42 protein-coding genes and 4 tRNA genes (1 of these 46 running past the window's edge) are annotated in these 57671 nt (G+C 57.1%); 20 read left to right on the forward strand and 26 right to left on the reverse strand.

Features of this window, described 5'->3' with window-relative positions; all coding sequences use genetic code 11:
- The 5 genes from tuf to lgt form a co-directional block, all read right to left on the reverse strand.
- The coding region (tuf, locus tag G482_RS0112340) for an elongation factor Tu (protein ID WP_028450285.1) at positions 1-1082 on the reverse strand (1082 nt) is incomplete at its 3' end.
- Between the two features lie 57 nt (positions 1083-1139).
- Positions 1140-1214: transfer RNA gene (locus G482_RS0112345), tRNA-Thr, on the reverse strand.
- A 10-nt stretch (positions 1215-1224) separates the two neighbouring features.
- Positions 1225-1298, reverse strand: a tRNA-Gly gene (locus G482_RS0112350).
- Positions 1299-1343: 45 nt separating this feature from the next.
- A tRNA-Tyr gene (locus G482_RS0112355) sits at positions 1344-1429 on the reverse strand.
- Positions 1430-1529: 100 nt separating this feature from the next.
- Positions 1530-2330, reverse strand: a complete 801-nt coding sequence (gene lgt, locus G482_RS0112360; RefSeq protein ID WP_028450286.1) for a prolipoprotein diacylglyceryl transferase — start codon at positions 2328-2330, stop codon at positions 1530-1532.
- A gap of 165 nt (positions 2331-2495) precedes the next feature.
- Between lgt and ilvD the strand changes: the two genes are divergently transcribed.
- On the forward strand, positions 2496-4355 hold the full coding sequence (ilvD, locus tag G482_RS0112365) for a dihydroxy-acid dehydratase (RefSeq protein ID WP_028450287.1): 1860 nt from the start codon (positions 2496-2498) through the stop codon (positions 4353-4355).
- Between the two features lie 176 nt (positions 4356-4531).
- The gene (locus tag G482_RS0112370) at positions 4532-5203 is read left to right on the forward strand and encodes a hypothetical protein (RefSeq protein WP_028450288.1); all 672 of its coding nucleotides are present in this window, start codon (positions 4532-4534) and stop codon (positions 5201-5203) included.
- A 52-nt stretch (positions 5204-5255) separates the two neighbouring features.
- Here G482_RS0112370 and G482_RS0112375 read toward each other — a convergent pair whose 3' ends face one another.
- From G482_RS0112375 to G482_RS0112390, 3 genes are all read right to left on the reverse strand, one after another.
- The gene (locus tag G482_RS0112375) at positions 5256-5675 is read right to left on the reverse strand and encodes a BLUF domain-containing protein (protein ID WP_028450289.1); all 420 of its coding nucleotides are present in this window, start codon (positions 5673-5675) and stop codon (positions 5256-5258) included.
- Between the two features lie 12 nt (positions 5676-5687).
- Positions 5688-6395 (reverse strand): GTP cyclohydrolase I, encoded by a 708-nt coding sequence (gene folE, locus G482_RS0112380; protein WP_231550552.1) that lies wholly within the window; start codon positions 6393-6395, stop codon positions 5688-5690.
- A gap of 173 nt (positions 6396-6568) precedes the next feature.
- Positions 6569-6644: transfer RNA gene (locus G482_RS0112390), tRNA-Phe, on the reverse strand.
- 176 nt (positions 6645-6820) lie between these two features.
- Here G482_RS0112390 and G482_RS0112395 point away from each other — a divergent pair.
- The gene (locus G482_RS0112395; protein ID WP_028450291.1) at positions 6821-7300 is read left to right on the forward strand and encodes a DUF456 domain-containing protein; all 480 of its coding nucleotides are present in this window, start codon (positions 6821-6823) and stop codon (positions 7298-7300) included.
- Between the two features lie 64 nt (positions 7301-7364).
- Here the strand turns inward: G482_RS0112395 and corA are convergent, their stop codons facing one another.
- From corA to gltB (G482_RS0112445), 9 genes are all read right to left on the reverse strand, one after another.
- Complete coding sequence (corA, locus tag G482_RS0112400) at positions 7365-8492, reverse strand: magnesium/cobalt transporter CorA (RefSeq protein ID WP_028450292.1); 1128 nt, start codon at positions 8490-8492, stop codon at positions 7365-7367.
- Positions 8441-9934: an exopolyphosphatase gene (gene ppx, locus G482_RS0112405; protein ID WP_028450293.1), complete on the reverse strand. Its 1494-nt coding sequence runs from the start codon at positions 9932-9934 to the stop codon at positions 8441-8443. The genes corA and ppx overlap by 52 nt, the downstream gene beginning before the upstream one ends.
- Before the next feature lie 134 nt (positions 9935-10068).
- The gene (gene phoU / locus G482_RS0112410) at positions 10069-10776 is read right to left on the reverse strand and encodes a phosphate signaling complex protein PhoU (protein ID WP_028450294.1); all 708 of its coding nucleotides are present in this window, start codon (positions 10774-10776) and stop codon (positions 10069-10071) included.
- 115 nt (positions 10777-10891) lie between these two features.
- Entirely contained in the window at positions 10892-11548 is a 657-nt protein-coding gene (gene rpiA / locus G482_RS0112415; protein ID WP_028450295.1) for a ribose-5-phosphate isomerase RpiA, read from the reverse strand.
- Positions 11549-11743: 195 nt separating this feature from the next.
- Positions 11744-12343, reverse strand: a complete 600-nt coding sequence (locus tag G482_RS0112425) for a MarC family protein (RefSeq protein ID WP_028450296.1) — start codon at positions 12341-12343, stop codon at positions 11744-11746.
- 44 nt (positions 12344-12387) lie between these two features.
- Positions 12388-13440, reverse strand: coding sequence for a tetratricopeptide repeat protein (locus tag G482_RS0112430; protein WP_028450297.1), 1053 nt, complete (start codon positions 13438-13440; stop codon positions 12388-12390).
- Positions 13440-14732 (reverse strand): tetratricopeptide repeat-containing diguanylate cyclase, encoded by a 1293-nt coding sequence (locus G482_RS0112435; protein WP_028450298.1) that lies wholly within the window; start codon positions 14730-14732, stop codon positions 13440-13442. Before G482_RS0112435 ends, G482_RS0112430 begins: the two co-directional genes overlap by 1 nt.
- Positions 14733-14798: 66 nt before the next feature.
- Positions 14799-16211 (reverse strand): glutamate synthase small subunit GltD family protein, encoded by a 1413-nt coding sequence (locus G482_RS0112440; protein ID WP_028450299.1) that lies wholly within the window; start codon positions 16209-16211, stop codon positions 14799-14801.
- A 105-nt stretch (positions 16212-16316) separates the two neighbouring features.
- On the reverse strand, positions 16317-20765 hold the full coding sequence (gene gltB / locus G482_RS0112445) for a glutamate synthase large subunit (RefSeq protein WP_028450300.1): 4449 nt from the start codon (positions 20763-20765) through the stop codon (positions 16317-16319).
- A gap of 306 nt (positions 20766-21071) precedes the next feature.
- Between gltB (G482_RS0112445) and G482_RS18565 the strand changes: the two genes are divergently transcribed.
- The gene (locus G482_RS18565) at positions 21072-21677 is read left to right on the forward strand and encodes a DUF1003 domain-containing protein (protein WP_051259000.1); all 606 of its coding nucleotides are present in this window, start codon (positions 21072-21074) and stop codon (positions 21675-21677) included.
- Here the strand turns inward: G482_RS18565 and G482_RS0112455 are convergent.
- The 4 genes from G482_RS0112455 to hemF all read right to left on the reverse strand — a co-directional run bounded on the left by G482_RS0112455 (position 21658) and on the right by hemF (position 29606).
- Positions 21658-22209: a hypothetical protein gene (locus G482_RS0112455; protein WP_028450301.1), complete on the reverse strand. Its 552-nt coding sequence runs from the start codon at positions 22207-22209 to the stop codon at positions 21658-21660. The genes G482_RS18565 and G482_RS0112455 overlap by 20 nt on opposite strands.
- A gap of 150 nt (positions 22210-22359) precedes the next feature.
- Positions 22360-23823, reverse strand: coding sequence for a glutamate synthase subunit beta (locus G482_RS0112460; protein ID WP_028450302.1), 1464 nt, complete (start codon positions 23821-23823; stop codon positions 22360-22362).
- Positions 23823-28475 carry a glutamate synthase large subunit gene (gene gltB, locus G482_RS0112465; protein WP_028450303.1) on the reverse strand — a complete coding sequence of 1551 codons (4653 nt, stop codon included), beginning with the start codon at positions 28473-28475 and terminating at the stop codon, positions 23823-23825. The genes G482_RS0112460 and gltB (G482_RS0112465) overlap by 1 nt, the downstream gene beginning before the upstream one ends.
- Positions 28476-28655: 180 nt before the next feature.
- On the reverse strand, positions 28656-29606 hold the full coding sequence (hemF, locus tag G482_RS0112470; RefSeq protein ID WP_051259001.1) for an oxygen-dependent coproporphyrinogen oxidase: 951 nt from the start codon (positions 29604-29606) through the stop codon (positions 28656-28658).
- A 226-nt stretch (positions 29607-29832) separates the two neighbouring features.
- On the opposite strand from hemF, the gene dusB reads away from it, so the two are divergent.
- The 8 genes from dusB (at position 29833) to prfA (ending at position 38895) form a co-directional block, all read left to right on the forward strand.
- Positions 29833-30900, forward strand: coding sequence for a tRNA dihydrouridine synthase DusB (gene dusB, locus G482_RS18570; protein WP_084414668.1), 1068 nt, complete (start codon positions 29833-29835; stop codon positions 30898-30900).
- Positions 30901-30917: 17 nt separating this feature from the next.
- On the forward strand, positions 30918-31157 hold the full coding sequence (locus G482_RS0112480) for a helix-turn-helix domain-containing protein (protein WP_028450305.1): 240 nt from the start codon (positions 30918-30920) through the stop codon (positions 31155-31157).
- Between the two features lie 64 nt (positions 31158-31221).
- The gene (gene purH / locus G482_RS0112485) at positions 31222-32784 is read left to right on the forward strand and encodes a bifunctional phosphoribosylaminoimidazolecarboxamide formyltransferase/IMP cyclohydrolase (RefSeq protein WP_028450306.1); all 1563 of its coding nucleotides are present in this window, start codon (positions 31222-31224) and stop codon (positions 32782-32784) included.
- 194 nt (positions 32785-32978) lie between these two features.
- Positions 32979-33533, forward strand: coding sequence for a lipid IV(A) palmitoyltransferase PagP (pagP, locus tag G482_RS0112490; RefSeq protein ID WP_028450307.1), 555 nt, complete (start codon positions 32979-32981; stop codon positions 33531-33533).
- Positions 33534-33587: 54 nt separating this feature from the next.
- On the forward strand, positions 33588-34862 hold the full coding sequence (gene purD / locus G482_RS0112495) for a phosphoribosylamine--glycine ligase (protein ID WP_028450308.1): 1275 nt from the start codon (positions 33588-33590) through the stop codon (positions 34860-34862).
- A 195-nt stretch (positions 34863-35057) separates the two neighbouring features.
- Positions 35058-36368 carry an NAD(P)/FAD-dependent oxidoreductase gene (locus G482_RS0112500; protein ID WP_028450309.1) on the forward strand — a complete coding sequence of 437 codons (1311 nt, stop codon included), beginning with the start codon at positions 35058-35060 and terminating at the stop codon, positions 36366-36368.
- A 98-nt stretch (positions 36369-36466) separates the two neighbouring features.
- Positions 36467-37720: a glutamyl-tRNA reductase gene (gene hemA, locus G482_RS0112505; RefSeq protein ID WP_028450310.1), complete on the forward strand. Its 1254-nt coding sequence runs from the start codon at positions 36467-36469 to the stop codon at positions 37718-37720.
- Between the two features lie 95 nt (positions 37721-37815).
- Entirely contained in the window at positions 37816-38895 is a 1080-nt protein-coding gene (gene prfA, locus G482_RS0112510; RefSeq protein ID WP_028450311.1) for a peptide chain release factor 1, read from the forward strand.
- 59 nt (positions 38896-38954) lie between these two features.
- Here the strand turns inward: prfA and G482_RS0112515 are convergent, their stop codons facing one another.
- Complete coding sequence (locus G482_RS0112515; protein ID WP_028450312.1) at positions 38955-41864, reverse strand: AAA family ATPase; 2910 nt, start codon at positions 41862-41864, stop codon at positions 38955-38957.
- A 177-nt stretch (positions 41865-42041) separates the two neighbouring features.
- Between G482_RS0112515 and G482_RS0112520 the strand changes: the two genes are divergently transcribed.
- From G482_RS0112520 to G482_RS19710, 5 genes are all read left to right on the forward strand, one after another.
- Complete coding sequence (locus tag G482_RS0112520) at positions 42042-43895, forward strand: ribonuclease catalytic domain-containing protein (RefSeq protein ID WP_028450313.1); 1854 nt, start codon at positions 42042-42044, stop codon at positions 43893-43895.
- 43 nt (positions 43896-43938) lie between these two features.
- Entirely contained in the window at positions 43939-44523 is a 585-nt protein-coding gene (locus G482_RS0112525; protein ID WP_028450314.1) for a hypothetical protein, read from the forward strand.
- Positions 44524-44605: 82 nt separating this feature from the next.
- The gene (gene panD / locus G482_RS0112530; protein WP_028450315.1) at positions 44606-44986 is read left to right on the forward strand and encodes an aspartate 1-decarboxylase; all 381 of its coding nucleotides are present in this window, start codon (positions 44606-44608) and stop codon (positions 44984-44986) included.
- A 272-nt stretch (positions 44987-45258) separates the two neighbouring features.
- Positions 45259-46977, forward strand: coding sequence for a DUF3472 domain-containing protein (locus G482_RS20350; RefSeq protein ID WP_051259002.1), 1719 nt, complete (start codon positions 45259-45261; stop codon positions 46975-46977).
- A gap of 97 nt (positions 46978-47074) precedes the next feature.
- On the forward strand, positions 47075-48976 hold the full coding sequence (locus tag G482_RS19710; RefSeq protein ID WP_051259003.1) for a M60 family metallopeptidase: 1902 nt from the start codon (positions 47075-47077) through the stop codon (positions 48974-48976).
- A 127-nt stretch (positions 48977-49103) separates the two neighbouring features.
- On the opposite strand, the gene G482_RS18585 is transcribed toward G482_RS19710, so the two are convergent.
- Positions 49104-49826 carry a substrate-binding periplasmic protein gene (locus G482_RS18585; RefSeq protein WP_051259004.1) on the reverse strand — a complete coding sequence of 241 codons (723 nt, stop codon included), beginning with the start codon at positions 49824-49826 and terminating at the stop codon, positions 49104-49106.
- 336 nt (positions 49827-50162) lie between these two features.
- On the opposite strand from G482_RS18585, the gene G482_RS0112550 reads away from it, so the two are divergent.
- Positions 50163-51374 carry an EAL domain-containing protein gene (locus G482_RS0112550; RefSeq protein ID WP_028450316.1) on the forward strand — a complete coding sequence of 404 codons (1212 nt, stop codon included), beginning with the start codon at positions 50163-50165 and terminating at the stop codon, positions 51372-51374.
- A gap of 72 nt (positions 51375-51446) precedes the next feature.
- Here G482_RS0112550 and G482_RS0112555 read toward each other — a convergent pair whose 3' ends face one another.
- Complete coding sequence (locus tag G482_RS0112555; RefSeq protein ID WP_028450317.1) at positions 51447-52337, reverse strand: histone deacetylase family protein; 891 nt, start codon at positions 52335-52337, stop codon at positions 51447-51449.
- Positions 52338-52432: 95 nt separating this feature from the next.
- On the reverse strand, positions 52433-52759 hold the full coding sequence (locus tag G482_RS0112560) for a YkgJ family cysteine cluster protein (protein ID WP_028450318.1): 327 nt from the start codon (positions 52757-52759) through the stop codon (positions 52433-52435).
- Between the two features lie 270 nt (positions 52760-53029).
- On the opposite strand from G482_RS0112560, the gene G482_RS19715 reads away from it, so the two are divergent.
- Complete coding sequence (locus tag G482_RS19715; RefSeq protein WP_051259005.1) at positions 53030-54658, forward strand: methyl-accepting chemotaxis protein; 1629 nt, start codon at positions 53030-53032, stop codon at positions 54656-54658.
- A 1286-nt stretch (positions 54659-55944) separates the two neighbouring features.
- A complete protein-coding gene (locus tag G482_RS20355; RefSeq protein WP_156905404.1) occupies positions 55945-56247 on the forward strand; it encodes a hypothetical protein in 303 nt (100 codons plus the stop codon).
- A gap of 39 nt (positions 56248-56286) precedes the next feature.
- On the opposite strand, the gene gatB is transcribed toward G482_RS20355, so the two are convergent.
- Positions 56287-57671, reverse strand: the 3' portion of a protein-coding gene (gene gatB / locus G482_RS0112570; protein ID WP_028450319.1) for an Asp-tRNA(Asn)/Glu-tRNA(Gln) amidotransferase subunit GatB. Its footprint extends 58 nt past the window's final position; the window shows 1385 of its 1443 coding nt (coding positions 59-1443); its start codon lies off the right edge, out of view — the gene reads right to left on this strand; its stop codon occupies positions 56287-56289.

Genomic DNA, 57671 nt, shown 5'->3' on the forward strand with positions numbered 1-57671 from the left:
ATCGATACGTTGTCACCTGGCATAACCATTTCAGTGCCTTCTGGCAGAGAAATCGCGCCAGTTACGTCCGTAGTACGGAAGTAGAACTGAGGACGGTAGTTGCTGAAGAATGGAGTGTGACGACCACCCTCTTCTTTAGACAATACGTAGATCTCAGAAGTGAACTTGGTGTGCGGAGTGATTGAGCCTGGTTTAGACAGAACTTGACCACGCTGAACTTCTTCACGCTTCGTTCCACGCAGCAGCGCGCCAATGTTGTCACCTGCTTGACCTTGGTCCAGCAGCTTACGGAACATCTCAACACCAGTACAAGTGGTCTTGATAGTTGGAACGATACCAACGATCTCGATCTCTTCACCTACTTTGATGATACCGCGCTCAACACGACCAGTAACTACAGTACCACGACCAGAGATCGAGAATACGTCCTCAACTGGCATCAGGAAGGTACCATCCACTGCGCGCTCTGGCAGAGGAATGTAAGTATCCAGGGCTTCAGCCAAGCGGAAGATAGCTGGCTCGCCGTACTCACCTTGATCGCCTTCCAGCGCTGAACGAGCTGAACCAACGATGATTGGAGTGTCATCACCTGGGAAGTCATATTTAGACAGCAGGTCACGAACTTCCATCTCAACCAGTTCCAACAACTCAGCGTCGTCAACCAGGTCAGCTTTGTTCATGAATACGATGATGTATGGTACGCCAACCTGACGAGACAACAGGATGTGCTCGCGAGTTTGTGGCATAGGACCATCAGCAGCAGATACAACCAGAATCGCGCCATCCATCTGAGCCGCACCGGTAATCATGTTTTTCACATAATCCGCGTGACCTGGACAATCTACGTGAGCGTAGTGGCGAGTTTCAGTTTCGTATTCAACGTGAGCGGTATTAATGGTAATACCACGTGCTTTTTCTTCAGGAGCGCTATCGATCTGTGAGTAGTCTTTAGCTTCGCCACCGAATTTGCGAGTCAGTACAGTCGTGATCGCAGCAGTCAGAGTGGTTTTACCGTGGTCAACGTGACCAATGGTACCTACGTTAACGTGCGGCTTGGTCCGCGTAAACTTTTCCTTAGCCATCGCTTTATTTCCTTCTCGAGAACTTGAAATAACAGATTAATGACGCATTGAAATGAATGGTGCTGATGGGGGGAATTGAACCCCCGACCTCTCCCTTACCAAGGGAGTGCTCTACCCCTGAGCTACATCAGCATTTAATCATTGGAGCGGGTGAAGGGAATCGAACCCTCGTCGTAAGCTTGGAAGGCTTCTGCTCTACCATTGAGCTACACCCGCGGCTTAATACTCAATTCGTTCTATCACACCCGCTTAGGGGGCAACTGGTGGGGAGGGAAGGATTCGAACCTTCGAAGGCTAAGCCGCCGGAGTTACAGTCCGGACCCGTTGACCGCTTGGGTAACCTCCCCGTCAAGAGCCACGCATTATGGAGATGAACTTTGCCGTCGTCAAACAGATTTTTCATCTCCACCCTCAGTTTTTGAATAAATACTTATTTTGCTTGGTAATTTAGTTGCCGCGCGCACTGCCGCGGCTGCATACCAGCCACATCAGCCCCCCAATCACGATCATTGGCAAGCTCAACCACTGCCCCATGGAGAAGTTCATATACAGCAAGCCCAGGAAGTCATCTGGCTCACGCGCAAACTCAGCCACAAAGCGGAATACGCCATACCCTAACAGGAATAGCGCCGAAATCTGGCCGGTTTTCCGCGGCTTGCTTGAGAACCACCACAAAATAGCAAACAGCAGCATACCTTCCAAAGCAAACTGATACAGCTGCGACGGATGACGCGGCAAACCATCGTGCGCCTGCGGGAAGACCATCGCCCACGGCATGGTGGCATCGGTTACGCGCCCCCACAATTCGCCATTAATGAAATTACCCAGCCGGCCCGCCGCCAAACCCAGCGGCACCAGCGGCGCAATAAAGTCAGTCACCTGCAAAAAGCTGCGCCCGGTTTTACGGCCAAATAGATACATCGCCACCAATACGCCGAGAAAACCGCCATGAAAGGCCATGCCACCTTCCCACAGCTTAAAAATGCTCAGCGGATGCTGCAGATAAAAATCAAATTTGTAGAAGAACACGTACCCTAAACGTCCACCAAGGATCACCCCTAACACACCGTAAAACAGCAGATCATCCATTTCCGCTACATGCCAGCCCGGCGGGTTGCCATTGCGAATCCGCATCCGCCCCAGCAACAAAAAGAGCACAAAGCCCACCAGATACATCAGACCGTACCAATGAATACCCACTGGCCCCAAGTGAATGGCCACCGGATCAAACTGCGGATGAGTCAACATCAAAATCTTCCTATTCGGGATATGGCAGCGATTATATGCGCAGAGCGCCCTTGCTGCGCAGCATTGCGGCAAACCAGTATTTACAGTCGCCGCCTAACGTCCACACCAGCATGCCTGATTTTCGTTACAATGGCCGCTCAGTTATTTCACTGATAGAGATTGATCATGCCTGCTTATCGTTCCCGCACCACCACCCACGGCCGCAATATGGCCGGTGCTCGCGCCCTGTGGCGTGCCACCGGCATGAAAGACGGCGATTTTGGCAAACCGATTATCGCCATTGCCAACTCATTCACCCAATTCGTACCCGGGCATGTGCATTTACACAATCTGGGTCAGTTGGTGGCACGTGAGATCGAAAAAGCAGGCGGTATTGCCAAAGAATTCAACACCATTGCGGTGGATGACGGTATCGCCATGGGTCATGGCGGCATGCTGTATTCACTACCAAGCCGTGATCTGATTGCCGACTCGGTGGAATACATGGTGAACGCCCACTGTGCCGACGCGCTAGTGTGCATCTCCAATTGCGACAAGATCACCCCAGGGATGCTGATGGCCGCCCTGCGCCTGAATATTCCGGTGATTTTTGTTTCTGGCGGCCCAATGGAAGCCGGCAAGGTGAATTGGCAAGGCGAAGTGCGCAAACTCGATCTGGTAGATGCCATGGTGGAAGCCGCCAACCCGAACGTCTCTGACGACGAAGTGGCCGCCGTTGAACGCAGCGCCTGCCCGACCTGTGGCTCTTGCTCCGGCATGTTCACCGCCAACTCGATGAACTGCTTGACGGAAGCCTTGGGCCTGTCTTTGCCTGGCAATGGCTCGCTGCTCGCCACCCACGGCGATCGCAAGCAACTTTTCCTGCAGGCGGGTCGCACCATCGTCGAGCTGGCCAAACGCTATTACGAAGGCGAAGACAGCAGCGTATTGCCACGCAATATCGCCACCTTCGAAGCTTTCGAAAACGCCATTGCACTCGATATCGCCATGGGCGGCTCCACCAACACTGTCTTGCACCTACTAGCGGCCGCCAATGAAGCCGGCGTGAACTTCACCATGCAGGATATCGACCGGATGAGCCGGAAAGTGCCATGCCTATCTAAAGTGGCCCCAGCCACTCAGAAATACCACATGGAAGACGTGCACCGTGCAGGCGGGGTAATCGGGATTTTGGCCGAACTGGATCGCGCCGGACTCATTCATCGCGATGTACCGACCGTTCACGCCAGCAGCATGGGCGCCAGCATTGATCAGTGGGACATCGTTAAAAACAGCCCGGATAGCCTCGCACACCTGCTCTACCGTGCCGCGCCAGGCGGCGTACCGACCACCATCGCCTTCAGCCAGAGCATGCGCTGGCCAGAGCTCGATCTGGATCGCGCCAACGGCTGTATCCGCAACAAAGAAAACGCCTACTCGCAAGACGGCGGGATCGCCGTGCTGTACGGCAATATCGCTGAGCGCGGTTGTATTGTAAAAACCGCCGGAGTGGATGAATCCATCCTCAAATTTACCGGTCGCGTCCGGATTTTCGAATCGCAAGACGACGCCGTTGCCGGCATTCTGGACGATCAAGTAGTGGCCGGTGATGTGGTACTGATTCGTTACGAAGGCCCCAAAGGCGGCCCGGGTATGCAGGAAATGCTCTACCCTACCTCCTACCTGAAATCAAAAGGCTTGGGCAAAGCCTGCGCACTGCTGACTGATGGTCGCTTCTCGGGGGGTACATCCGGCTTGTCGATCGGCCACGTTTCACCTGAAGCCGCCGAGGGTGGCGCGATTGGTCTAGCTAAAGAAGGCGACCAACTGGAAATCGATATTCCAAACCGCACCATCAATTTGCTGGTCAGCACCGAAGAGCTCGCTGCCCGCCGCGCCGAAATGGAAAGCCGTGGCAGCAAAGCCTGGCAACCTGAACAGCGCGAACGTTTCGTCAGCGCGGCCTTGCGCGCCTACGCCGCAATGACGACTTCGGCCGATACAGGCGCGATTCGCGATGTGAGCCAAGTGGAGCGCAAAAAGTAAGTCAATTTGACTGTTACAAAAAGCGGCCTGCGGGCCGCTTTTTTATTGTTGGGTATATCTCTATAGGTATTAATCAATAAGACCTGCAGGGCAATACCCCCCATCCCGACCAATGGCATTGAGTTTATTTGCCTCCTGCCGATACAGGCCATTATCCAGCCCAGCAGGAGCGCATCATGCAAGCCCTCGACAGCAGCCGCTTTAACCCCAGCACATTACTGCCAGGCTGGGCAGCCCCAACAACTAATACCCGCCACAGCCAGCAACCCTCCGCCCTCAGCCAACACAATCAGCAGCTGGGCCGCGACACCAGTCAAGCTGCGCAAGCCATGCTCGGCCAGCTGGCCGGCCAATTATTTGGTCAGCAAGACTTCAAAATCGAATGGGATGAGGTAAGCCTTGCCGCTGCCACCACGGCCGGTGCAGCAGCGAGCGTCAGCAGCAATGGCGCCCAGCAAACCAGCAGCGCCGCCTTTCTTTTGCGCGAAGAGAGTCAATTCAAGGGGCGCGGCACCATTAGCACTGCCGATGGCCGCCAATTTGAGTTTGAATTTGAACTTAGCTTTAGTCGCGAACAAACTGCAGCATTTAGCTCGCAAACCAACGCGGCGGCCCCCACCAGCGAGCGTGAGCCAGCCCAAACGCGCAGTGACGCCACCCCACTAAGTTTGCAGTTTGGCGGCCTCGCCGATGAGTTACTACAGCAGCTCAGCCCAGAGCCGGTGGGGCAAGCCCTTAAAATCAATGATCAACCCGCCCAGCTACTGGTTAAGCTGCTGAATTTACCCGCTGGCGAACGGTTTCTGGATTGGCAAGGCCAGCGGCAAGGGCTCGATACCCAAGCCTAAATGCAAACAGGGGCTAGCCAGCCCCTGTTTTCCTGCCCTTCGATTGCAGTATTTATTTGCCGATGGCGGCGGTATCGATCAGATCTTCCAGCAAGCGCAAAACCGCGTCGCCGCTCATTTCAAACGGGGTAAATTCGGCCCGCGCCGAATACTTGAGCAACAGGGCCGCATTGACCTTGGCCAAATTCACCTGCCCCATGGTCCAATCAGAGAAACGCCGCTCATTGATCTCGGCAAAGTGCAGCAATTCCACCTGCCCATGCCGCGGATCACGCCCGATGATGTTATACAGCGAAGATACAGCCGCGCGGCTGCCTTCCAGCACCTGCACAAAAGTGCCACCGCTATAGCAAAGTACGCCGGTGATGCCGATGGCCGGATTATTTTGCCGCGAGCTACGCAGGATTGAATCCAGCAACTCGGTATTCATCGCGCCAGCTGCACGGCTGGCATAAATCAAGCGCACCAACATACCCATCCTCACTTAACGTTTATTGTTAATCAGCGACAAGAATTCCAGCCGCAAGTGCGTATCTTTCAGGAATACGCCGCGCATCACGCTATTGATCATTTTTGAGTCACTGTCTTTCACACCACGCCAGTGCATGCAGAAATGATCAGCTTCCATCACAATCGCCAGGCCATCTGGATTCACCTTGCTCTGCAAGAGATCGGCCATCTGGGTCACGGCTTCTTCCTGAATCTGTGGCCGTGACATCACCCATTCAGCCAACCGCGCATATTTTGACAGGCCGATCAAGTTGGAATGTTGATTTGGCAGAATACCGATCCACAATTTTCCGATAATTGGGCACAAATGATGCGAGCATGCGCTGCGCACAGTGATCGGGCCAACGATCATCAGTTCATTCAGATGCTCGACATTCGGAAACTCGGTCACCGCGGGCTGCTTCACATAGCGACCACGGAAAACCTCATTCAGATACATCTTGGCCACCCGACGGGCGGTGTCTTGGGTGTTGTGATCGTTATCGGTATCGATCACTAGGCTATTGAGCACTTCTACCATCTTGCTTTGCACTTCGGCCAGCAATTCGCTCATTTCGCCTTCTTCGATAAAGTCAGCGATATTGTCATTCGCATGAAAGCGGCGGTCGGCCTGCAGCAGGCGGTAGCGAATACGCTGCGAAACAGGCGTCGCAGCCACGGCGGTCGAATCTGATTTGCTCACCATCACATCCTTGAGATTAGGGCCTGGCTCAACCAGTATATACCCAGAAACAAAAAAGGCTACTGACGAGTAGCCTATCACAAAGCCTGCGCCTTGCTCAGTGAAAATTTTTTGTCGCGCCCAATGGCTGGGCGAAAAAAAACCCGCTCAGCAGAGCGGGTTTTAAAATTGGGTGGTGGCCAATCGCGGAATCGAACCACGGACACGCGGATTTTCAATCCGCTGCTCTACCAACTGAGCTAATTGGCCACTTTTCTACGCAGCTTGCTGCGAGAAGCGGAATTAAACACTAGCTACGCCCTAGCGTCAAACCTTTTTGGCGCTTAATTATTTAGAGTATTGTTTTGGCAGTGCTTTTAATTGCGAACCAAGCCGCGCTTTGGTGGTCGTATTGAAGACTTTCAACCAATAATGGATCAGCGCATATGGAATTACTTTGGTGGGGTATTGCGCTCGGCTGCATGCTGCTGGGCTTGGCTGGGATTATTTTGCCGCTACTGCCCTCAACGCCACTGATCTTTGCCGGCATGCTGATTTTAGCTTGGCATGGTGATTTTCAACTGGTGGGCGGCTGGACGCTGGCCGTACTAGCTGGGCTAATGCTGATCGCCAGCGCGCTGGATTATCTGGCCGGCGCACTGGGCGCCAAAATGGCCGGCGCCAGCCGCAGTGCCGTGTTAGGCGCCACCATAGGCGCAGTCCTCGGAGTTTTTGCTGGCCCAATCGGGCTGATTTTCGGGCCGCTAGTGGGTGCGACGGCGGGCGAACTCTATGCTGGCCGGGCGGCTTGGCAGGCCGGCAAGGTGGGGATCGCCAGCTGGCTAGGCACCATGCTGGGCAATTTGGCCAAATTACTGCTGGCTTTGCTGATGCTCGGGATTTTTTGGGCGGCATACTTTATCTAGCCGCAAACAATTTTAAGGGGTATCGCTTGATACCCCTTAAATAGAAAGATTTACACAGCCATACCTACCTGAAGTATTCGCGCGAGATCCAGCGTCTAGCCCAAAAAAAGCCACCTAAGCCGATCCCCAGCACCGCCATCAGCGCCAGCACCGCCCAATAGCCATAACGCCATTTCAACTCGGGCATGTACTCAAAATTCATCCCATATATCCCGGCAATCAGCGTGAGCGGGCTGAAAATAATGGTAAACACGGTCAGCGTGCGCATTTGCGCATTCATCTGCTGCGACTGCAACGCCAGATAGCTATCCTGCAGGCCAGAAATCACCTCGCGCAGCGCCTCCACACTCTCGATCAGCTGCACCGTATGGTCGTACACATCACGCAAATACAGCTGCGTTTCGTCGTGGAAGAAGTCAGCCTCATCCCGCTGCAGGATATTAATCACCTCGCGCAACGGCCACAGCCCACGCTTTAGCGCCTGCAGCGAGCGCCGATGCTGCTGGATTTCCTGCATTTGCCGCGGATGTAGCCCCTCGTTGATCTCGTCTTCCAGCTCATCGATCCGCTCGCCCAGCTGCTCCAGCACGGCAAAATATCGGTCAACGAGCTTGTCCAGTAGCGCATAGACCAGATAATCAGCGCCAAATTTACGCACTTGCGACTCGGTATTGCGCAATAACTCACGAATTGCGGTAAAGGTGCCGGTGGGTTTTTCCTGAAAGGTGAGCACAAAATCACGCCCCAGTATGATGCTGATCTGTTCGGAGCAAATCAGGTCATCTTCATCCAGCGCCACCATGCGCGCGGTGATATACAAATACCCCGGGTATTGCTCGACCTTGGGCCGCTGCTGGGTATTAAGGATGTCTTCCAGCACCAAGGGGTGCAGCCGGAAACGTTGGCCAATAAGCTGCAGCAGCGACACATCCTGCAAGCCATGTAGATTCAGCCAGAAGGTGTCATAGGTCGGCTTAAATTCACGCCCTTGCTCAAGACTAGTGAACTGAGTGGTCAGAAATTCGCTGTCTTGTCGGCCATATTCGATCAGGGTGGCCAAAGTCGGCTGTGCCTCTTGCTGGCCCACATATTGCAATGTACCGGGCGCAGCGCCGGCTTTACTGGCCTTTAGGGTGGCTTTTAATCGCCGGCGATGGTGTGCAGTGACAGGGTCACGCCGATGTTTTCCCATGCCATTTTTTCCTCATTCAGTGCCAGCGCCGTGAGGGGGTGGGCTAGCAACCACTCTTCATCAATGGTCAAGGTGTATGACTCGTTTTGCCGCAGCAACTCGAGCGTCGGTAGCACTTCATCCAGCCGCGAGCGATACATAATCACCGCCAGCCGCAGAGCCAGGATTGCATCCCAATCGGCCTGGGTCAGCGTTTCACCATCGAGCTTGGTCAGCCGGCCGGCATGGGCCAGCACCAAGCGCGATAACCACAACTGCTCGCGGCGCGAAAAGCCCGGCATATCGGCATGCTGCAAAATATACGCCGAATGCTTGTGATAGCTGGCATGGGCAATCGAGCGCCCCACTTCATGCAGATTGGCGGCCATATGCAAATGCCGGGCCAGAATGGCATCGGCCGGCACCGCTTCGCCTCGCAATGATTCAAACAACTGCATGGCCAGCGCCGCAACCCGGTTGGCCTGCTCGCCATCGGCGTGATAGCGCCGCTGGAAAAAATCTACGGTGCGATTGCGCACATCATATTGGGTTTGCCGCTGCATCAAGTCATACAGCACGCCATCACGCAGCGCACCGTAGGTGATATTCATGCGCTCGATGCCGAGCATATCGAAAGCGGCCTGCATAATGGCAAAGCCGCCGGCCAGAACCGGGCGCCGATCATCGCGTACGCCATTGAGCTGAATGCGATCGATATGGCCCGCTTCCAGCATCAACTGCCGTAGCTGCGCCATCCCCGCCCGCGTGATACCTAGGGGGGACATATCGTTCAACTCAAGGATATCCGCCAGCGAGCGGGCAGTACCCGAGGTACCAATCGCGCGCTGCCATTCGCTGGTATGAAAATCGGGCACCAGCGGCAGAAACGCCCCACGGGCGGCCAGCTCGGCAGCTTCAAGCCGCTCGCGGGTAATCACACCATCGGGAAAATAGCGCATGCTCCAGCCCACGCAGCCCAGCTGTAGGCTTTCGGTGCGAAAGGATTTGTATTGGCTGCCAATAATCAGCTCGGTCGAACCGCCGCCGATATCCACTACCAGCCGGCGCTCACGGGTACTGGGCAGGCTATGCGCGGCGCCGAGATAAATCAGCCGCGCTTCTTCACGGCCAGCGATAATTTCAATCGGGTAGCCCAGTGCAGCCTCCGCCGCAGGAACAAACTGGGCGGCATTGCGCGCCACGCGGAAAGTATTGGTGGCCACGGCCCGCACACATTGCGGCGGCAGGCCTTCTAGGCGCTCGCCAAAGCGGGTGAGCGCGGCAATCAGCTCGGCGATTGCTTCTTCACTCAGGCAGCCATGGGCATCGAGCCCCGCGCCAAGGCGAACGGTTTCTTTCAGGGAATCCAGCGGAAATAGCGAGCCCTCGACCACCCGGGCCACTTGCAGGCGAAAACTGTTCGAGCCTAGATCAACAGCAGCGATGATCGTATTGTCGCTCATCCGGCGGGTACTCCATGCACTGTAAGGTCACGTTCAATAAGTGCGTCAATGTACCGTAACTCGGACAAAAAACCTATGAAAAAATGGGGCAATACAATTGCCCCATTTTTTGTTAGCACCCGCCTTACCTCGGCTTAGCTCTTGGCGATTTCTTCCACTTCGGCCAGCGGTTTGTGACGCACGTCGCGGCCTTTCACCAGATAGACCACATGCTCGGCAATGCTCACCGCCAGATCACCAATACGCTCGGTGGCTTTGGCGATCCACAGGATATCCAGCGTCAGCGAAATCGAGCGTGGATCTTCCATCATCACGGTGATCAGTTGGCGCTGCAGGGCGCGGTATTCCTGATCCAGCTGATTATCCGCGCCAATCACGTCAGCAGCCGAGCCCGCATCCAGACGGGCAAACGCATCCAGCGCGCGCGTCAGCATTTCCAGCGCCTGATTGGCAATGTGGTTTACATCGCTGAATTTGGGCACTTGCATCTTGCCACTTTCGAAGATGTTTTTCGCGCGCAGACAGATTTTGTGCGCTTTGTCGCCGATGCTTTCGAGGTCTTCAACCGATTTGATCACGGTCATAACCAGACGCAGATCAGAAGCCGCAGGCTGGCGGCGGGCGATCATGTGTACACACATATCGTCCAGCTCAACGTGCATGGCGTTAACTTTGGTTTCTTGCTCAATCACTTGGTTGATGACGGCCAGATCACCCGTCGCCAATGCGCGCATCGACAGGCGGACCTGCTCCTCAACCAGACCGGCCATCGCCATTACATGCGAGCGAATAGCATTCAGGTCCGCATCGAATTGCGAGGAAATATGTTGAGATTCAGCCATCCGCATTACTCCAAATTAGTTGATCAGCGCACCATAACAGCAATTCGTTACAGAATTGTTGCATCTCTTGCCGCGTTGCCACGGCAAGTTCGCTTCATTTTACTGCTTGTGGGCTTTACTTGATGGTTTTCACGCCATTCGCGGTACCCAGCAGCAACACATCGGCGCGGCGTTGGGCAAAAATCCCGTTCGTGACCACCCCAACGATCTGGTTCAGCTTGCCTTCCAGCTCGCTCGCCTGTGTGATCTTCAGACCATGCACATCCAGAATAATATTGCCGTTATCGGTCACTACGCCTTCACGGTAAGCCGGATGGCCACCCAGTTTCACAATCTCACGCGCCACATGTGAGCGCGCCATCGGGATGACTTCTACCGGCAGCGGGAAAGTACCCAGCACATCCACCAGTTTGGATTCATCCGCGATACAAATAAACTGCTCGGCCACGGCGGCGACGATTTTCTCGCGCGTCAGTGCGGCGCCGCCACCTTTGATCATTTGCAGCTGATGGTTGATTTCGTCAGCGCCATCCACATACACCGGTAGCTGATCGATGGTGTTGAGGTCATACACCGGAATACCGTGCGATTTCAGGCGCGCTACGCTGGCTTCGGATGAAGAAACGGCGCCTTTGATGCGACCTTTGATGCCGGCCAGCGCATCAATAAAATAGTTGGCGGTAGAGCCGGTGCCCACCCCCACAATGCAATCATCCGGGACATAAGCGATCGCCGCGCGACCAACCGCTTCTTTCAATTCATTCTGAGTCATGGCAGCTCCTAGGCAGAGGGCAGATTATAGCGTGCAGACCAGCAGGATACATGGTTGCCCGCACCGCCGTATTGTCCGCCAAGCCGGCCGTGGCCATTTTGCCGCGCATCAAGAAGCACACGAATGCGGCGCAGCAATACCTAAGCAGGTATCAAGCCCTAGACCAATAAAACGAAGGCGCTCGAGGCTATACCCTCAAAGGGTCGCCAAATACGCGCGAATCCCATCCAGCAACATCTGCACGGCAATCGCGGTGAGGATCAAGCCCATCAACCGCTCAAAAGCCGTCGTGACCCGCTCGCCCAACACCAGCGAGATTTTCTCGGCAAAGGCCAGCGTTAAGGCACACACCAGCATAGTCAGCGCCAGCGCCGCCACCCATACCCAAAAACGCCCTGGGTCGCGCGATACCAGCAGCAATACCGTAGCCAAGGCCGACGGCCCCGCTAGCAGCGGAATCGCCAGCGGCACAATATACGGCTCGCCGCCCTGCTGATCGCCAAACACGCCTTCCGGGTGCGGGAACACCATGCGCAGGGCGATTAAGAACAGAATCACCCCACCGGCGATACCCAAAGACGTTTGCGACAGGTGCATTACTTCCAGAAACTGCCGGCCAAACACCATAAACAGCAGCAGCACGATAAACGCGACGCTCACTTCGCGGATAATCATCCGCCAGCGCCGCTCGCGCGGCACTTGCTTTAGCAGCGAAACAAACAGCGGAATGCCACCCAGCGGGTCGGTCACCAGCAGCAGCAGAATAAAAGCAGAAAGAAAAGTTGGGCTATCCATGCCGACAGTCTAATCAGCGCGGCATGACAGTCCAATACGGGATATCAGCCAGCCACTTGGGCCTGCAGCCAGCGGATGCGGCTTTGTGCTTGCCGTGCCTGAATTTGCCGCAGATACGCTGGCGAGATGCTGGCCGCCGCACCCTGCTGCGGCGCCAGCAGCACTGCGTAATACGGCAAGGCCGCCTCGTGCTGCCCCTGCTGTTTATACCAAGCGACCAAACCCGTGGCGCAGCGCTGCATCAGTGCCTGCATCTGCGCGCCGCTGGCCAGACCAAAGGCGCTGCTCAGGGTTTCACCCGCGCTAGGGTCATCCAGCAGCAAAAGTAGCTCGCCCAAGGCGGTGAGTGCATGCGCTTTGCCCCACAGATTGTCATTGCGATCGCTGAGCATATAGGCTGTTTCCAGCTCAGCACGAGCTTGCGCATAGTGTTGTTGCCGCGTGTGGACGAGCCCGCGGTAATACACTACTTCGGCCGACCAGATGGCATTGGTGACGGTACTTTGCAGCAGTTTTTCTGCCTCGGCGATGCATTGCAGGGTGTAGTTATAGCGGCCCAAGCGGTAGGCATCGCTGGCCACGTTCAACAGCGCCTCACCTTTGCGCTGGTCATCGTTTAACAGCCGCGCCAGCTCTAGCGCCAGCTCGTTAAAGGCCAATGCCGAGGGTATATCGTTGAACCCTATGTAAACCTGCCCCACTCCGAGATATACCCTACAGATCAAGCCCCGATCACTGAGTTTGCGTGCCAGCTGCAGAGCATTCGACCATTGGTCTAAGGCTTTCTGCGGCTCCCCCGCCAATAGATAAGACATCCCCAGCAAAATGCTGGCGTCGCATTCTTCGGCGGCCATGCCCAGCTGGCGAAAGCCCTCCATGCCGGCGGCAAAAGCCATCTGTGCCTTGGCGTGCTCGCTAATGTGTTGCCAAGCATGGCCCTGAATCAGGCAGGCAATCGCGGCCAACTCAGGCTGGCCTTCGGTGCTTTGCATTAACTGCAGCGCGATATAGGTTGAAGGCGGCCGCCCACAAGCCGAATCCTGCAAAATGGTTTGCAGCTCGAGTTTTTGCTGGGGGTATTCGTGCGCAGCTTGCATCAGACTTCTCCATCCCAGCAAATCTGGTTGCGCTGTTCGCGCTGCGCCAAAAACAGCGCCAGATTCGCGCGCAACTGCAAAATATCGCGTGCTTCACCGCGCTGATGAAACGCCGCCCCGGCGCTGAGGTGCAAAGGCTCGGGCAGGTAGAGCATATCCAGCGCCTGCACCGCGCTTTGCAGTCGGGCATAAAATTGTTCGATCGCCGTGCGGCTGGCATTGGCAGCTAAAAGATCAAATGCCCCGGCCCCACTGGCGACCAAGATCCAGTCGGCCGGGCAAGCTTCTTGCGCCACCCGCGCCACTTGGTGGTAACACACCAGCGCATTATCTTTGCCGAGCACCTCGCTAATGCTGGCAAAGAGATCAATCCCCAGACTCACATGGCAAAGCATGCCCCCCTCTTCCACCGCGGCGTGCAGATCATGCCAGCGCATGGCCAGATAGCGCGGGTTATACAGGCCGGTAATTTCATCACGAAAACCCGAGGCTTCAAGCTGCTGCACTTGCTGATGCTGTACCGCGTTTTTCTCGCGCAAGAGCTCGATTTCGATTTCGCTGGTCATCTGCCGCAGCTTATATTCCACCAGCGATAGTCGGCGTGGTTTGGCTGGCGTGGGTTTGCTCACCGGGCAGGCCAGTGCACGCTCGAAGTGCTGCACTGCCTCTTGCCGCTGGCCCAATCGCTCACACGCTTGCCCAAGCAGCAACCACATTTCGCGCTGCGCCTGCTGTCCCAGTAAGGCCACATGGCCGCTGGCGCGGGCGATCACCTGCTGCAAACGCGCCGCGCTCACCTGCCCATCCCGCCCATATAGCTGCAATAAATGCAACCCGGCCACGGCCACGGCCAGTGGATCGGTATCTAGCGCCTGCATGGCGGTCTCCAGGCTTTGCTCGGCGCCACGATCGTCAGCCAGACCCAACTGCAATTCGGCGTACTGCATCAGTAGTTCACCATCCTGCGCCCATTCTGCCGTCGGTGGTTGGGCGTAGTGCTGGGCGAGTTTGGGCTCACGCTGGGCCAGCAAATCCAGCCCCAGCTGAATGCGGGCATGAGCTAGCCAGTAGGGGGTGGCGAGTTGTTCCTGCAAGAGCTGCTGGTGCATCAACAACGCCTGCGCGGGCTGACCAGCCCGACGCAAGGCAGCGCCCAGCCAGCACCAAAACGGCGCTTCGTCCGCTGGGGCGCTGACGCCATTGAGGCCACGCAGCCAAACCCGCACGGCGCTATTGAGCTGATCTTGGCGGAAAAACTGCAGACCCTGCTGCAGGCTTTGCTGTACTGTCACTGCCCTATCCCGAAAATTGGCCGTAAAAAAACCCCGCGAGCGGGGTTTTGACGGTTGCTGCTTGGCTTACCACTCGCCCAGATAGGCCAGTATACCCTCAGCAGCGTTACGGCCTTCATAAATCGCACGCACCACGAGATCGGCACCACGCACCTGATCGCCGCCGGCGAAGATTTTCGGATTGCTAGTCTGGTGTTTGAACGCTTGCTGCTCTGGCGCCACGGTGCGGCCCCAATCATCGGTTTTCACGTTTTGCGCGGCAAACCAGCTTTCAGCTTCAGCCTGGAAACCAAAGGCTACGATCACGTGATCACAATTGATCACACGCTCAGAACCTGTCACCAGCTCAGGACGACGACGGCCTTTCTCATCCGGCGCACCCAGTTGGGTTGAAACCAGAGTCAGCGCCAGGCTGCCATCGGCATTTTGCTCGATTTTCACTGGCTGGCTATTCCACTGGAATTCCACGCCCTCTTCTTTGGCATTGGCCACTTCGCGTTTCGAGCCCGGCATGTTTTCTTCGTCACGACGGTAAGCACAGATCACGCTAGCGGCGCCTTGGCGAATTGAAGTGCGGTTACAGTCCATCGCTGTATCGCCACCACCCAGCACCACCACGCGCTTGCCTTGCATCGACTGGAACGCTTCGCCATCCAGCGTGCCCATGGTGTTACGCACGTTGTTGATCAGGAATGGCAACGCTTCCAGTACGCCGGGCAGGCTTTCACCTTCAAAGCCGCCTTTCATGTACTTGTAGGCGCCCATGCCCATAAATACCGCATCGTAGTTGGCCAGCAACTCGTCGATGGTTACATCTGTGCCGATTTCGGTTTTCAGCCGAAATTCAACACCCATCGCTTCCATAATCTTGCGACGGGTTACGATGACTTCTTTTTCCAGCTTGAATTCAGGGATACCGAACGTCAGCAGACCACCGATTTCTTCGTAGCGATCAAATACGACAGGTTGAACGCCATTGCGGACCAGCACGTCAGCACATGCCAAACCAGCAGGGCCCGCACCAATGACGGCGACTTTCTTGTCGGTTTTAATCACGCCCGACATATCAGGGCGCCAGCCGGCTTTGAAGGCTTCGTCGGTAATGTATTTTTCCACCGAGCCAATCGACACCGCGCCAAAACCACCTTGGTTCAGCGTACACGCGCCTTCGCACAGGCGATCTTGCGGGCAGACGCGGCCGGTAATTTCTGGCAGCGAGTTGGTTTTGTGGCTCAGCTCAGCCGCTTCAAACAGCTTGCCTTCATCCACCAGTTGCAGCCAGTGGGGAATATGGTTGTGCACCGGGCACTCCCACGAGCAGTACGGGTTACCACAGGACAGACAGCGGCCAGCCTGCTCGCCCGCCGCGCTTTTATCCAGCGGGCTGTAGATTTCTTTGAAAATGAATTTACGCTTTTCCACCGCCACTTTTTCGCCGGGGTTGCGCGCTACATTCAGAAACTGAAACACATCAGACATGGGTATAAACCTCAATGCAAGGTAGATCATGCGTTAGCGGGCAATACCCTACAGACCTACCTTTGAACTCGTCTGGTGCAGCACCCTTGCGCTGCACCGCACACATTAGTCTTTCAACAGCGCATCCAGCTTGGCGACTTTCGGTTTCACCAGCCAGAAGTAATCCACGGCTTCATCGAAGTTGGCCAGCAGCTCGGCCGCTTTCGCCGAACCAGTCAGCTCTGCGTGCGCCTTGATCTTGTCTTTCAGGAAGGCTCGGATCGCGCCGTACGCTTCGCCATTGATCAGATTGGTATCGATCAGCTCGTTGTTGTAGCGATAAGCAAACTTCATGTTTGGATCGTAAACCAGCGCAAAACCACCGGTCATACCCGCGCCGAAGTTGTAGCCGGTTTCACCCAGTACCACCACGCAACCGCCGGTCATGTATTCGCAACCGTGATCACCTACGCCTTCGACCACGGCAGTAGCACCCGAGTTGCGTACTGCGAAACGCTCGCCAGCCATACCAGCAGCAAACAGCTCACCACCGGTCGCGCCGTACAGACATGTATTACCAACGATGGTGGCTTCGTGCGATGCAAAATCGCTGCCTTTCGGTGGGTAGATCACGACTTTACCGCCGTTCATGCCTTTGCCCACGTAATCGTTGGCATCGCCTTCCAGCTCCAGCGTCAGGCCTTTCGAGTTCCACACCCCCAGCGACTGACCCGCCGAGCCGTTCAGCTTGATGTGCAGCGCGCCATCGGCCAGACCTGCTGCACCGTGGGCTTTAGCGATCTCGCCGGACAAACGGGCACCAATCGAGCGGTGGATATTGCGCACGTTGTATTCAAAGCGCTGACGGGTGCCGGCTTTGATACCCGCCAAGGCGTCACGCACCATTTCTTCAGCCAACTCGCCTTTATCGAAAGACGGGTTGCTGGCTTCAACGCAGAAGCGTGGCTCGCTTTCTGGCGTGCTACCTTGGCTCAAGAGTGCGCTCAGGGCGAGTTTTTTCTGTTTTTCGGTGGCGCCATCGATCAGTTCCAGAAGTTCGGTGCGACCCACCAGATCTTCAAATTTGCGGATACCCAGTGATGCCATCAGCTCACGGGTTTCTTGCGCGATGAAGGTAAAGTAGTTCACCACCATTTCTGGCAGGCCGATGAAGTACTTGCTACGCAGTTTGATTTCTTGCGTGGCTACGCCGGTCGCGCAGTTGTTCAAGTGACAAATCCGCAGGAATTTACAACCCAGCGCCACCATTGGGCCAGTACCAAAGCCGAAGCTCTCTGCACCCATGATTGCCGCTTTCACCACGTCCAGACCGGTTTTCAGACCGCCATCAGCCTGCACGCGAACGCGGCCACGCAGACCATTGGCACGCAATACTTGCTGTGCTTCGGTCAGACCCAGCTCGAATGGCGAACCGGCGTATTTCACAGAAGCTAATGGAGAAGCCGCAGTACCACCGTCGTAACCGGAAATCGTAATCAGATCGGCATACGCTTTCGCTACACCGGCCGCAATCGTACCCACGCCAGGCTCGGCCACCAGTTTCACCGATACCAGCGCTTCTGGGTTAACCTGTTTCAAGTCGAAAATCAGCTGCGCCAAATCTTCGATCGAGTAGATATCGTGGTGCGGTGGTGGCGAAATCAGGCTGATGCCTGGTTTGCTGTGACGCAGTTTTGCGATCAGTGGCGATACTTTATCGCCCGGCAGCTGACCACCTTCACCCGGCTTAGCACCCTGGGCGACTTTAATCTGCAGCACTTCAGCATTCACGAGGTAGTGCGGCGTTACACCGAAACGACCTGAGGCTACCTGCTTGATTTTCGACATTTTCGGCGTGCCGTAGCGAGCTTCATCCTCACCACCTTCACCCGAGTTCGAGCGCGCGCCCAAACGGTGCATGCCTTCGGCCAAGGCTTCGTGCGCTTCAGGGCTTAACGCACCCAGCGACATACCGGCTGAGTCAAAGCGCTTCACGATGCTTTCCAGCGGCTCAACTTCGTCAAGGCTAATGGCTTTGGCTGGATCCAGTTTCAGCGCCATCAGGTCACGCAGCATGGCTACTGGGCGTTTGTTCACCAGTTCAGCGTATTGCTTGTAGGCTTTGTAGTCGCCGTTTTGCACGGCCTTTTGCAGCGCCATTACCACGTCTGGGTTGTAGGCGTGGTATTCCTCGCCGAACACATACTTCAGCAGACCGCCCTGCGCCAGTGGACGCATCGGGTTGAAGGCCAGCTTGTTCAGTTTGGCCAGATCTTCTTGGAAATCGGCAAAGCCCGCGCCAGAGATGCGAGAAACCGTACCGGTCAGGCACAGGTCGATCACTTCTTCACCAATCCCCACGCCTTCAAACAGCTGTGAGCCGCGATAAGAGGCGATGGTCGAAATACCCATCTTCGACAGGATCTTCATCAGACCCTTGTTGATCCCTTTGCGGAAGTTATTGGCGGCTTTTTCCAGCGAATGCTCGATTTGGCCCAGCTCGATCAATTCTTTGATGGTCTGGTACGCCAGATAGGGCACGACCGCCGTCGCACCGTAACCGATCAGACACGCAAAGTGGTGCGGGTCGCGAGTGGTTGCGGTTTCGGCAATGATATTGGTTTTGCAGCGCAGGCCAGCGTTGATCAGCGCATGATGCACGGCGCCCACGGCAAACAGCGCCGGAATCGGCAGACGGCCTTTGGCGATGTTCTTGTCAGACAGCACCACAATCACGGTGCCATCGTTGCGCACGCTCGCCAGTACATCGGCTTGCAATTGCTCAACTGCGGCTTTCAGCGTGGTGCTCGCGCCATCAAAGCTCAGATCAAAGCGGGCAGCTTTGAAGTCGGCATCGGCTTGCGACACGATAGCGTCGAATTTGTCGGTCGACAGTACCGGTGAAGTGACTTCCAGACGCTTGGCGTGGCTTGGGCCATCTTCAAACAGATTGCGCTCGGGGCCGAAACAGGTGTTCAGCGACATCACGATCGCTTCGCGAATCGGATCGATCGGTGGGTTGGTGACCTGTGCAAATTGTTGGCGCAGGTAATCAAATGGTGAGCGTACTTTCTGGCTCAACACCGCCATCGGGGTGTCATCGCCCATCGAGCCAATGGCTTCCTGACCATCCGAGGCCAGTACGCGCAGAATCTGGTCGCGCTCTTCAAACGTTAGCTGGAATTGTTTTTGGTAGGTCAACAGTGTTGCCTTATCCATTTCTTCCAGTGGTTTATTGTCTTCGGCCATTTCCAGATGGATGGCGTGTTCTTTCAGCCATGCGCGGTAAGGTTGTGCACCTTTCAGGCCGTTATCGATGGTTTCGGTATCGATAAATTCGCCGGTTTTCAGGTTCACCGCCACGATCTGGCCCGGTTTAACGCGGCCTTTTTTGGCCACTTCTTCCGGTTTGTAACCCCATACACCGATTTCTGAGGCGATGGTGATATGGCGATCTTTGGTGATCACATAACGCGCTGGGCGCAGGCCATTACGGTCAAGCGCACAACCGGCGTAGTCGCCAGCGGCCCAAACGATGCCGGCCGGGCCATCCCATGGCTCCATATGCAGCGAGTTGTATTCGTAGAACGCACGTAAATCACGGTCGTTCGAATCCACGTTTTGCCAAGCCGGTGGCACCAGCAGGCGGAAGGCGCGGAAGACATCTACGCCGCCCAGCACCAGGCTTTCCAGCATATTATCCAGACTCATCGAGTCTGAACCGTTGGTTTGGACGATAGGGCGGATCGCATCCATGTCCAGCTGTTCGCTGTGCATGATGGCTTCACGCGCTTTGGCCCAGGCGCGGTTACCGGTCAGGGTATTGATCTCGCCGTTGTGCGCGAGGAAACGGAATGGCTGCGCCAGTTTCCATTGTGGCCAGGTATTAGTCGAGAAACGCTGGTGATATACCGCCAGGCTCGAGGCAAAACGCTCGTCTTTCAGATCGAGGTAGAACACTGGCAGATTATCGGGGGTAACCAAACCCTTGTACGACAGCACGTACGGATTCAGGGTTGGAATATAAAAATCTTTGTCGTTGGCGTTGGCTTTTTCGGCAATACGGCGGGCTTGGTACAGCTTGCGGGCAAAGTCGAGTTCGGACAGACCGGCTGGGGCGTTCACGAAAATCTGTTTGATCGAAGGCAGCGAGGCCATTGCGGCTTCACCCAGCGCATCCAGATTCACAGGTACGTCACGAATGCCGGCTACACTCAGGCCTTGGCCTTCGACTGCGGCTTGCAGATTTGCCAGTGACTGAGCACAGGTATCTTTATCCAAGCCAGCAAATACGAGGCCGGCAGTGAATTGCTCCGCCAGGGTATAGCCATTGTCGGCGGCCACGGCTTGCAAAAAGCCAGTGGGTTTGCGGAACAACAGACCGCAGCCATCGCCAGACTTGCCATCGGCCGCCACAGCGCCGCGGTGGGTCAAACAGGCCAGAGAATTAATCGCAGTCGATACCAGCCAATGCGACGGTTTATCATCCATCTGCGCGATCAAACCGAAGCCGCAGCTATCTTGCTCGAACTGCGGGCGGTACAGCGTGCCTTCCAACCAGCTTTGTCTATCCATCACAACGGAACCCTTAAGCCAAAAAAACAAACGCACTAGGGATTGACCCTAGTCAAGAGAAAGGGCTTGATTCTAGCTTTTAAGGGTGCTAAACGCAACCCAAACCAATTGGCACTGGACAATCGGGAAAAACCCTGAAACTACGCCATCTGGGTATTTTTCACTTTGTCAGCCTGAGTTCAAATCCGATTCAAGCCCTCGTCAATTGCCCACGGCCGCCGCCGGCAAAATGAACAAAGCTTATGCTGCCGGCGAGGAAAAACTTCGTACACTAAGCGCCCACACCTTTTCCCGCCGGAGACCATCATGCGTCAAGATGATCATCAGCTGCGCTTTCTGACCGAACATTTGCTGAACTCGGGGTTTAAAGACATCGGCGAGCGCGAACGCAATGCCCTGCTGCGCATTTCGCGCCGCCTGCAAGCCAATCGGGGGGATGAGCGTATCCCGGTCGAAGGGGTGACCTTTGGCGAGCGACTGGCCGACCGGGTGGCCGAATTCGGCGGCTCTTGGACTTTTATCCTGCTCTTTGCCTCTTTTTTGCTCGGCTGGGCGGTGCTCAATACCGACATCCTGCGCGCGCAGGCTTTCGACCCCTACCCGTATGTGTTTTTAAATCTGATTTTGTCGATGCTGGCCGCGATCCAGGCGCCGATCATCATGATGTCGCAAAACCGCCAGGCTGCCCGCGATCGGCTCACCATGCTGCGCGATTTTGAGGTCAACCTGAAGGCCGAAGCTGCGCTGCAAGCGCTAAATCAGCGGGTAGATCACCTTAGCTGGCAAATCCTGGCCGATCTGCACGAACTAAAAACGCAAGGTCAATCCAGCGCGACGGGCGCACGCGCCATGCCAGATGACGTCGCAGCGGCCCAACCCAAGCAGGATGAGCTCAAGCCGAGCGCGGCTTAGTGGGCTTGCCGGCCGGCGCCGGCGCGGCGGCTCCTTCCTTATTACTACGTGGGCGGACGGTCAGCGTTTTCTTCGCCGCGGTGGCTGGTTGTTCGCCAGCAGCTGCGGGTGCAGCCTTCATTTGCGCAACCTTCGCCTGTCTGGCTCTTGGCGAACCTGTTAGCCGCGCTGGCACCGGACGTGCAGCAGCAGTGGTCGCTGGCCCCGCCAAACCACGCTGATGCGCCGCATCGCTGCGCTCAATCGCAATGGCGATCAGGTAATGTACTAAATCTCGATCGTGGCCGATCACCGCCACACAAGCCTGGCGCAGCCGCTCAATCAACTTGGGCTCTGGTGAGTCGATCACCCGTTTGTAGCGGTTGTATTTAAACTGAGCATCCCCGACGATGGCTTCCAGTTGGCGCAGGCGCTCAGGCTGATTATGCCGCAGGCGATACAGCTTACTTTTTGCCGCCACTTTACGCTCATGGTCGGGCCGCAAAATCACCAGCCAATCGGCGGGCGCGGCAGGGGTGGCTTGATCGCTCATACTGAACTCCAGTGCAAAACAGGTAATCGTTCATTATACGGTGCACCACCAAGGGTGCCCGAGCAAAAAATAAGCCAGCGCAAGGCTGGCTTATTTGAGGGATATTGCTCGGCAAGCTAGATAAGAAGCTACCGCGCAACAGATACCCACTTAGCGTGGCAAACTACTCGCCCCCATCAGGTAAGCATCCACTTCACGCGCCGCCTGCCGGCCCTCGCGGATGGCCCACACCACCAAGGATTGGCCACGGCGCATATCGCCGGCGGCAAAGACTTTATCGACGCTAGTACGGTAACAGCCTTGACCTTCTGTGCTGGCTTTGGCGTTGCCACGTGCGTCTTTCTCCACGCCAAACGCATCCAAAATACTAGCAATCGGATTGGTAAAGCCCATGGCCAGAAAGACCAGATCGGCCGGGATATCAAACTCGCTGCCGGCCACCACTTCGGGCTTACCACTGGCCCAATCCAGCTTGACCAGTTTCACGGCTCTGACCTGGCCATTCTCACCCACGAAGCCTTGGGTTTGCACCGCAAAATCACGGCTCACCCCTTCTTCGTGACTACTCGACGTCCGCAGCTTCACCGGCCAATACGGCCACACCAGCGGTTTGTCTTCGCTTTCGGGCGGCATGGGCATCAGCTCTAACTGAGTCACGCTGGCGGCGCCATGGCGATTACTGGTGCCGACACAATCGCTACCGGTATCGCCACCACCAATCACCACCACATGCTTGCCTGCGGCATTGATCGGGTTGGCCGCGCCACCTGCCACTTGCTTGTTTTGCGCGATCAGCAGCTCGAGCGCGTAGTGAATACCCTTGAGCTCGCGGCCGGCCACCGGCAAATCACGTGGCACTTCAGCGCCCCCGGCCAGAATCACCGCATCAAACTCAGCATTGAGCTCAGCAGGCGTCACCACGGCAGTAGCATCATTGACAATCCCGGCAGGTATATCTCCAGAGCCAACGACAGTATTGGTTTTGAAGACAATACCCTCAGCCGCCAGCTGCGCCAACCGGCGATCAATCACATCCTGCCCAAGCTTGAAATCCGGAATGCCGTAGCGCAGCAAACCACCGGCTTGGTCATTTTTTTCAAACACGGTGACCGCATGCCCCACCCGCGCCAGCTGCTGCGCGGCGGCGAGGCCCGCCGGACCGGAACCGACGATGGCCACTTTTTTACCAGTGGCCTGCGCCGCCGGTTGCGGCACGATCCAGCCGTTTTCCCAGCCTTTGTCGATAATGGCGCGCTCGATCGATTTAATCCCCACCGGCTCGGCATTAATGCCCAAAGTACAGGCGGCCTCACACGGCGCCGGGCAGACCCGGCCGGTGAATTCGGGGAAATTGTTCGTCGAATGCAGCACGGTGAGCGCATTTTGCCAATCTTGCCGATACACCAGATCGTTAAAATCCGGGATCACATTATTAACCGGGCAACCGTTATTGCAGAACGGAATACCGCAATCCATACAACGCGCGCCTTGCAGCTTGGCAGCGGCATCATCGAGCGCTGGTACGAATTCGCGATAGTGCGTCAGGCGCTGCGCCACCGGCTCGTATGTTTCCTTGATGCGTTCGATTTCCAGAAAACCAGTCGGCTTACCCATTATGCGATCTCCTTCCGGGTGGCTTCTTCAAGTTTGGCGGCGGCCATTTCCTGCATTTCAGTCAGCGCGCGGCGATATTCGTTCGGGAAGACTTTGACAAAGGCGGCGCGAGCTTCGGCCCAATTCGCCAAGATCTCGGCGGCGCGCAGGCTACCGGTCAGGGCGGCGTGCTGCTCGATCAGGGCTTTTAGCTGGGCTTCGTCGGTCAGGCCATTGTGGAATGGCTGGGCTTGCGCTTCAGCTGCCAGCACCGGCTCCAGCGCCACTTGCGTCATATTGCAGCGGCTCGCAAATACGCCTTCTGGATCGTAAACATAGGCAATCCCGCCCGACATCCCGGCCGCAAAGTTGCGACCCGTGTTGCCCAGCACCACCACCGTACCGCCGGTCATGTATTCACAACCGTGGTCGCCCACGCCTTCGACCACCGCGGTTGCACCGGAATTGCGCACCGCAAAGCGCTCGCCGCCGACACCGGCAAAGAACGCCTCACCGGCAATCGCGCCAAACAACACGGTGTTGCCGACGATGATGTTTTCCCAGGTTTTTCCCACAAAGCTGGCGGCAGGACGGATCACAATACGACCACCCGACAGGCCTTTACCCACATAATCGTTGCCTTCGCCAGTCAGCGTGATCGTGATACCCCGAGCGAGGAATGCGCCGAAGCTCTGACCCGCCGTGCCTTGCAGGGCAACGCGCAGTGTATCCTCCGGCAAACCGGCGTGACCATAACGGCGCGCCACTTCACCCGACAGCATGGCACCCACAGTGCGGTTGATGTTTTTCACCGGCAGGCTGATTTGCGTGATTTCGCCACGCTCAAGCGCCGGCGCCGCTTGTTTAATCAACTCTTGGTCAAGCGCTTTAACCAAGCCGTGATCTTGCGTTTCAGCGTGTAAACGCGCCACTTCAACCGGCATGCTTGGCTGATAGAAGATCTTGCTGAAATCCAGCCCTTTGGCCTTCCAGTGTTCGATCCCGGCTTGTTTGTCGAGCAAATCAGATCTGCCGATCAGGTCGTCAAACTTGCGAATACCCATCTGCGCCATGATCTGGCGCGCTTCTTCGGCGACAAAGAAGAAGTAATTCACCACATGCTCAGGCTGACCTGAGAAACGCTGACGCAAGACGGGGTCTTGGGTAGCCACACCGACCGGGCAGGTATTGAGGTGACACTTGCGCATCATAATGCAGCCCTCAACCACCAGCGGCGCAGTCGCAAAACCGAATTCGTCGGCGCCGAGCAGCGCACCAATCACTACGTCACGGCCGGTTTTCATCTGGCCATCAACCTGCACACGAATCCGACCGCGCAATTTATTCAGCACCAGCGTTTGCTGGGTTTCTGCCAAACCCAATTCCCACGGCCCGCCCGCATGTTTGATCGACGATTGTGGCGAAGCGCCCGTACCGCCGTCATGACCCGCGATTACCAAGTGATCGGCTTTGGCTTTCGAAACACCGGCCGCTACGGTACCCACGCCGACTTCGGCAACGAGCTTGACTGAAATTGAGGCCACTGGATTGACGTTTTTCAGATCGTGAATCAGCTGCGCCAAATCTTCGATAGAGTAAATATCGTGATGCGGTGGCGGCGAAATCAGGCCCACGCCCGGCACCGAGTGCCGCAATTTACCGATATATTCCGAAACCTTATGGCCAGGCAGCTGACCACCCTCGCCCGGCTTGGCGCCTTGTGCCATTTTGATCTGGATTTGATCGGCATTGACCAAATATTCAGTCGTGACACCAAAACGGCCCGACGCCACCTGCTTGATCGCCGAGCGCAGGCTATCGCCTTCTTTAAACGTATAGTCGCGTTCAATGCGGTTTTTACCGATCACTTCGGACAGCGTTTGGCCAGCCTTCAGCGATTTGAAACGCGTTGCGTCTTCACCGCCTTCACCGGTATTGGATTTACCGCCAATGCGGTTCATCGCAATCGCCAGCGTTGAATGTGCTTCGGTCGAAATCGAACCGAGCGACATCGCGCCAGTCGCAAAACGTTTGACGATTTCGGCGGCTGATTCCACTTCTTCGAGTGGCACAGGCGCACCTGCCGATTTAATCTCGAACAGGCCGCGCAGCGTTAAGTGGCGTTTGCTTTGATCGTTAATCAGCGCGGCGTATTCTTTGTACGTTGAGTACGAATTGCTGCGTGTTGCGTGCTGCAACTTGGCGATGGAATCAGGCGTCCACAAATGGTCTTCGCCGCGAATCCGGAAGGCATATTCGCCGCCGGCGTCGAGCATATTCGCCAGCACCGGGTCGGCGCCAAAGGCGGCGGTATGCAGGCGCACGGCTTCTTCAGCCACTTCAAACAGGCCAATGCCTTCAACATTGCTTGGTGTGCCGGTGAAGTATTTCTTCACAAAGGCTTTTTGCAAGCCAATGGCTTCAAAAATCTGCGCTCCGGTGTACGACATATAGGTCGAAATACCCATTTTTGACATCACTTTCAGCAGGCCTTTGCCGACCGCTTTGATGAAGTTCTTCTGGTATTTCGCCGCGGTTTCTGCGTCATTACCGGCTAGATCCGCCAAAGTGGCCAAGGTCAGATAAGGGTGCACGGCTTCAGCGCCATAGCCACCCAGCAAGGCAAAGTGATGTGTTTCGCGCGCCGAGCCAGTCTCAACCACCAAGCCGGTGCTCGTGCGCAGGCCGCGCTTGACCAAATGCTGGTGCACCGCCGAAGTGGCCAGCAAAGCCGGGATCGCCACATGCTCTTGATCCATATTGCGATCAGACACGATCAGGATATTGGCACCTGATTTCACCGCGTCTTCCGCTTCGGCCACCAAGGACGCCAAACGGGCTTCAACGCCAGCCTGCCCCCACGCAACCGGATAGCAAATATCCAGCTCATGCGAATAAAACTTGCCGCTGGTGTATTGGCCGATATGGCGGATTTTCTCCATCTCGGCGCTCGACAGAATTGGCTGCGCCACTTCCAGGCGGATCGGCGGGTTGATATCGGTGGTACCCAGCAGATTGGGTTTCGGGCCAATGAAGGACACCAGCGACATCACCATATCTTCGCGGATCGGGTCGATCGGCGGGTTGGTCACCTGCGCGAATAATTGCTTGAAGTAGTGATACAGCGGCTTATTTTTGCTCGAGAGCACCGGCAGCGCAGCGTCATTGCCCATCGAGCCGGTGGCTTCTTCGCCATTTTTGGCCATGGGTTCCAGCAGAAACTTAATGTCTTCCTGGGTAAAGCCAAACGCTTGCTGGGCATCGAGCAGGCTGGCTTTGGGGGCCACGGCCTGCGCGGCATCGGATTCGATTTCATCGAGCTTCACGCGGATTTTATCAATCCACTCGCGGTAAGGCTTGGCATTGGCCAGGCTGTCTTTGAGCTCTTTGTCATCAATTATACGGCCTTGCTCCAGATCGATCAGGAACATCTTGCCCGGCTGCAGGCGCCATTTTTTATTGATGCGCTCATCCGCAATCGGCAATACGCCCGATTCTGACGCCATCACCACCAGATCGTCATTCGTCACCAAATAGCGTGCCGGGCGCAGACCATTACGATCCAGCGTGGCGCCGATCTGGCGGCCATCGGTAAACGCCACGGCGGCGGGGCCATCCCATGGCTCCATCATTGCCGCGTGGTATTCGTAGAAGGCACGGCGTTTTTCGTCCATTTCGCCGTTCTTTTCCCACGCTTCGGGGATCATCATCATCATCGCTTGCGCGAGGGAATAACCGCCCATCACCAAAAGTTCGAGCGCATTATCAAACGAGGCGGAATCCGATTGGCCCGGATAAATCAGCGGCCAGACTTTATCGAGGTCTTTACCCAGCACGGGCGAGCTAATGGCACGCTCACGCGCACGAATCCAGTTCACATTGCCGCGCAGCGTGTTGATCTCGCCGTTGTGGGCGATATAGCGAAATGGGTGTGCCAGATCCCAAGTCGGGAAAGTATTGGTCGAGAAGCGTTGATGCACCAAGGCCAGCGCAGAAATACAGGCCGGGTCTTGCAGATCGAGGTAATACTCGCCCACCTGATCCGCCAGCAGCAGGCCTTTGTAGTTAATTGTGCGCGCCGAGCAGGACGGAATGTAATACTCGCCGCCGTGTTTGAGTTTCAGTGCGCGAATCGCGTGCGACGCGCGTTTGCGGATGATATACAGCTTGCGCTCCAGCGCATCGGTCACCAGCACATCGTTGCCGCGACCGATAAACAGCTGGCGAATGACGGGTTCGCTCGCCTTCACCAGCGGCGACATCGGCATCTCGCGATTGACCGGCACATCGCGCCAGCCCAGTACAATTTGTTTCTCGGCGCGCACTGCGCGCTCGATTTCCTGCTCACAGGCCATCCGGGCGGCAGGCTCTTGCGGCAGAAAACACATCGCCACACCATAGTCGCCCTGCGGCGGCAACACGATACCCTGCCCCAGCATAGCCTTGCGATACAGCGTATCCGGGATCTGGATCAAGATACCTGCACCATCACCCGCCAGCGGGTCGGCACCCACGGCGCCGCGGTGATCGATATTCTTCAGGATGAGCAAGCCTTGCTCGATGATGCTATGGCTTTTCTGCCCTTTGATATGGGCCACAAAGCCCACGCCACAGGCGTCGTGTTCATTCGCCGGGTCGTACATCCCCTGCGCTTCTGGTCGTTGTTCTAACATCCGCTGGTGTCCTCTCTGCTGGTCTGACTGCCACCCCACGGCGGCGTGCGTGCTACCTGCCACACTATCGTCAGTCGTCCAGCAGTTTGCCAGAAAGCGCCGGCGTCAATTAGGGAAATTCACGAAAATTTAATCCATGTCAGACCGACGCCGCACGATTCGCCCCAGCTGGGCCAGCGTTTAAGCCAGCCAGTCGCGCGCTGGCAGAAAATCGGTATACAGCGCGGCCTCTGGGCTACCTGCGGCGGGCTGGTAGTCGTAGCGCCAGTTGGCCACCGGCGGCATCGACATCAAAATCGATTCGGTCCGCCCACCCGATTGCAGGCCAAACAAAGTGCCGCGATCCCATACGAGGTTAAATTCCACATAGCGCCCCCGGCGATAGCCTTGCCAATCGCGCTCGCGCTGGCCGTATTCGCAGTCTTTGCGGCGCGCCACAATCGGCGCATAGGCAGGCAAAAAGGCATCGCCCACTGCGCGCAGCAGGGCAAAACTCTCGGCAAAACCCAGCCGGGCAAAATCATCAAAGAAGATCCCGCCCACGCCGCGCGCTTCTTGCCGGTGTTTCAGGTAGAAATAACGATCGCACCAAGACTTAAATTCCGGATACAGCTCCGCCCCAAACGGCGCCAGCGCAGCGGCGCAGGTCTGGTGGAAATGCCGCGCATCATCCACATGGCCGTAATACGGGGTGAGATCCATCCCGCCGCCAAACCAGAATACCGGCGCATCTGCGCCACCGGCCGCCGGCTTGGCGATGAAAAAGCGTACATTCATATGCACAGTGGGGATATAAGGGTTGCGCGGGTGCAGCACCAGCGAGACGCCCATCGCCTCCCAAGCGCGCCCCGCGAGCTCGGGGCGATGCGCGCTGGCCGACGGTGGCAGCTGCGCCCCCATCACATGCGAGAAATTCACCCCGCCGCGCTCAAACACCTGCCCTTCTTCGATCAGCCGGCTAATCCCGCCGCCACCCTCGGCGCGCTCCCAGCTATCGGTGCGAAAACACAGGCCATCAATCGACTCCAGCGTGGCCACGATGTTTTGCTGCAGGGTAAGCAGATAATCTTTAACTGCCGCCAGTTGCTGGCTGGACAGTGCGGCAGAATCAGGCTGGCTGGCGTGGGTCATGGGTGGCCGCTCCGGGCAAAAACGTGAATGCGCGCCATGATACGCTGTGCCCGCCTGCGACTCCACCCCGCTCACCCCCACCCTGTATAGCCACACAACATAGAGGGGTATTTGCTCGCTGGGCTATACCCAGACAGGTCAATTTGCTTGCTCTTTTTATTGTTTGCCTATTTTTTAATCAGCGGGTACAATCCGCGCCTTCCTTGATTCCCCCAGCCCTTGCGCCATGCACATTGGCCCGTATCAGCTCAAAAACAATCTGATCGTTGCGCCGATGGCCGGGGTGACTGATCGCCCTTTCCGCCAGCTGTGCAAGCGCTTTGGCGCCGGCCATGCCGTGTCGGAAATGATCACGGCTGATCAATCGCTGCGGGCGCACAAAAAATCCATCAATCGCGCCAATTTCGTCGGCGAGCTGGCGCCCATTTCGGCGCAGATTGCCGGCTCTGATCCAGCCCAGCTGGCCGAAGCGGCCCGCTATCAGGTGGCCAATGGCGCGCAGATTATCGATATCAATATGGGCTGCCCGGTGAAAAAGGTTTGCAACAAGCTGGCTGGCTCAGCCCTGCTGCAAGACGAAGCACTGGTGGGGCAGATACTGGATGCCGTCGTCGCCGCGGTGGCGCCGGACAATATCCCGGTTACGCTAAAAACCCGCCTCGGCTTTGCCAATGGCGCCGAGAATATCCTGCGGGTCGCCGAGCGTGCGCAGGCGGCCGGAATTGCCGCGCTGGCGATTCATGGCCGCACGCGTGAAGACATGTACAACGGCAACGCCCGCTACGCGCTGATTCGCGAAGTGAAACGCAGTTTGAACATCCCGGTGATTGCCAATGGCGACATCGATAGCCCTCGCAAGGCCGCACAGGTACTCCAGGACACGGGCGCCGACGCGATTATGATTGGCCGCGCCGCACAAGGCCGGCCGTGGATCTTCCGCGAAATCGCGCACTTTCTGGCCACCGGCGAAGAATTGCCGCCACCGGAAGTCATCGAGATTCGCGACGTTTTACTGCAGCACTTGGATGATCTGTACGCCTTTTATGGCGAGTATTCGGGCTGCCGCATCGCCCGCAAGCACATTGCCTGGTACACCAAGGGCCTGGCGGGGAGTAATGAATTCCGGCAAGCCATGTACGCCGAGGAATCTACCGCTGGCCAAGCGCAGATGACGCGCCAATTTTTTGATCAGCTGCTCGCCTATGGCGAGCGCTTGCAATACCAGCCGGCGACCCCGGCTGACTCTGCGGCCGCCGCCCTGCTATCCGCAGCGGATGCGCGCCACCCACAATAAGAAAAATCGGATTAACCATGAACCAAGCAACCGATGTGATTGCCATCGCGATTCAACAATCGCTGGATCAATACTTTAACGATCTGGACGGTGAGCCGCCCAGCGCCCTGTACGACATGGTACTGGGCCGCATGGAAAAGCCGCTGCTGATCGATATTCTGGCGCGCGTGGGGGGTAACCAGACCCAGGCCGCCGAAATGCTAGGCATTAACCGCAATACCCTGCGCAAGAAATTACAAACCTACAATCTGCTGTAAGCCTCACGGCGCACCGCAGCTTGGCCTTTTTTTGATTGAGTAGTGTGATCTTTGAGGAAGAACGATGAGCAAAATCACTCGTGCGCTGATTAGCGTATCTGACAAAACCGGCGTACTCGAATTCGCGCAAGCCCTGGTGGCCCAAGGCGTCGAAATCCTGTCTACCGGCGGCACGGCCAAGCTGTTTGCAGACGCAGGTCTGCCCGTGATCGAAGTCGCCGATTACACCGGCTTTCCCGAAATGCTGGATGGCCGCGTCAAAACGCTGCATCCGAAAATCCACGGTGGCATTCTGGGTCGCCGCGATCTGGATGCCCACGTGAGCACCATGCAAGAGCACGGCATCGGCAATATCGATCTGGTGTGCGTGAATCTGTATCCATTTGAAGCCACCATCGCCAAGCCTAACTGCAGCTACGAAGATGCGATCGAAAACATCGACATCGGCGGCCCGGCCATGGTGCGCTCTGCCGCGAAAAACCACGCTCACGTGGCCATCGTGACCGATGCCGCCGATTACAGCGCCCTGATCGCCGAAATGCAGGCCAACGCTGGCGCCCTGAGCCTGGCCACCCGCAAAAACCTGGCCAAGAAAGCCTTTAGCCACACCGCCGCTTACGATGGCGCGATCTCCAACTACCTGACCGCGCTGACCGAAGATGGCGAAAAAGCCGCCTATCCAAACCGCCTGAACCTGCAGTTCGAAAAAGTGCAGGACATGCGTTACGGCGAAAACCCACACCAATCTGCGGCGTTCTACCGCGATCTGCAGCCAGCAGCGGGTAGCCTCGCCAACTACAAGCAATACCAAGGCAAAGAGCTGAGCTACAACAACATCGCCGACTCGGATGCCGCATGGGAATGCGTGAAGCAGTTTGCCGAGCCTGCCTGCGTAATCGTGAAACACGCCAACCCATGTGGTGTGGCCGTGGCCAAAGATTTGTACACCGCGTATCGCCTGGCGTTTGCCACCGACACCACCAGCGCGTTTGGCGGCATTATCGCCTTCAATAAAGTGGTGGATGTCGACACACTGGAAGCAGTATCGGCGCAATTCCTCGAAGTGCTGATCGCTCCGGGCTACACTCCTGAAGCGCTGGCTCTGGTCGCGAAAAAACCGAATGTACGCGTACTGGAAGTCGCCATCGAAACCGGTGAAAACCGCTTTGATCTGAAACGCGTAGGTGGCGGTCTGCTGGTGCAAACGCCAGACGTGCACGCGCTGACCTTGGCCGACCTGAAAGTAGTGACCAAACTGCAACCAAGCGATGAGCAGCTGAAAGATCTGCTGTTTGCCTGGAATGTGGCGAAATTTGTGAAATCCAACGCGATTGTGTTCTGCGGTAAAGGCCAGACCCTCGGGATTGGCGCCGGGCAGATGAGCCGTGTGGATTCAACCAAAATCGCCGCAATTAAAGCGCGCAATGCGGGCCTTGAGCTGCGTGGCTCAGTCGCCGCGTCGGATGCCTTCTTCCCGTTCCGCGATGGCGTGGATGTGATTGCCGAAAACGGCGTCTCGGCCATCATCCAGCCGGGCGGCTCACTGCGTGATGAAGAAGTCATCGCCGCCGCCGATGAGCACGGCATTGCGATGGTAATGACCGGCATTCGTCACTTCCGTCACTAAGCGCACATAGAGCGGCACTACACTACGGTGAGTGCCGCGGTGCGGGATGGGTTACGAAACGTCACGCGCTACTTGGGGATGCTGCAGTACACTGCCAGCATCCTATTTGTATTTTCTACATACCACCAGTGCGTATATCCATGCAGCCATTAATAAATAAGGCCTGTATCGATATACCCATTCAGGAGTCAGCCATGCTGAAAAAAATCTGGGCCATCTGCCTACTGGCCGCCACCCTTGCTCTGCCGGCCAAAGCGGTAGAATGTGAAAACTGGTGGTGGGGTTTTGATGCCGCCTGTAGCCACATTAGCGGCACTTGGAATGAAGGCACTGGCGGGTTGTACCTCACCGGCTATGCCTGGCATAACCGCGCCACCTACGACAAAGAAAACATCGATAGCTACAACGAATTCGCCTACGGCGGCGGTTTGGGTTATCACCGCCCGATCGGCAATGGCAACGAAGAAATGATCTACGCCATTGGCTTTGCCGATTCACACGAACAACCGCAGTTTCACGTCGGCTACGGCCATATGTGGTACTGGAATGTGGCTGGCCCACTGCGCGCCGGCGCAGGCTGGACAGGCGGGGTGTTCTTCCGTAATTCCGATTTCAACTACCTGCCGGTGCCCTTTGTGCTGCCCATGCTGGGCGTGAAATACGACAAAACCAATTTCTATGCCACCTATATCCCCGGTGGCAAAAACAACGGGAATGTCTTGTTCCTGTTTGCCCGTTTCGATTACTAAACTACTTGTCCACGCGCTGGCCTCGTCCGGCGCGGGCACCCTGATGGAGTCCATATGAACATTCTGGTGATTGGTTCTGGCGGCCGCGAACACGCGCTGGCCTGGAAGCTGGCGCAATCTGAACGCGCCGGCAAAGTGTTTGTGGCGCCCGGCAATGCCGGCACCGCGCTGGATAAAAATCTTACCAACGTCAATCTCACTGACATTGCCGCACTGGTGGAATTTGCCAAAACCGAAAACATCGCGCTGACCGTCGTCGGCCCAGAAGCGCCACTGTCGCAAGGCGTGGTGGATGCCTTTCGCGCCGCCGGCCTGAAAATCTTTGGCCCAACCCAAGCCGGCGCCCAGCTTGAATCATCGAAAGACTTTGCCAAAGCGTTTATGAAACGCCACGGCATTCCTACCGCTGATTACGAAACCTTTGCCGACGCTGCCAAAGCGCATGCCTACATCGACGCCAAAGGCGCGCCGATTGTGATCAAGGCCGATGGCCTGGCTGCAGGCAAAGGCGTAGTCGTGGCAATGACCTTGACCGAAGCGCATGATGCGGTCGATGCGATGCTGTCAGACAACAAACTGGGCGACGCCGGCGCGCGCGTGGTGATTGAAGAATTCCTCACCGGCGAAGAAGCCAGCTTTATCGTGATGGTCGATGGCAAAAACGTGCTGGCGATGGCTTCGAGCCAAGATCACAAACGTTTACTGGATGGCGACGAAGGCCCGAACACCGGCGGTATGGGCGCGTACAGCCCGGCCCCTGTGGTCACCCCAGAAATCCACGCACGCGCGCTGCGCGAGGTGATTTTGCCCACCGTGCAAGGTATGGCCAAAGATGGCATCACCTACACCGGCTTTTTGTATGCCGGCCTGATGGTAGCTGAAGACGGCAGCCTGAAAACACTGGAATTTAACTGCCGCTTTGGCGACCCAGAAACCCAGCCGATCATGCTGCGCCTGAAATCCGATTTCGTCACGCTGATCGAACATGGCGTGAATGGCACGCTGGATCAGGTGGAATGCGAGTGGGATCGCCGCGTAGCGCTGGGCGTGGTCATGGCCGCGGCCAATTACCCAGAAACCCCACGCAAAGGCGACGTGATTACCGGCCTACCGGGCGAGCTGGCCGATGGCCATGTTTTCCACGCGGGCACCGCCTTGAATGCCGAAGGCCAGCCCGTCACCAGCGGCGGCCGCGTGCTCTGCGTAACCGCCTTTGGCGACAGCTACAAAATGGCACAAAAGCGCGCCTATGAAATTTTGGAAAGCATCCACTTTGATGGTATGCAATACCGCAATGACATCGCCTGGCGCGCGATCAACCGCAAATAAGCGCCGCACCGCGCTACACAAAGCAGCCTTCGGGCTGCTTTTTTTACGCCCACACACACGCCAGCAGCATATTTTGTAACAAAACTACGTAACTAACGGCAAGTGTGCGAGAATACCAGAGCCATTGAGCAAATGAGGCTGCAAGTGATCCGGGCAGCCGCTATCTTGTAATGATTCCTCCGAGGGCGGGGCGCCATGAGCACATCGACTGCATTACACCGTATCGTTATTGTCGGCGGCGGCGCCGGCGGTTTGGAATTAGCTACCCGCTTGGGGCGGCAATTGGGCGGGCGCCGGCAAGCGCAGATTATTCTGGTGGATGGCTCACCCACCCATATCTGGAAACCACTGCTGCACGAAGTGGCCACCGGCGCGCTCAACACCGGCGAAGATGAAGTCAATTATTTCGGCCATGGCTATCGCAATGGCTATCAGTTTGAATTCGGCTGGCTGCAAGGCGTGGATCGCGAGCGCAAAACCATTGCCCTCGCTCCGGTGCAAGGCGCCAATGGCGAGCAGCTAACCGGCGCACGCGAAATCGGCTACGACACCCTGGTGCTGGCGCTGGGCGCGATTGCCAATGATTTTGGCACCCCCGGTGCGCGCGAGCACTGCATGTTTCTGAATACCCCCGGCGATGCGGAGCAACTACGCCGGCGCATTTTGGATTTGTCGTTTGCGGTAGGTGCCACAGGCAATGGCGCGAGCAAACTCACGATCGGAATTGTCGGCGGCGGCGCCACCGGTGTGGAGCTGGCAGCCGAGATCGACCATACCATTCGCGAAATGCATAACTATGGCGCCAATTTAAACCCAGCCCAGCTGGAAATCACTATTATCGAAGGCGCCAACCGGATTTTATCGGGCGCCCCCGAATCATTATCCGCCTATGCCAATGAAGCGCTGGTACAGCGTGGCATTATGGTGGCCTGCAATAGCCGTGTTGCGGCGGTTACCCCAGAGGGTTTTGCCCTCGCCGATGGCCAGCAAATCCCGGCCATGATTCGTGTTTGGGCCGCTGGGGTTAAAGCCGCCGATTGGCTTACCACGCTGGGGCTGCATACCAATCGCAATAACCAGATCGAAGTCACCACCACGCTGCAAACCCTGACCGACCCGGCGATTTTTGCCATCGGCGATTGCGCCAGCGCCCCCGATGGCGAAGGCGGCCCGCAGCTGCCGGCCACCGCCCAGGTCGCCCACCAGCAAGCCAGCTGGCTGGCCGATGCGCTGATTCGCAAGCTGCGCCAACAGCCGATTACTCCCTTCGTGTTCAAGCCGCAAGGCATGATGGTGTCGCTAGGTAAACACGCTGCCGTGGGTAGCCTGGCGGCGATTGTGGGGCCCAAGCGCAATTACTATGTAGAAGGTCGCGGCGCCAAGCTGATTTACGCCTCGCTCTATCGGCTGCATCAGGCGGCAGTGCATGGCTGGGTGCTGGCGGGCTTATTGTGGATCGGCGATAAACTGCGCCGAGTAGCGCGCCCAAGCCTCAAGCTGCACTAAGTCTCGGAGCGGGCGGAGAAAAACGCCGCCCGCCGCCGCCCAAACTGTGCTTTTCCGGTTAAAATAGCCGGTTTACCGCTTCCTTGTCCGGCATTGGCATGCAGCTCATCGTTCTTGGTCTGAATCACCAGACTGCGCCCGTCGCAGTGCGCGAGCGGCTGGCCTTTAATCCGGAAGACATGCTGCCGGCACTCACCGAGCTGGTGGGGCTTAAAGGCGTTTTTGAAGCGGCGATTGTCTCCACCTGTAATCGTACCGAGCTGTATTGTCACGCCCGTGACATTGATGCTGTAACGTATTGGCTGGCAAACAATCGCCATCAAGACCTGCAGAACATTACCCCCCACCTGTATCTATACAAAAATGCCGAAGCTGCCCGCCATGCCTATCGCGTGGCCTGTGGCTTGGATTCCATGGTGGTGGGGGAAACCCAGATTTTGGGCCAGCTCAAAGATGCCGAGCGCCAAGCGCGGGAAGCCGGCACCATGGGCACCTTGCTCAACGGGGTATTCCAGCGCGCCTTTGCCGTTGCCAAAGATGTGCGCACCCAAACCAAAATTGGCGCCGCCTCGGTCTCGATGGCTGCGGCTGCGGTGAAGCTGGCCGAGCGGATTTTCCCTACCGTGGCCGAATGCAAGGTGCTGATGATTGGCGCGGGCGAAATGATCGAGCTGTGCGCCACGCATTTTGCCGCCCAGTCCCCCTGTAAGATCGCAGTTGCCAACCGCACTCTGGAACGGGGCGCGGCACTGGCGGCCGAGCATGGTGGCGAGGCATTTATCCTCAACGAGCTACCCGAGCGGATTCACGAATTCGATATCGTAGTGACCTCCACCGCAGCGCCGCTGCCAATCGTGGGCAAAGGCATGATCGAGCGCGCCCTGAAAAAGCGCCGCCACCGGCCGATGTTTATCGTCGATCTGGCCGTACCGCGCGATGTGGAAAGCGAAGTGGGCGAGCTGCAAGACGCCTACCTTTACACTGTGGATGATCTGGCCCAAGTGGTGCAACAAGGTATGGCTTCTCGCCAAGCCGAGGTGAGCAGTGCCGAAGCCATCGTGGGCGAAAAGGTCAAAGAATTTGACGCATGGCTGGCCAGCCGCGCGATGGTGCCCACCATTCGCGATCTGCGCGACCATGCCGAGCGCATCAGCCGCGCCGAGCTGCAAAAAGCGCAAAAACGCCTCGCGGCTGGGGATGATGCCCAGCGGGTGCTGGAGCAACTGGCGCAGCAAATCAGTAATAAATTTCTGCATGCGCCGCTAGCCGCCCTCAATAGCGCCCAGCCCGATGAGCAGGAAGCCTTGGTGGCGCTGGTGCGCCGCCTGTACCGCCTACAGGATCAAGCCTGATGCGCGGTCCCTGCCTATTCTAGCGGCGCCCTCCGCTGCCCCTCTTGTCGTCTACCATCGCGGTAGACCCGATTTGCTTTTGAATTGAAGACACCATGAAACCGTCTATCCAAGCCAAACTGGCCCAATTGGCCGACCGCCTCGAAGAAGTCAACGCGCTGTTGTCATCCGAAGAAGCCACCCGCGATATGGAACAATATCGCAAGCTCAACCGCGAGCACAGCGAGCTCACCCCGGTGGTGGAGCTCTGGCATGAGTTTAATCGCGTGAATGCCGACATTGCCGCCGCGCAAGACATGCTCAGCGACCCGGATATGAAAGAGCTGGCCGAAGAAGAAATCAAAGCCGGCAAGGCCCGGATTGAAGAGCTCGATCTGGAGCTGCAAAAAGCCCTGCTACCCAAAGACCCCAACGATGAGCGCAATATCTTTCTGGAAATTCGCGCCGGTACCGGTGGCGATGAATCGGCGCTGTTTGCCGCCGACCTATTTCGGATGTATAGCCGCTACGCCGAGCGCAATCGCTGGCAGGTGGAAATCATGTCGGCCAGCGAATCTGACCTCGGCGGCTACAAAGAGATCATTGCGCGCATTGCCGGCTTTGGCGCCTATTCGCGGCTGAAATTTGAATCGGGCGGCCATCGTGTGCAACGCGTACCGGCCACTGAAACCCAAGGCCGTATCCACACCTCGGCGTGTACCGTTGCTGTGATGCCCGAGGCGGATGAGCTGGAAGAAATTAATATCAACCCGGCTGACCTACGCATCGACACCTTCCGCGCCAGTGGCGCCGGCGGCCAGCACATTAACAAAACCGATTCGGCCGTACGGGTGACACACATCCCAACCGGCATTGTGGTGGAATGCCAGGACGATCGCTCGCAGCATAAAAACAAAGCCCGCGCCCTGGCGGTATTGTCGGCGCGGATTAAAGACGCCCAGCTGCGTGAGATTCAGGCCAAGGAAGCGGCCGAGCGTAAATCGCTGGTCGGCTCGGGCGATCGCTCCGAACGCATCCGCACCTACAACTACCCGCAAGGGCGGATGACCGATCACCGCATCAACCTGACTCTGTATAAACTCGATTCGCTGATGGATGGTGATTTGAGCGAACTCACCCAGGCACTGATCAATGAGCATCAGACCGAGTTGCTGGCCCAGCTGGGTGAAAGCTAAGCGCCCCTAGTGGGTATTGCCCTGCAAGCCACACCCAATAAAGGCTACAGCGCGATACCCTAGCGCCGCGGTGGCAACAGGAAATTACCGTAGCGGCGTTCCAGATAATGCGCCACACCATGCGCGCCCCAATGCTCGTATTGGGTCACCGCCAGATTAATTAGCTGGCGGGCATGGTGAAAATGCTGCTGGCCAAACAGATATTCACCATACAGCAAGGTCGCCAGCGCGTAATCGTGGTGTTGCTGCTGCTGGCGCGCCAGCTCGATGGCAGCCAAAAACGCCGCTTGCGCCTGCTCGAATTCGGCAAAACGCCCGGCATATTGCGCTTCCAGCAATGCCGCCTTGCAGGCAAACAAGGCCGGATTCAGCGCTGCCCACTGCTGCAGCCGCTGGCGAATGCGGTTTAAGCGCCGGCGCGCCCAAGGGCCATCATAATGCCCTAGGCGGCAGCCATTCAGGCCCTGCAAATACTGCATCAGCGCAGCCAGAATCGAGCCACGCACCGCGGTATGACGCTGCCAGCCCACAGCCAACTGGCTGAGCGCGGCATCACTGGCGCCGCAGTAGGTCGCCGTCAGGGCCGACAGCAAATGGAAGTGGCATAGATTCAAGGCATCATCGCGCTGCATCAGCGCCGCAAAGCCTTCCTGCGTGAGAAACGCGCCAATCCCCAGCCAGGGCGGGTTATCGCTACTGTGCACTAGGCCATACAGCGCCTGGCGGAAAGCATTGGACATCGGCAACAACTGCAATTGCCGCGTATGGCGCAAATCATCTTCGACCTTGGCCGCTTCGCGCTCCAGATGCTGCAGCGGGCTGCCATTCAGCAGCGAATGGCCAATGTAAAACATACTGGCATAGCCGGCATATTCAAAATCGCCTTCCAGCAAAGCGTTTTGCTGCCAGCGCCACAAATTCGGCAGCAGCTGCTGCAAGCCCGCCCGCCACGGCTGAATCAAGCCCAAACTCAAAATCGGCACTTGATGACGTGGCCACAGTACTTGGTTTTCATCCAGCGCCACCGCTTCAGCTTCCGCCACATCGGCAAGCTTAAAGGCCGCGGCATAGCGGCGCAGTGCCGTCAGCGCCAACGCCGCACCAATTTTGGCCACCACATCGTGGGGCGAGCGGCCATAGCGATGTTGCAGCCGCAGCTGGCGCACCGTCACCGCCGCCAGCGCGGTTGGCCGCGCCAGCAGGCCCGGGCCATACAGCGCCGCCAGCACCCGCTGCGCGCGCAGCACCGAATCCATCGGGGTATTTTGCCCACAGGCTTGCTGCGCGGGGCGATAGCGTAGCCGCTCCCAGCCGGCCAGCGCCAGCTCGCGGGCCAGCGACCAATACGGGGTTTGGGTGGATAAATCTTGGCCCAGACTACCGAGCGCATCTTCGGCCGCGCCAAACAGCCCGGCGTAATCTTGCGTGAGCAACGCCAGCCGCTGGCGGCAGGCCGACAAGGTGTAGCGCACTTGCGCGCTGGCCTCGGCCGGCAAGTTTTTTTGCACCACCAGCACTTCGCGATATTGATTGGGCTCTTGCAGGCAGGCGCACCACAAGTCGATCATTTGCTCGCTCAGGCTCACTTCATCCAGCCACAGCCGTGGCCCGAGCAGCGCCATCATCTGTTCCAAAATCTGCGCCGCATGCAGCGGGCTACCTTGCTGCAAAATCTCGCTGGCTACCTGCGCGCCGCGCTGCGCATATTTCACCCGATCGGCCTGAGTGAGCGCCGGGCCGGCCTGCTGGGCGTGCCGCAGCGCTTGCAAGGCATACTGCGGCAATTTCATCATGCGATAGGCCAGCCGCGCATGCAGCTCGGCCTCATGCTGATGGGGGCAGCTTTGCTGGGCCAGCCGCTGCAGATGCGGATGAATAAAGCGCCACACCGTACCGCCCAGATGTTCGATCAGGCCATAACCACTGGCCAGCGCCAGATGCTCCAACACCGCACTTTCGGGTAGGTAGTCGTGCAAAATCCGGGCATCAAACTCCAGCCCGATCAGACTGGCCGTTTGCAGCATCTCTAGCCCGGTTTCGGTGAGTTGCAGCAGCTGTTCACGAAAATGGTTTTCTGCTTCTGGCACCCGCAATTGCAGCGAGATTTGCTGCAAGCGTTGCGCCCACTGCGCATCCGGCACCGGGCTGAGCAAGTTGTGCGCGGCCAGGCTATCGAGCAAAAAGCGGCACAACTGCAGATTACCCTGACAGGTTTGCTGCAAAAACGGCGCAATCTCGGCGGCCAGGCGCGGATTGATATTCTGCTCTTCTACCAGCCAGGTCATGGTGTCGCGAATGCTGAATGGCGCCAGCTGATACAGCTGACTTAGCTCATGCATCTGCCAGCGCACCAGCATCGGCAGCTGGGCGTCGCGCACGCAGAGCAAGATCATCAGATAGGGGGTGGAGCGATTTTCGATCAGGTAATCCAGCACCGCCAGCGCATCCTGATCCAGCTGATCCACGCCATCAATAATCCACACCAGTGGCCGCAGCTCACGGCTGGCGTGGCTGAGTAATTCCCCGGCCAAAAGTTGCAACTGCAAGGCTTGGGTTAAATCCAGCTCGTTACTGCTGGTTTGAATCAGGCCCAGCCGCGTACCCAGCTCCAGTAGTGCTTCGCGGCCACTTAGGCCTGAATCGCTCAGCTGCTGACAGAGTGCTTGGCTGAGCTGACTCAGCCCAAGCAACAGACTATCGAGCGGGCTACCCCAGCTCAGCGATTCGATCCGGCTTTCGATCAGCATACCGCCGCGCTCACGCACAGGTGGCAACAGCTCATGGGCCAAGGTGGTTTTGCCCGAACCGCTCTCGCCAGCCAAGATCACCAGCTTGTGTCCACCGGCGGCGGTTTCGGCCAGCGCAAAGCGCAAAGCACTGGCCACCGCCCGCCGATCCAGAGCTGGCGTTTCGGGGGCGATATCCGCAGGCAGAGTGCGAGAACCGGTGGCAGAAGCAGAGGCTGACAAGGCTTGAAAAACTCAGAAAAGATGCCGTGATTGTGGCCGATTTATAGCGTAATTACCATGACTGCGGCACGCCATCACACAAAATACGCCAGTTCCCGACGCGTGCCGCCGGTGCAATTGCGCGCACAGGCTCAGCGCTTTGATATAATTGGCGGTTTTGGCTTTGGCGCAGACGCAATGAATGTATTTTACGAGGAAGACGGCAGCTTCAAAGTCGCCACCATCAACGACGAACAGGCCGCCAGCCTGCAGGTGGAAGACGCGCGCGGCAAGCGCAGCAAAATCAAAACTGCCAATGTGCTGCTCCGCTTTGATCGCATCAGCCTCGATGAATTTCTGAAAAACGCTCAAGCCCTGGCCGCCGAGGTGGATAGTAATTTCCTGTGGGAATGCTGCGGGCAAGATGAATTCGGCTTTGCCGACATTGCTGCCGAGTATTTTGGCGCCAACCCCAGCCTGACCCAGCAGGCCGCCGCTGTTATCGCCCTGCATGGCGCGCCGATGTATTTTTATCGCAAAGGCAAAGGCCGCTACAAAGCCGCCCCCGAAGAAAACCTGAAAGCCGCGCTGGCCGGGCTGGAACGCAAAGCGCGTGAAGCCGAGCAAATGGCCGCCTGGCAAGAGGAACTCCTCCGGGGTATCGTGCCAGAAGCCTTTTCTAGCAACCTTTCCCGCCTGATACATCGCCCGGATAAAAATGGCCTCGAATACAAAGCGCTGGCTCAAGCTGCCGAAGCGGCACAATTATCGCCGCTGCGCCTGCTGGAAAAAATCGGCGCACTGGGCGATCTGGCCCAGTATCACCTCGATGGTTTCCTCAGCGCCCATTTCCCGAAAGGCCGAGGCTTTCCGGCGATTGAGCCGGTGTTCGCGCCCGAAGATTTGCCGATTGCCGATGTGGCCGCGTTCTCGATTGATGACGCCACCACCACCGAAATCGATGACGCTTTCAGCCTGAAAACCCTGCCCAATGGCAACTGGCAAGTCGGCATTCATATTGCCGCCCCGGTGCTGGGCATTGCGCCGGGCTCGGCGGTGGATCAGCTGGTGCTCGATCGCCTCTCTACCGTGTATTTCCCCGGCGACAAGATCACCATGCTGCCGGATGAAGTGGTTGAAGTGTTTACCCTGCAAGAAGGCGCCGCCCGTCCGGCCCTCTCGATGTATCTGGAAGTCTCGCCCGGCTACGATGTCTTGAGCCATTACTCGCGTATCGAGCGCGTGCCCGTGGCCGCCAACCTGCGTCACCACGACATCGAGCCGTATTTTAATGAAGAGACCGCCGGCAAAGCCGACGGGCCGGATTTCCAATACAAGCAGGAACTCACCTTCCTCTGGCATCTGGCTGGCGCACTGGAAGGCCGCCGCGGCAAGGCCGATCAACCCGGCCCGGTGCGACTGGATTACAGTTTTTACATCGATCGCGTCGAGGGCCAGCCCGAGCGCGTGCGCATCGTACCGCGCAAACGCGGCGCGCCCATGGATAAACTGGTGGCCGAGCTGATGATTTTGGTAAACAGCCAATGGGGTACTGACCTGCGCGATGCTGAAATCGCCGGAATTTACCGCTCGCAAGGCGGCGGCCGGGTGAAACTCTCGACCCAAGCCACCGCCCATGCTGGTTTGGGCGTGGATTGCTATATGTGGTCTAGCTCGCCGCTGCGCCGCGCGGTGGATTTCATCAACCAGCAACAACTTGTGGCGATGATTCGGCAGGAAAAGCCGCGCTATCAGAAAAATGATGCCGAGCTGTTTAGCGCCATTTCGGCTTTTGATGCCGCCTATGCCGCCTATGCTGATTTTCAGGACAAAATGGAGCGCTACTGGTGCATCCGCTATCTGGAACAGGAAGGCATGCAGGAATTCACCGCGCAGGTCATTAAAGAAAACCTGGTGCGGGTCGATGGCATGCCATTGGTCTTGCGCGTGGGCGGGCTGCCGGAACTGCCGGCCGGAACCACAGTCTCACTACAGCGTTTGAATATCGATTATCTGGAATTGGCCGTCGAAGCGCGAATCGCCACCATTTAAGCGTCAGGCCCGGCCACGCCGGGCCACTCATTTAGGAAGCCGCATGCAGCCCAACCGTCGTTTGTCCGATTTTCTGCCTTTGAAATTTGCCAATGGCCAGGAAGTACGGCAATTTTCCAAACCCTGCATCAGCTGCGGCCACATGCTGCATGCCAAACACATGCATGGCGTGGCCCGGCTGGTAGAAGACCATATCGCCATCGCCGCCACCGCGCGCTGCGAGCAGTGTGGCGCCGATTTTGGTGTCGCCTGCGTAATCAACAACCAGAAACAGGTCAAGCGCGTTATTTTGCCGCGCATCCTGTTTAACTGGTATTTGCGCAGCCTGCCCACGCAGCCGCGCGAAACCGCGCCACAGGCCGAAGTGCGTAACTGGCCCCTGCCCGAAGAGCGCGATGCACGCGAAGATGCGGCCGAAATCAGCCGCCAGCAAAGCTATCGCCCCAGCATCAGCGCGCAAGACATCGTGCGGGCCGAAGAAACGCTGGGCCGCTTTCAGGAAAAACCGATCCCGGCCTGGTTGCTCCTGGATGGCCGGCGCTATGAATTTGACCGCATCGCGCCCGATGCCCGCACCAAGGACGGTGAATACTTACTAGACGGTTGCCTGATCTATCGTCCAGCCTGATTATTTACGCTTGGCTTTTTGGGGCAAAGTTTTATAATCGCGCCTATCTTTTTCGGCTCTGCGCCTCTGGCGGGAGAACACCATGCAACGCAATATGCTCAAATCGAAGCTGCATCGCGTCACCGCGACGCATGCTGAACTGCATTACGAAGGCTCATGCGCCATCGATGAAAATCTGCTTGAAGCGGCCAATATCCGCGAATACGAAGCGATCGACATCTGGAACATCAATAATGGTGCGCGTTTCTCTACTTATGCGATCAAAGGCCAGCGCGGCTCAGGCATTATTTCGGTGAACGGCTCTGCCGCTCGCCACGCACAAGTGGGCGATCTGCTCATCATCGCCACCTTTGCCGATTACAGCGAAGAAGAGCTGGCCAATCACAAGCCTTCGCTGGTGTATGTGGATAGCAATAACCGCATTACCCACAGCAGCAACGCCATCCCGACCCAAGCCGGCTAAGCACCTACCGCCATTCGTCGGACAACCCGCTTTCGAGCGGGTTTTTTATTGCTTGCAATTCAATAAATAGTCAATTAAATCAATCCACTAATAACAACAACCAACCCCATTTTCTGACCAAGCCAGCCCCAGCGGTGATGCAGATTACAAGCTGCCCTTCAGGACCATCATCGAATCCTGATATTTCTGCTAAATTCCTCCGGCATCATGACGAACGCATCGATTTAGCCGATGTGCGCAAATACAAAACAATAGCTCTGGAGGAGCATCTTATGCGTTTGACCGCTTTGGGTCTGATCGCTATCGCCATCAGCCCGGCCGCGCTGGCCGTGAGTGAATGGAATAGCAACACCATCTACGCCACCCCGGGCACTCAGGTAAGCTATCAGGGGCAGTTGTATCAAAATAATTGGTGGACCAAGGGAGAAATACCCGGGCAAACCGGGCCGTGGGGCGTCTGGAGCAAGGTTGGCAGCAATAGTCCAGCACCGACGGTAGCCCCTACATTTACAACCACCCCTAAACCCGTCACCACCGCCACTCCGACCCCAACAAGCAGCAGCATGCCAAATAGCATACAGCTTTGGGATGCCAATGCCATCTATGCGCAAGCTGGGCAGCTTGTGAGCTATCAGGGTCAGGTGTATCGCAATCAATGGTGGACCCGCGGCGACAATCCAGCCCAAAGCAGCGTATGGCGGCTGATCGGCGCGGCCGCAACCCCGAGCAGCACGCCGCTAGTAAGCGCAACCCCTCGCCCTACCCTCGCGCCAACGCCGGTAGCCACGCTAACTCCAAGTGCCAGCCCGAAACCAAGCCCAACGGCAACGCCAGTGGCAAGCGCCACACCTGCGCCGACTGCTGCACCAGTCCCTACCGTCAGCCCAAGCCCTGTTGCGAATAGCTGTGCCGCCACAGCAATAACCGCACTCACCCCAAGTGCCGGCGTGGCGCGGATCGGCTCGGTGTATTCCAGCACTTTATACGACCCAAGCAACGAAACCAGTGGCAACGATACCCATCGCCCACAAGTGATTAAGGTTCAGGTGAGTAATGCGGGCAAGCCTGTAGCGGGCTGCGCGGTGAGCTGGACCCCTGTAAACGGCAATGACAGCGGCTGGGTTTTCCCACTGGCAGAAAAAACCGATAGCAATGGCCAAATCAGTGCCTGGTGGACCGCCGGTAAAGCCAGTAGTCAACAGGTACGGGCCAGCATTACCCTGGCCGATGGCAGCCGCCGCGAGGCCGAAATCACGGGCCAGGCGTTTGCCCACAGCACCCGAGCCAACTCGATCCACCTCAACTGGTCTTCCCCGCTGTGGAACGGCTTTAAAGTGGATGTCACCCCGGTGAGCTGGGCGCCGACGACTTACTATTCGGCAATCAATTTCCCCGGTGGTTATACCGGCATTCAAACCTCCCAGTTGCTGTTTTCACTCTGGGATGTAAATGGCGTGAGCCCGGTGGTGATTGATAAAGGGATGGCCACCTGCTCGAATTTTGGTGGCGAAGGTACAGGCATCAAGTGTTATGCCCCCTACACCCCGCAAGCCAATGTCACTTATCGATTCGAGCTGGAAGTCGCAGCAACCAGCGATGGCAAAACCGATTACACGCTGTACTTCACCGATCTGAGCAATGGTCAGCGCAAGAAATTTGCCACCATGCGCTATCAGGCCAAAGTCTCACCGTACGGTGCTTCGGCCTTTGTGGAGGATTGGTACGAAGAAAAAGCCTCGTGCCTCGCCAACACCCGCCGCGCGGCATATTTCAGCAATGTGCAATATCGCAACCCCAGCACTGGCGCCTGGAGCGAGATTCGCAAAGCGACCGGCGATGCGGTTTACAACGAGTGGCACAACGAAATCTGCGCGAACTACAGCTTTAGCGCTGAGGGTGGCCGCTTCCTGATGGGGACTGGCGGCGAAGTCGTTGGCCAGCCGCTCAATCTGCCCAACGGCCCAAGCGTGATCAATCTATCGCTGGACTAATCATACGTATTGCCTTCCAAGCCATAATTTACAAAGCCTAGCAGGCAATACCCCGTACCGGTACTCAATATCTGGCATTGACCGAACAGGATACACCATGCAATTGCTACCTCAATACGGCCTCATCGCCGCCATTGCTCTCCACGTCGTGACTGCGAATGCAGCCAGCGAATGGAATAGCAGTACCACCTACGCCGAAGCAGGTCAGGTGGTAAGTTATCAGGGCCAACTCTACACCAACGGCTGGTGGACCAAAGGGGATAACCCGGCCACAAGCGGCACGTGGGGCGTCTGGCGCAAAGTCAACGCCGCAGCGGCAACTCCGGCAGCGACGCCCAATAGCACTTTTCCGCCCGCGGCCACCCCCACCACGACACAGCCCAGCGTAACAGCTGCCCCGAACGCGACCACCGCCCCCAGCACGGTTAAAGCCTGGGATGCCAACACTACCTACGCCAACAAAGGGCAGCTGGTGAGCTATCAGGGCCAGGTGTATCGCAATGAATGGTGGACCAAGGGCGATAATCCAGCGCAAGCGGGGGCTTATGGCGTCTGGCGCCTCGTTGGCTCAGCCCAGCCGACCAATGCGCCAAGCAGTACACCCGTCATCACACCCAACGCAACACCCATTGTAAAACCGACTGCAACACCGACGGTAGTACCCACGGTGAAGCCAACACTGGCACCAACAGCCACCCCGACTGCCGCGCCAACTGCAACCCCGAAACCAAGCCCAACGCCGGTCAGCGGTCTGATTCCGGCCCGCAGCCTCACGCTTGAGCAGCCGGGCGATATTGGCAGCCTACGTGCCGCGCAGCTGCGCAGCTTTAATCACACCCCGTTCCAATCGACCGGATACTGGGTGCAGCCTGGCGATGTTCTGGTGGTGAATTATGTCTACAGTGGCAGCGCGCCGAATAAACAACCGGAAATCTGGCTGCACAATATCGACGACGACACGTGGAATTACGACACCGCTCAGAAGATCAAACTGAATGTGGGTAGCAACACCATCGTGTCTAAAGTCAAAGCCGCAGTGTACGTGGCCGCTTTTAATACCCCGACCAATGGCGAGCTAAAGGTCGAGCTGATCTCGGGTGGGCGCGTGATGCCGCGCTTTGTTTTAGGCCAGCACAATGCCGAACAATGGCAGCAAATGCTGCTGCAATACGGCGATGCGCCGTATGCCGAGCTGGTCAGCCGCCGCATGATGCTCACCGCCAGCATGGGCAAAATCTTGCGTCATGTGGATGACCCCGTAGCCCTGATGACGCTGTGGGATGAGATCGTACGGCTGGAAGACGAGCAATACGGCATCAAACCCGGCCAAGCCTGGCCGCACAATCCAACGCCGCATCGCTTCCACTTTGTCGAGCTGGCCCCCTACGATGGCTGGATGTATTCATGGCAATACAGGATGGCCACCGCCAGCGATGATGGCGCGATTGGCACCGTGCTCAATAGCAAAAAGCTGAAAACCGATGGCTGGGGCCCATGGCATGAGCTGGGCCACCAATATCAGATGAGCACCTTCACTTGGGCCGACCAGACCGAAGTGACCGTAAATCTGTCTTCGGCCTATGTGCAGCGCGGCCTGGGCCAGCCATCGCGCTACGAAACCCAAGGCACCTGGACCAAAACCTTTGCGTACCTAAATCAAGCCACACGCGATTTTGCTACGCAGAGTGATCTGTTTGTACGCGCCACCATGTTCTGGCAGCTGGATCTGGCCTTTGGGCGTGATTTTTACGCCAAGCTGGGCACCAACTACCGCAATATGCCCGCAGCGCAACGCCCAAGCGGTGATGAAGCGGAGAAACAGACCTTTATCATCGAAACCAGCCGCGTCGCTGGCTACGACCTCACGCCGTTCTTTACCCAATGGGGCATTGCGGTCAGTGCCGACACACAAACCAAACTGCGCAGCATGGCCCTCAAAACCCTGACCGACCCGATCTGGCTGAATCGCGATAGCAAAGTGCTGTATCAGCCACGCTAAGTTACACCACCCTTGCCCAATGGCAACAGCCACCCTGCGGGGTGGCTGTTTTTTTATCGAAACCCCAAATACCCAACCCACGTATCAAGCCACAAGGCTTGATACATAAATCCTGCAAGCCAATACCCTATTGCGCAGGCTTATTCCCCAAGCGCTGGAGGCCGGTATTAAATTGCTGCAGCAAGGCCGCCCCACCCGGCGCGGCTTTGGGCACAATCAGATGCAGTGTTTGCACACTCATCACCTCACCCAGCGGAATAATATTGCCGGTAGCCGGCAGCTGCCCCAAGAGCTGCAAACCCTGCGCATGATCGGTCACCGTAAAATCGCTGTAGTTCAGGGCAATCAGCCGCATACAGGCGGCCATATCATTCGGGCGGTGATAATACAGCTCACCCCGTTTGATCAGCGCCTCAATCGCGGGTAGCACCGCCCAGCCCAATGGCTGGCAATAGCGTTTGCCCCGCAAAGTAGCCGGCTGGCTACCATTCAAGTTTTCACCCAGCCGGCCAAAGACAAAAAGCCGCAGCTCAAACAGAGGTTGCGAATACAAAAATTCGGCTTCGCGCTCGGGCGTGCGGATATAAGGGAAGGTGGCGGCAAACTCCCCTTGCAGCGTGGCTTTATAGCCATTGGCCCACGGGCGCCAAAATAATTCGCTATCCACCCCCGCAGCCGCAAATGCCCGTTGCACCCGCACCGTCGCCAGCCCACCATCAGGCAGCTTGCTATCGGTAAATGGCGGATAATCGCTGCCGGTTACCAGCTTCACCGGCTCGGCCCCCACCATGGCGCTGCACAACAGCAAAACCCCCAACCACTTCATGCTCACCCCCACGGCACTTTGCATGCTGCAAACTAGGCAGACCTAGCCCGCAGCACCGCCGCAAAGGGGATAACCGGTCATTTTGCGCTGACAGATGTAAGATTTGGCCGGCAAAATGCGCTTTATTTCACCATTCAAACACGATAATTTCTTCAAAAGTCAGATTTAAGTCGCGGGTATATCTAGCTAGGCATTTAATTATTTAGATCACAGGCAGTTACCCCCACCCAGTATTAATAACGCCCTAGCCTTACATCCACCGCACTGCGGCCACTTGCTTGCTGCGCCTGCACAAATCGGCGGCACGGCACTGGGCGGGCTTTGCTATAACGGGGTAAACCTGTCTTGAGCCCCGTAATCATGAGCGACCCCAAACGCCAACCCGACATTCACGTGATGCTGGTGGATGATTCAGCCGTGCAGCTGCAATACGCCGCCAGCCTGTGCGCCGAAATGCACTGGACAGTGCGCGAAACGGCAGATGACGGCATGAATGCGCTGCTTAAGCTCAAAAGCGGCCTACAGATTGATCTGATCTTGCTTGATCTGGAAATGCCCGGCATTAACGGCGTGGGGCTCTTGCAAGAGCTGGGGCGGGCGCAGATTGATATTCCGATTGTGATCTTAAGCTCGCGCGAGCCGGCGCTGCTGGAATCTGTGGCCAACATGGGCCGCCAAGCCGGGCTGAGTATCCTGACCGCCTTGCAAAAGCCGTTGCGGCTAGAGATGCTGCAAAATCTGCTGCTGCAACGCGCACCACGGCAAAACCTGGCCAGCAGCCAGTTTAGCGCGGCGGAAATTCAAGCCGGCATCAATGACAATCAATTCGTGATCCGCTACTGGCCGCGCTTCGATCCGGCACGGCAAACCGTGCGCGCGCTCTTGGCCCAGCTGGTGTGGCTACATCCCGTGCACGGCCCACTGCTGCAAAACCAGTACGCGCCGCAAGGCTGCCAGGAGCGGGCGTTTTTACAGCTTTATGATCATCACTTGAAAAACATTTGCACCCAGCTCAGCACCTGGGCGCAGCAAGGCTTGCCGTTTTCGGCCCGGCTGCAAATCCCGCTGGCGCTGCTCAGCAGCCCTTTGCAGGCGCGCACGCTGATCAATCGCCTGCAAGATTACGCCCTGGAGCCGGAAAGCCTGGGGCTGGATATCAATCTGCATGAGCTGGATGAAGAACACGCCGGCACCATGGCGGCGCTGAATCTGCTGCGCCTGCAAAATCTACCCGTCGGTATCCAGACCGCGCAGCTGCATTTGCAATGGGTCAAGCTCATTGGCCGATTGCCCGCCAATGAAATCAATCTCGCCGCCGCTGTACTCAACCAGCTCACGCAAGACCCATTGGCCAAAACCCTGCTCGAACACAATATCTTGCTCGCCCACAGCCTGGGGTTGCAGCTCAATCTCAGCGGGTTTAACGAGGCAAAATTCTGGCCGGTCACGCAGCAATTGGGCGTAGATGGGGTGGATGGCCCGCTGATCAATCCGGGGCTCAGCGCCGAAGAGCTGTTGCCTTGGCTGCGCCAGCAACAAGGCAAGCCCAACTTCACCCGCGTGATCCACTAGCGCCAGCGCGTAGATACCCCGCCCCGTATTACCCTTCAACCCAATAGCTGCAATACCTAGCGCGAGATACCCTCAAGCAAATCGCTCCCACGCTAGCCGTACCGTCGTGGCCTGAATCGCCACCGTATCGCTAATTGGCTGCGCATAGCCGCCCCCCATGGTGATCGCCACCGGCAGGGCAAAGCGCCGGCACGCATCCAGCACCAACTCATCGCGGGCGCGCAAGCCAGCCGGGGTGAGCGCCAGCTTGCCCAAGCGATCGCCCGCATAAGCATCGGCCCCCGCCAGATAGATCACCAGATCGGCTTGCGCTTGCGCGAGTAACACCGGCAAGGCGCCGGCCAGCTCGGCCAGATAGTGCGCATCGTCGCAACCATCTGCCAGCTCGATATCCCAATCGCTTTGCTGCTTGGCAAAGGGGAAATTATTCGCGCCATGCATGGAAAAGGTAAACAGGCTTGGCGTATCAGCCAGCATCTGCGCCGTGCCGTTGCCCTGATGCACATCCAGATCGATCACCAGCGCGCGCTGCACAGCACCCTCGGCCTGCAAGACTCGCAGCGCCACCGCGCTATCGTTAAACACACAAAACCCGCTGCCATGATCGGCAAAGGCATGGTGCGTGCCGCCTGCCAAACTCACGCCGCAGCCCTCGGCCAGCGCGGCCCGACAGGCCGCCAACGTAGCACCGGTGGAAGCGCGCGAGCGCAGCAGTAATTCGGCCGACCACGGCAGGCCGATCACTCTTTGCTCGGCCGCGCTTAGCGCCGCATTATGCAGCTTGGCCAGATACTCGGGCGTGTGCGCGGCCAAGAGCTCGGCATCGCTCGCCAGGGGGGTATCTTCGATCAGATCAGCCGCGAACTGGGCTACCGCCTGATACAGCATGGGGTATTTCTCCGCCGGAAAGCGATGCCCGGGCGGGAGCGGCAAGGGGTAGTGATCGGAACGATAGATTTTCATGCCGCTATTGTTTCACAGCCGGCGGCGCTCTGCAGCTGCCCGCCGGCCGGCGCAAGTCCGTGCTGGCTGGCAGCTTGGCGGCTGGCCTTGGCCAGCTAGCCCAGTTGCGCCGCGGTCAGCGGCAGCAAGCCATGGTGGGCGCGAGCTTTATGGCAATGCTCATCGCCCGGCTGCACTTCCCGGCAAGTGCTCGAGCGCAGCGGGTAAATCTGGCAGCCCACCGCTTGGCCCACGGTGCCGCTGAGTTGTTGGCAATGCGGCTGCGGCTGATTGGTGCCGCGCATGGCCACGTGAAAGGGGCTAATCGGCTCTACCAGATCAGCCGGCACGGTGCCACCGGGCACCTGATCGGTTTCCCCAAAATAAAATGACACCCGAAAAGTGGCACAACAGGCACCACATTGCTGACACACATCACTCATAAGCTGCCAAGCACCGCTAAACCAAGGCCGCGATTGTAAAAAAATCTCTGCGTGCCGTCAGTAGCCGCGATGCGACCACCAAGGCAAATGCAACGTGCCAGCGCGCCGCGCCTGCGCTATACCGGCGAAAGAGCGATGAAATCTGACCTTTCGTCGCCAGACTTTCACTTTGTTGTAGCAATCACACCCTTGCCGACAGCCCTGATTAACCAAACGATCAGCAATCGGTTATGGTGAGAGCTATTAGTCCTTGTTGGTAGGTAATTTGCCATGACAACCCTGAAAGCCAAGATCCGCTTGGTGCTGATTTTGCTGACCTCGCTAGCCGTGGTCACGTTCTGTATTTTCAGCTATTTCGAAACCCGCACCGTGGCCATCGAAGCCATTGATGGCAAGCTCAGCGCCGCCGCCAATGGCTACCGCTTTATCGTGCCGGAAACACTGCACAGCCAGCTCACGCCGCGTGATAGCGCCGATCTGAAACAGGTACGCGCCATTAGCGTGCAGCTCACCCGCTTTGCCGAATCGCTGGGTCTGCCTTATGTCTACAGCTTTGTCATGAAAGACGGCAAGCCGCATTACGTGCTCTCATCACTCTCCCCCGAAGAAGAGCGCGACCCCACTGCCGAGCAATACCTGAAAGTGTATGAAAACCCGAATACCGAATTGCTCACCGCACTGAATGAAGGCCGCCCCACCTGGGCCGAATACAGCAGCAGCTACGGTGAATTCCGCTCGATCTATCTGCCTTTCCGCACCGCCAATGGCACCACCATCGTGGCTGTAGCCGATGCTGATTTGGGCGTTGTTCACAAAACTCTGCGCACGCTACTGATTAAAGAAGCCGGCGCGGGCCTGATCCTGATCTTGATTGCGGCGGCGGTCTCGTTCTGGCTGGGTAATCTGGTTACCCGCCCACTGGAGCGCCTGCTGACCGCCATGCGCCAGCTCAATAGCGGCGAAGCCGATCTCACCGTGCGGCTGGATGATCGCCAGCAAGACGAAACCGGCCGCATCGCTGGCGCCTTTAATCAGTTTATTGGCGAGCTGCACAAACTGATCAGCACCGTGCAAACCGAAACCAATCGCCTGAATCAAGGCGTGCAGGATATTGAAAAAGTCGTTGATCAGCTGGCCCGCGAATCGCGCTCACAATCCGATCTGGTCTCAGAAACCGCCGCCACCATCGAGGAAGTCACCGTCAGCATTGCCCACATTGCCGATAGCACCAGCCAAGTGGAACGCTCGGTGAGCCATGCCGACGAAGGCGCCCGCAATAGCGCCCAAGCCATGAGCACCATGCGCCAGCGCACCGACTCGATGGAAACCACGCTGCACGCGCTGGCCGAATCGATTAGCCGGCTGGATCACGAATCCAAACAGATCAACAACATCACCAATGTGATTAAAGACATCGCCAACCAGACCAATCTGCTAGCGCTGAACGCCGCCATCGAAGCGGCCCGCGCCGGCGAGCAAGGCCGCGGCTTTGCCGTGGTAGCCGACGAAGTGCGCAGCCTGGCCGAGCGTACCGCGCAAGCCACCGTCGAAATCGAAAGCCTCTTGGGCACCATCTGCAGCGAAACCGCCCAAGCCGTCGAGCGCACCACCGCCACCGCCGCCGGCGCCGAAGCCGGCCGCCAGACTGTGGCCGATGTGGGCGACCGCATCGTGGCCATGCAGCAAGAAATGCAGGGCGTACTCACCCAGATCAACGAAATCTCGGCCGCCACCCGCGAGCAATCGCTGGCCACCGAGCAGATCGCCCAAGTCTCCGAGCGCATCAGCCAGCAGGTCAATACCACTGACCAAGCCCTGCAACAAACCCGGCACACGCTGGCCGGCATCAACCAGATGGCCGGCTCGCTGCATGGCGTGGTACGGCGCTTTAAGCTGTAAAGCCAGCCCCCTCGGAAAAAAACCGCCCAGTTGGGCGGTTTTTTATTTTGCACTGATGGTTTAATCCCGCACGAGAGTACCAGCTGATGCAGATGCTAAACCGGCGGTTTCGCCCGCCGGACGAGCAAGGGGCAGTCTTGCCTTGCCCCTTGCAACCCTAACGCGCCCGATCGCCGCGAAACCCCGCTTGAAAAAGCCACGGCGAGGCGCCGCAAAACTCGCTGCGCGCTAGCGTCGCGCAGCTCAGACAGGTTGCGGCTTAAAACCTCGCCGAGTCATTTTCAAACGGCGCGGCTCCACGGGCAATCCGCTCTAATGAGCGACAGGGGTATATCAATCAAAGCAAGAATGAAATTAGCCTTTAGAGCAACACATAGGCATGTATATACCGCAATCGTCGGTCTGCGGGCTTTCCCCTGTCATCAAGCCGAGCGAGGAACAAGCGGCAAGGGAATTCGGCGGGCTCTGTTTTGTTAAAGCCCGCCGCCTTGCCGATTGTCCGCAGCGAGGGCATTTTGCGTAGCAAAACTTGATGAGGGGCGGCCTTCTTTGGCTTACCTTTCTTGGCCGTTCAAGAAAGGTAAGTGCCGCGGCGCACAGCCGCCAATGCTCGTTGATTGAATGTGGCAGGCAAAGAAAAACCGCCAAACTTGGCGGTTATTTATCACGGTAAACGTTGAGCTGTGCAAGCTTAGCTCAACCTACAGCGCTCCGAAGAAAGTCCCTTTGGGGATAACCCGCCAATCAGCACAAGACGCGCCCCTCTACACAGTCTCTGGCTTCATTTGCCATAAGTACTTGAAAAATTAAAACTCAGCCCAACCATCCTTAATGTCGTTTTGTCTGCGCCATACAAAACGGCATATATGTCGGTGTCACCTCCAGAAATGGAGATGACATTTTGAAGAAACACCATTGGATTACCACTAATTTATTTTTTGTTGTAATCCGCTGTATCACATATTTGACAATTCTTTTGGAGATCTTCTCAGATACAGGACTTGATCCATTTACTCTGGTACGTGCTCTGCGCATGCTCACTACCGACCTAACTAAAGCATGGCAATACCTTCAAAAGAAAAGGAATAAAACAGAACAGAAACCTCAGAAAAAACACTAAAGAAAATTCTCTTATTTTATTAAATAACAGATTAAAGGCGGTTATGACACTGTTTTTATCAGCTCGTTAACCGACATATTAACCGGAGGGATACCCTCCTAACAATGTAATCAATGAATCACCCCCGGTAGATTACATACATAGAATGGCGCAAACGTAACTCATCATGTATGCAACCCTAGACTCACCGCCTACATCTTTACTTAGCCCTTTAATCCGCGCACTAGGCGAGATAGAGCGCCAATTAATAGAGGAAATGGAGCAATCTCAAAGCGTAGAAAATAACGCCGATGTAGTGGCTCCTGTTAACTTTGGGTTAAATACATTATTGTTTTTTGGTCACTGGATGGTCTTACCACAAAAACAAGATGAAGAAAAAAACGTTAAACTCCCGATTGGGTGTGGGACCATCCCTAATTGCACAGGCCCACCGAGAAGTAAAGCAAATGATATGCAATTTAAACAGTAAAGCGGCCAATTGGCCGTTTTACTGTTTCTGGGAGGGGAATTAACTCACTTTTTTCTTCAACAACTCCAACGCCATCCCTGGGTTGGCCTTGCCGCCTGAGCCTTTCATCACTTGGCCGACCAAGGCATTCAATGCCTTCTCCTTGCCGCTGCGATATTCCTCAATCGCTTTCGGATTGGCCGCGAGTACCGCATCGACAATCGCTTCAATCGCGCCGGTGTCGGTTTCTTGTTTCAGGCCGTCGCGCTCGATAATCACATCAGCTGCATCACCGCTTTCCCACATTTTTTTCAAAACGTCTTTGGCGGTTTTGTTGTTGATGGTGTTGTCCGAAATACGCTTGATCAAACCAGCCAAGGCGTCGCTTGAAACTGGGCAATCAGCAATGGTTTTCTCTTCGCGATTCAGCGTGGCGGAGATGTCGCCCATGATCCAGTTGGCGGCCAGTTTCGCATCGGCACCTGCGGCGACGGTGGCCTCGAAGAAGGCAGCCAGCTCTTTGCTGGCGGTCAGCGTGCGGGCGTCGTAGGCGGATAGGCCGTATTGCTCAGCGAAGCGCGCTTGCATCGCAACTGGCAGCTCTGGCAATTCGCGCTGTACGCGTTCTACCCATTCCTCAGAGATCACCAGTGGCGGCAAATCTGGATCTGGGAAGTAGCGGTAGTCGTGCGCGTCTTCTTTGCTGCGCATCATGCGCGTTTCGCCGCTGTCTGGGTCGAACAGAATCGTCGCTTGCTGGATTTTGCGGCCTGATTCGATTTCGTCGATCTGCCATTGCACTTCGTACTTGATGGCCTGCTCGATGAATTTGAACGAGTTCAGGTTTTTGATCTCGCGGCGCGTGCCGAACTCGGCTTGGCCTTCTGGGCGTACCGACACGTTCACGTCGCAGCGGAAGCTGCCTTCCTGCATATTACCGTCGCAAATGCCGATCCATGTCACCAAGCTATACAAGGCTTTGGCGTAGGCCACGGCTTCGGCGGCCGAGCGCATTTCTGGCTCGGATACGATTTCCAGCAGCGGCGTACCTGCGCGGTTCAAATCGATCCCAGATGCGCCGTGGAAGTCTTCGTGCACCGATTTACCGGCGTCTTCTTCCAGATGCGCGCGCGTCAGGTTGATGACTTTCTCGTACGGGTCGCCCTTGGCGGGTTGCACCTGAATCGTGATCGCGCCGCCTTCCACCACCGGCAGCTCAAACTGGCTGATCTGATAGCCTTTGGGCAAGTCAGGGTAGAAGTAGTTTTTGCGGGCAAAAATCGATTTGCGGTTCACTTTGGCGCCAATCGCCAAGCCAAACTGAATCGCGCGCTCAACCGCGCCACGGTTCATCACCGGCAGCGCGCCGGGCAAGGCGATATCAACCACCGCAGTTTGCGTGTTTGGCGCCGCGCCAAACGCGGTGCTGGCGGCGGAGAAAATTT

Source organism: Chitinibacter tainanensis DSM 15459, assembly GCF_000429785.1.
GTDB classification, from domain to species: domain Bacteria; phylum Pseudomonadota; class Gammaproteobacteria; order Burkholderiales; family Chitinibacteraceae; genus Chitinibacter; species Chitinibacter tainanensis.

Excerpts from the sequence above, each read along its gene's own strand:
- lgt (WP_028450286.1), bottom strand. The coding sequence starts at position 2,330 with ATGTTGACTCATCCGCAGTTTGATCCGGTGGCCATTCACTTGGGGCCA.
- ilvD (WP_028450287.1), top strand. The coding sequence starts at position 2,496 with ATGCCTGCTTATCGTTCCCGCACCACCACCCACGGCCGCAATATGGCC.
- G482_RS0112370 (WP_028450288.1), top strand. The coding sequence starts at position 4,532 with ATGCAAGCCCTCGACAGCAGCCGCTTTAACCCCAGCACATTACTGCCA.
- G482_RS0112375 (WP_028450289.1), bottom strand. The coding sequence starts at position 5,675 with ATGTTGGTGCGCTTGATTTATGCCAGCCGTGCAGCTGGCGCGATGAAT.
- G482_RS0112395 (WP_028450291.1), top strand. The coding sequence starts at position 6,821 with ATGGAATTACTTTGGTGGGGTATTGCGCTCGGCTGCATGCTGCTGGGC.
- corA (WP_028450292.1), bottom strand. The coding sequence starts at position 8,492 with ATGGGAAAACATCGGCGTGACCCTGTCACTGCACACCATCGCCGGCGA.
- ppx (WP_028450293.1), bottom strand. The coding sequence starts at position 9,934 with ATGAGCGACAATACGATCATCGCTGCTGTTGATCTAGGCTCGAACAGT.
- phoU (WP_028450294.1), bottom strand. The coding sequence starts at position 10,776 with ATGGCTGAATCTCAACATATTTCCTCGCAATTCGATGCGGACCTGAAT.
- rpiA (WP_028450295.1), bottom strand. The coding sequence starts at position 11,548 with ATGACTCAGAATGAATTGAAAGAAGCGGTTGGTCGCGCGGCGATCGCT.
- G482_RS0112425 (WP_028450296.1), bottom strand. The coding sequence starts at position 12,343 with ATGGATAGCCCAACTTTTCTTTCTGCTTTTATTCTGCTGCTGCTGGTG.
- G482_RS0112430 (WP_028450297.1), bottom strand. The coding sequence starts at position 13,440 with ATGCAAGCTGCGCACGAATACCCCCAGCAAAAACTCGAGCTGCAAACC.
- G482_RS0112440 (WP_028450299.1), bottom strand. The coding sequence starts at position 16,211 with ATGTCTGATGTGTTTCAGTTTCTGAATGTAGCGCGCAACCCCGGCGAA.
- gltB (WP_028450300.1), bottom strand. The coding sequence starts at position 20,765 with ATGGATAGACAAAGCTGGTTGGAAGGCACGCTGTACCGCCCGCAGTTC.
- G482_RS18565 (WP_051259000.1), top strand. The coding sequence starts at position 21,072 with ATGCGTCAAGATGATCATCAGCTGCGCTTTCTGACCGAACATTTGCTG.
- G482_RS0112455 (WP_028450301.1), bottom strand. The coding sequence starts at position 22,209 with ATGAGCGATCAAGCCACCCCTGCCGCGCCCGCCGATTGGCTGGTGATT.
- G482_RS0112460 (WP_028450302.1), bottom strand. The coding sequence starts at position 23,823 with ATGGGTAAGCCGACTGGTTTTCTGGAAATCGAACGCATCAAGGAAACA.
- gltB (WP_028450303.1), bottom strand. The coding sequence starts at position 28,475 with ATGTTAGAACAACGACCAGAAGCGCAGGGGATGTACGACCCGGCGAAT.
- hemF (WP_051259001.1), bottom strand. The coding sequence starts at position 29,606 with ATGACCCACGCCAGCCAGCCTGATTCTGCCGCACTGTCCAGCCAGCAA.
- dusB (WP_084414668.1), top strand. The coding sequence starts at position 29,833 with ATGCACATTGGCCCGTATCAGCTCAAAAACAATCTGATCGTTGCGCCG.
- G482_RS0112480 (WP_028450305.1), top strand. The coding sequence starts at position 30,918 with ATGAACCAAGCAACCGATGTGATTGCCATCGCGATTCAACAATCGCTG.
- purH (WP_028450306.1), top strand. The coding sequence starts at position 31,222 with ATGAGCAAAATCACTCGTGCGCTGATTAGCGTATCTGACAAAACCGGC.
- pagP (WP_028450307.1), top strand. The coding sequence starts at position 32,979 with ATGCTGAAAAAAATCTGGGCCATCTGCCTACTGGCCGCCACCCTTGCT.
- purD (WP_028450308.1), top strand. The coding sequence starts at position 33,588 with ATGAACATTCTGGTGATTGGTTCTGGCGGCCGCGAACACGCGCTGGCC.
- G482_RS0112500 (WP_028450309.1), top strand. The coding sequence starts at position 35,058 with ATGAGCACATCGACTGCATTACACCGTATCGTTATTGTCGGCGGCGGC.
- hemA (WP_028450310.1), top strand. The coding sequence starts at position 36,467 with ATGCAGCTCATCGTTCTTGGTCTGAATCACCAGACTGCGCCCGTCGCA.
- prfA (WP_028450311.1), top strand. The coding sequence starts at position 37,816 with ATGAAACCGTCTATCCAAGCCAAACTGGCCCAATTGGCCGACCGCCTC.
- G482_RS0112520 (WP_028450313.1), top strand. The coding sequence starts at position 42,042 with ATGAATGTATTTTACGAGGAAGACGGCAGCTTCAAAGTCGCCACCATC.
- G482_RS0112525 (WP_028450314.1), top strand. The coding sequence starts at position 43,939 with ATGCAGCCCAACCGTCGTTTGTCCGATTTTCTGCCTTTGAAATTTGCC.
- panD (WP_028450315.1), top strand. The coding sequence starts at position 44,606 with ATGCAACGCAATATGCTCAAATCGAAGCTGCATCGCGTCACCGCGACG.
- G482_RS20350 (WP_051259002.1), top strand. The coding sequence starts at position 45,259 with ATGCGTTTGACCGCTTTGGGTCTGATCGCTATCGCCATCAGCCCGGCC.
- G482_RS19710 (WP_051259003.1), top strand. The coding sequence starts at position 47,075 with ATGCAATTGCTACCTCAATACGGCCTCATCGCCGCCATTGCTCTCCAC.
- G482_RS18585 (WP_051259004.1), bottom strand. The coding sequence starts at position 49,826 with ATGCAAAGTGCCGTGGGGGTGAGCATGAAGTGGTTGGGGGTTTTGCTG.
- G482_RS0112550 (WP_028450316.1), top strand. The coding sequence starts at position 50,163 with ATGAGCGACCCCAAACGCCAACCCGACATTCACGTGATGCTGGTGGAT.
- G482_RS0112555 (WP_028450317.1), bottom strand. The coding sequence starts at position 52,337 with ATGAAAATCTATCGTTCCGATCACTACCCCTTGCCGCTCCCGCCCGGG.
- G482_RS0112560 (WP_028450318.1), bottom strand. The coding sequence starts at position 52,759 with ATGAGTGATGTGTGTCAGCAATGTGGTGCCTGTTGTGCCACTTTTCGG.
- G482_RS19715 (WP_051259005.1), top strand. The coding sequence starts at position 53,030 with ATGACAACCCTGAAAGCCAAGATCCGCTTGGTGCTGATTTTGCTGACC.
- G482_RS20355 (WP_156905404.1), top strand. The coding sequence starts at position 55,945 with ATGTATGCAACCCTAGACTCACCGCCTACATCTTTACTTAGCCCTTTA.